Source organism: Pseudomonas nabeulensis, assembly GCF_004682045.1.
Classification (GTDB): Bacteria; Pseudomonadota; Gammaproteobacteria; order Pseudomonadales; family Pseudomonadaceae; genus Aquipseudomonas; species Aquipseudomonas nabeulensis.
In genome coordinates this window covers 112669-166461 of record NZ_QUZT01000005.1, presented here as the reverse complement: position 1 = coordinate 166461, position 53793 = coordinate 112669, and the positions used below count along the sequence as shown (strand labels likewise).

Annotated in this window: 57 protein-coding genes and 2 pseudogenes; 31 read left to right on the top strand and 28 right to left on the bottom strand. The window is 58.0% G+C overall.

The genetic code is table 11. The features are described from left to right. Positions 1-15: 15 nt before the first annotated feature. Together DYL61_RS05025 and DYL61_RS05020 are read right to left on the bottom strand one after the other, a co-directional pair. A complete protein-coding gene (locus DYL61_RS05025) occupies positions 16-468 on the bottom strand; it encodes a MarR family winged helix-turn-helix transcriptional regulator (RefSeq protein ID WP_135307447.1) in 453 nt (150 codons plus the stop codon). Positions 469-547: 79 nt separating this feature from the next. Further along, entirely contained in the window at positions 548-1498 is a 951-nt protein-coding gene (locus DYL61_RS05020; RefSeq protein ID WP_135307446.1) for a LysR family transcriptional regulator, read from the bottom strand. Between the two features lie 107 nt (positions 1499-1605). Here DYL61_RS05020 and DYL61_RS05015 point away from each other — a divergent pair, with 107 nt between their 5' ends. After that, entirely contained in the window at positions 1606-2355 is a 750-nt protein-coding gene (locus DYL61_RS05015) for a sulfite exporter TauE/SafE family protein (RefSeq protein WP_135307445.1), read from the top strand. On the opposite strand, the gene DYL61_RS05010 is transcribed toward DYL61_RS05015, so the two are convergent. Next, on the bottom strand, positions 2345-3199 hold the full coding sequence (locus tag DYL61_RS05010) for a LysR family transcriptional regulator (protein WP_135307444.1): 855 nt from the start codon (positions 3197-3199) through the stop codon (positions 2345-2347). The two genes, DYL61_RS05015 and DYL61_RS05010, sit on opposite strands and share 11 nt — an antisense overlap. 96 nt (positions 3200-3295) lie before the next feature. On the opposite strand from DYL61_RS05010, the gene DYL61_RS05005 reads away from it, so the two are divergent. Both DYL61_RS05005 and DYL61_RS05000 read left to right on the top strand, forming a co-directional pair. Next, positions 3296-3490, top strand: coding sequence for a DUF1127 domain-containing protein (locus tag DYL61_RS05005; protein ID WP_193559425.1), 195 nt, complete (start codon positions 3296-3298; stop codon positions 3488-3490). A 44-nt stretch (positions 3491-3534) separates the two neighbouring features. Beyond that, positions 3535-4764: a winged helix-turn-helix domain-containing protein gene (locus DYL61_RS05000; protein WP_135307442.1), complete on the top strand. Its 1230-nt coding sequence runs from the start codon at positions 3535-3537 to the stop codon at positions 4762-4764. Between the two features lie 102 nt (positions 4765-4866). Here the strand turns inward: DYL61_RS05000 and DYL61_RS04995 are convergent, their stop codons facing one another. Further along, positions 4867-6213, bottom strand: coding sequence for a class II 3-deoxy-7-phosphoheptulonate synthase (locus DYL61_RS04995; RefSeq protein WP_135307441.1), 1347 nt, complete (start codon positions 6211-6213; stop codon positions 4867-4869). Positions 6214-6337: 124 nt separating this feature from the next. Here DYL61_RS04995 and DYL61_RS04990 point away from each other — a divergent pair, with 124 nt between their 5' ends. Then, positions 6338-7093 carry a spermidine synthase gene (locus DYL61_RS04990; protein ID WP_135307440.1) on the top strand — a complete coding sequence of 252 codons (756 nt, stop codon included), beginning with the start codon at positions 6338-6340 and terminating at the stop codon, positions 7091-7093. A gap of 117 nt (positions 7094-7210) precedes the next feature. Here DYL61_RS04990 and DYL61_RS04985 read toward each other — a convergent pair whose 3' ends face one another. After that, on the bottom strand, positions 7211-8002 hold the full coding sequence (locus tag DYL61_RS04985; RefSeq protein WP_135307439.1) for a crotonase/enoyl-CoA hydratase family protein: 792 nt from the start codon (positions 8000-8002) through the stop codon (positions 7211-7213). 423 nt (positions 8003-8425) lie between these two features. On the opposite strand from DYL61_RS04985, the gene DYL61_RS04975 reads away from it, so the two are divergent. Beyond that, a complete protein-coding gene (locus DYL61_RS04975) occupies positions 8426-10099 on the top strand; it encodes a DEAD/DEAH box helicase (protein WP_135307438.1) in 1674 nt (557 codons plus the stop codon). Between the two features lie 192 nt (positions 10100-10291). Here the strand turns inward: DYL61_RS04975 and DYL61_RS04970 are convergent, their stop codons facing one another. Further along, entirely contained in the window at positions 10292-11059 is a 768-nt protein-coding gene (locus tag DYL61_RS04970; protein ID WP_135307437.1) for a DODA-type extradiol aromatic ring-opening family dioxygenase, read from the bottom strand. Between the two features lie 103 nt (positions 11060-11162). Here DYL61_RS04970 and DYL61_RS04965 point away from each other — a divergent pair, with 103 nt between their 5' ends. Then, positions 11163-11819, top strand: a complete 657-nt coding sequence (locus DYL61_RS04965) for a thiopurine S-methyltransferase (RefSeq protein ID WP_135307436.1) — start codon at positions 11163-11165, stop codon at positions 11817-11819. A 51-nt stretch (positions 11820-11870) separates the two neighbouring features. On the opposite strand, the gene htpX is transcribed toward DYL61_RS04965, so the two are convergent. Both htpX and DYL61_RS04955 read right to left on the bottom strand, forming a co-directional pair. Beyond that, complete coding sequence (gene htpX / locus DYL61_RS04960; protein ID WP_135287837.1) at positions 11871-12758, bottom strand: protease HtpX; 888 nt, start codon at positions 12756-12758, stop codon at positions 11871-11873. Positions 12759-13062: 304 nt separating this feature from the next. Continuing rightward, on the bottom strand, positions 13063-14274 hold the full coding sequence (locus DYL61_RS04955) for a pyridoxal phosphate-dependent aminotransferase (RefSeq protein ID WP_016978462.1): 1212 nt from the start codon (positions 14272-14274) through the stop codon (positions 13063-13065). A gap of 183 nt (positions 14275-14457) precedes the next feature. On the opposite strand from DYL61_RS04955, the gene msrB reads away from it, so the two are divergent. Together msrB and DYL61_RS04945 are read left to right on the top strand one after the other, a co-directional pair. Beyond that, positions 14458-14850, top strand: coding sequence for a peptide-methionine (R)-S-oxide reductase MsrB (gene msrB / locus DYL61_RS04950; protein ID WP_135307435.1), 393 nt, complete (start codon positions 14458-14460; stop codon positions 14848-14850). A 134-nt stretch (positions 14851-14984) separates the two neighbouring features. After that, positions 14985-15470, top strand: a complete 486-nt coding sequence (locus tag DYL61_RS04945; protein ID WP_135307434.1) for a glutathione peroxidase — start codon at positions 14985-14987, stop codon at positions 15468-15470. A 36-nt stretch (positions 15471-15506) separates the two neighbouring features. On the opposite strand, the gene DYL61_RS04940 is transcribed toward DYL61_RS04945, so the two are convergent. After that, positions 15507-17816, bottom strand: coding sequence for a hybrid sensor histidine kinase/response regulator (locus DYL61_RS04940; protein ID WP_135307449.1), 2310 nt, complete (start codon positions 17814-17816; stop codon positions 15507-15509). A gap of 164 nt (positions 17817-17980) precedes the next feature. On the opposite strand from DYL61_RS04940, the gene DYL61_RS04935 reads away from it, so the two are divergent. Together DYL61_RS04935 and DYL61_RS04930 are read left to right on the top strand one after the other, a co-directional pair. Further along, positions 17981-18871: an ATP-binding protein gene (locus DYL61_RS04935; RefSeq protein WP_135307433.1), complete on the top strand. Its 891-nt coding sequence runs from the start codon at positions 17981-17983 to the stop codon at positions 18869-18871. Next, the gene (locus DYL61_RS04930; protein ID WP_135307432.1) at positions 18868-19350 is read left to right on the top strand and encodes a GAF domain-containing protein; all 483 of its coding nucleotides are present in this window, start codon (positions 18868-18870) and stop codon (positions 19348-19350) included. The genes DYL61_RS04935 and DYL61_RS04930 overlap by 4 nt, the downstream gene beginning before the upstream one ends. Positions 19351-19485: 135 nt before the next feature. Here the strand turns inward: DYL61_RS04930 and DYL61_RS04925 are convergent. After that, positions 19486-20934: pseudogene (locus DYL61_RS04925) on the bottom strand (ATP-binding protein); the annotation flags it as partial. A gap of 114 nt (positions 20935-21048) precedes the next feature. On the opposite strand from DYL61_RS04925, the gene DYL61_RS04920 reads away from it, so the two are divergent. Next, the gene (locus tag DYL61_RS04920; RefSeq protein WP_238704528.1) at positions 21049-22584 is read left to right on the top strand and encodes a recombinase family protein; all 1536 of its coding nucleotides are present in this window, start codon (positions 21049-21051) and stop codon (positions 22582-22584) included. A 56-nt stretch (positions 22585-22640) separates the two neighbouring features. Here the strand turns inward: DYL61_RS04920 and DYL61_RS04915 are convergent, their stop codons facing one another. The 12 genes and pseudogenes from DYL61_RS04915 to DYL61_RS04860 form a co-directional block, all read right to left on the bottom strand. Beyond that, entirely contained in the window at positions 22641-23696 is a 1056-nt protein-coding gene (locus tag DYL61_RS04915; protein WP_135307430.1) for a hypothetical protein, read from the bottom strand. A 357-nt stretch (positions 23697-24053) separates the two neighbouring features. Continuing rightward, positions 24054-24422 carry a hypothetical protein gene (locus DYL61_RS04910; protein WP_135307429.1) on the bottom strand — a complete coding sequence of 123 codons (369 nt, stop codon included), beginning with the start codon at positions 24420-24422 and terminating at the stop codon, positions 24054-24056. A 93-nt stretch (positions 24423-24515) separates the two neighbouring features. Continuing rightward, the gene (locus tag DYL61_RS04905; RefSeq protein ID WP_135307428.1) at positions 24516-24977 is read right to left on the bottom strand and encodes a hypothetical protein; all 462 of its coding nucleotides are present in this window, start codon (positions 24975-24977) and stop codon (positions 24516-24518) included. Between the two features lie 10 nt (positions 24978-24987). After that, entirely contained in the window at positions 24988-25587 is a 600-nt protein-coding gene (locus DYL61_RS04900) for a replication/maintenance protein RepL (RefSeq protein WP_135307427.1), read from the bottom strand. 677 nt (positions 25588-26264) lie between these two features. After that, a pseudogene (locus DYL61_RS04895) lies at positions 26265-28475 on the bottom strand (transporter substrate-binding domain-containing protein); the annotation flags it as partial. 8 nt (positions 28476-28483) lie between these two features. Then, on the bottom strand, positions 28484-29110 hold the full coding sequence (locus DYL61_RS04890) for a response regulator transcription factor (RefSeq protein ID WP_135307426.1): 627 nt from the start codon (positions 29108-29110) through the stop codon (positions 28484-28486). Positions 29111-29367: 257 nt separating this feature from the next. Next, positions 29368-29763 (bottom strand): response regulator, encoded by a 396-nt coding sequence (locus tag DYL61_RS04885; protein WP_135307425.1) that lies wholly within the window; start codon positions 29761-29763, stop codon positions 29368-29370. A 161-nt stretch (positions 29764-29924) separates the two neighbouring features. Beyond that, positions 29925-31256, bottom strand: coding sequence for a deoxyguanosinetriphosphate triphosphohydrolase (locus tag DYL61_RS04880; RefSeq protein WP_135307424.1), 1332 nt, complete (start codon positions 31254-31256; stop codon positions 29925-29927). Positions 31257-31327: 71 nt separating this feature from the next. Further along, positions 31328-32491: an EAL domain-containing protein gene (locus DYL61_RS04875; RefSeq protein ID WP_135307423.1), complete on the bottom strand. Its 1164-nt coding sequence runs from the start codon at positions 32489-32491 to the stop codon at positions 31328-31330. A 92-nt stretch (positions 32492-32583) separates the two neighbouring features. Further along, positions 32584-32925 (bottom strand): hypothetical protein, encoded by a 342-nt coding sequence (locus tag DYL61_RS04870; RefSeq protein WP_105698518.1) that lies wholly within the window; start codon positions 32923-32925, stop codon positions 32584-32586. Continuing rightward, positions 32922-33305: a phage holin family protein gene (locus DYL61_RS04865; protein WP_033901397.1), complete on the bottom strand. Its 384-nt coding sequence runs from the start codon at positions 33303-33305 to the stop codon at positions 32922-32924. The genes DYL61_RS04870 and DYL61_RS04865 overlap by 4 nt, the downstream gene beginning before the upstream one ends. A 4-nt stretch (positions 33306-33309) precedes the next feature. Further along, complete coding sequence (locus DYL61_RS04860) at positions 33310-33624, bottom strand: ElaB/YgaM/YqjD family protein (protein ID WP_105698519.1); 315 nt, start codon at positions 33622-33624, stop codon at positions 33310-33312. 345 nt (positions 33625-33969) lie between these two features. Here DYL61_RS04860 and DYL61_RS04850 point away from each other — a divergent pair, with 345 nt between their 5' ends. The 4 genes from DYL61_RS04850 (at position 33970) to DYL61_RS04835 (ending at position 36824) form a co-directional block, all read left to right on the top strand. Continuing rightward, on the top strand, positions 33970-35178 hold the full coding sequence (locus DYL61_RS04850; RefSeq protein ID WP_135307421.1) for an ammonium transporter: 1209 nt from the start codon (positions 33970-33972) through the stop codon (positions 35176-35178). A gap of 65 nt (positions 35179-35243) precedes the next feature. Beyond that, a complete protein-coding gene (locus DYL61_RS04845) occupies positions 35244-35480 on the top strand; it encodes a glutaredoxin family protein (RefSeq protein WP_135307420.1) in 237 nt (78 codons plus the stop codon). Between the two features lie 74 nt (positions 35481-35554). Then, a complete protein-coding gene (locus DYL61_RS04840) occupies positions 35555-35890 on the top strand; it encodes a transcriptional regulator (protein ID WP_105698522.1) in 336 nt (111 codons plus the stop codon). Between the two features lie 43 nt (positions 35891-35933). Beyond that, positions 35934-36824: a pseudouridine synthase gene (locus tag DYL61_RS04835; RefSeq protein WP_135307419.1), complete on the top strand. Its 891-nt coding sequence runs from the start codon at positions 35934-35936 to the stop codon at positions 36822-36824. 55 nt (positions 36825-36879) lie between these two features. Here the strand turns inward: DYL61_RS04835 and DYL61_RS04830 are convergent, their stop codons facing one another. Next, positions 36880-37101: a YgdI/YgdR family lipoprotein gene (locus DYL61_RS04830; protein WP_016978480.1), complete on the bottom strand. Its 222-nt coding sequence runs from the start codon at positions 37099-37101 to the stop codon at positions 36880-36882. 79 nt (positions 37102-37180) lie between these two features. Further along, positions 37181-37783 carry a molybdenum cofactor guanylyltransferase MobA gene (gene mobA, locus DYL61_RS04825; protein ID WP_135307418.1) on the bottom strand — a complete coding sequence of 201 codons (603 nt, stop codon included), beginning with the start codon at positions 37781-37783 and terminating at the stop codon, positions 37181-37183. Positions 37784-37859: 76 nt separating this feature from the next. Between mobA and moaB the strand changes: the two genes are divergently transcribed. Together moaB and DYL61_RS04815 are read left to right on the top strand one after the other, a co-directional pair. Then, on the top strand, positions 37860-38399 hold the full coding sequence (moaB, locus tag DYL61_RS04820; RefSeq protein WP_056857153.1) for a molybdenum cofactor biosynthesis protein B: 540 nt from the start codon (positions 37860-37862) through the stop codon (positions 38397-38399). Beyond that, positions 38383-39609 carry a molybdopterin molybdotransferase MoeA gene (locus DYL61_RS04815; RefSeq protein WP_135307417.1) on the top strand — a complete coding sequence of 409 codons (1227 nt, stop codon included), beginning with the start codon at positions 38383-38385 and terminating at the stop codon, positions 39607-39609. Before moaB ends, DYL61_RS04815 begins: the two co-directional genes overlap by 17 nt. 148 nt (positions 39610-39757) lie before the next feature. Here DYL61_RS04815 and DYL61_RS04810 read toward each other — a convergent pair whose 3' ends face one another. Beyond that, positions 39758-40087 (bottom strand): EscU/YscU/HrcU family type III secretion system export apparatus switch protein, encoded by a 330-nt coding sequence (locus DYL61_RS04810; protein ID WP_135307416.1) that lies wholly within the window; start codon positions 40085-40087, stop codon positions 39758-39760. Beyond that, positions 40084-41661 (bottom strand): flagellar hook-length control protein FliK, encoded by a 1578-nt coding sequence (fliK, locus tag DYL61_RS04805; RefSeq protein ID WP_135307415.1) that lies wholly within the window; start codon positions 41659-41661, stop codon positions 40084-40086. Before fliK ends, DYL61_RS04810 begins: the two co-directional genes overlap by 4 nt. Before the next feature lie 266 nt (positions 41662-41927). On the opposite strand from fliK, the gene DYL61_RS04800 reads away from it, so the two are divergent. From DYL61_RS04800 to phnN, 12 genes are all read left to right on the top strand, one after another. Beyond that, on the top strand, positions 41928-42407 hold the full coding sequence (locus tag DYL61_RS04800; protein ID WP_135307414.1) for a hypothetical protein: 480 nt from the start codon (positions 41928-41930) through the stop codon (positions 42405-42407). A gap of 255 nt (positions 42408-42662) precedes the next feature. After that, positions 42663-43298: a cytochrome c biogenesis heme-transporting ATPase CcmA gene (ccmA, locus tag DYL61_RS04795; RefSeq protein WP_135307413.1), complete on the top strand. Its 636-nt coding sequence runs from the start codon at positions 42663-42665 to the stop codon at positions 43296-43298. Continuing rightward, positions 43295-43963 (top strand): heme exporter protein CcmB, encoded by a 669-nt coding sequence (ccmB, locus tag DYL61_RS04790; protein ID WP_135307412.1) that lies wholly within the window; start codon positions 43295-43297, stop codon positions 43961-43963. Before ccmA ends, ccmB begins: the two co-directional genes overlap by 4 nt. A 78-nt stretch (positions 43964-44041) precedes the next feature. Next, positions 44042-44797: a heme ABC transporter permease gene (locus tag DYL61_RS04785; RefSeq protein ID WP_135307411.1), complete on the top strand. Its 756-nt coding sequence runs from the start codon at positions 44042-44044 to the stop codon at positions 44795-44797. Beyond that, entirely contained in the window at positions 44794-44970 is a 177-nt protein-coding gene (gene ccmD, locus DYL61_RS04780) for a heme exporter protein CcmD (RefSeq protein ID WP_003172771.1), read from the top strand. Before DYL61_RS04785 ends, ccmD begins: the two co-directional genes overlap by 4 nt. Further along, positions 44967-45422, top strand: coding sequence for a cytochrome c maturation protein CcmE (ccmE, locus tag DYL61_RS04775; protein WP_135307410.1), 456 nt, complete (start codon positions 44967-44969; stop codon positions 45420-45422). The genes ccmD and ccmE overlap by 4 nt, the downstream gene beginning before the upstream one ends. Before the next feature lie 3 nt (positions 45423-45425). Continuing rightward, complete coding sequence (locus DYL61_RS04770) at positions 45426-47414, top strand: heme lyase CcmF/NrfE family subunit (RefSeq protein WP_135307409.1); 1989 nt, start codon at positions 45426-45428, stop codon at positions 47412-47414. Beyond that, positions 47411-47947, top strand: a complete 537-nt coding sequence (locus tag DYL61_RS04765) for a DsbE family thiol:disulfide interchange protein (RefSeq protein WP_008434782.1) — start codon at positions 47411-47413, stop codon at positions 47945-47947. Before DYL61_RS04770 ends, DYL61_RS04765 begins: the two co-directional genes overlap by 4 nt. Next, positions 47944-48417 (top strand): cytochrome c-type biogenesis protein, encoded by a 474-nt coding sequence (locus tag DYL61_RS04760; protein ID WP_135307408.1) that lies wholly within the window; start codon positions 47944-47946, stop codon positions 48415-48417. Before DYL61_RS04765 ends, DYL61_RS04760 begins: the two co-directional genes overlap by 4 nt. Then, positions 48410-49600 (top strand): c-type cytochrome biogenesis protein CcmI, encoded by a 1191-nt coding sequence (ccmI, locus tag DYL61_RS04755; RefSeq protein WP_135307407.1) that lies wholly within the window; start codon positions 48410-48412, stop codon positions 49598-49600. The genes DYL61_RS04760 and ccmI overlap by 8 nt, the downstream gene beginning before the upstream one ends. Before the next feature lie 16 nt (positions 49601-49616). Beyond that, on the top strand, positions 49617-50012 hold the full coding sequence (locus tag DYL61_RS04750) for a hypothetical protein (protein ID WP_135307406.1): 396 nt from the start codon (positions 49617-49619) through the stop codon (positions 50010-50012). Between the two features lie 268 nt (positions 50013-50280). Next, positions 50281-50835: a phosphonate metabolism protein/1,5-bisphosphokinase (PRPP-forming) PhnN gene (gene phnN, locus DYL61_RS04745; protein ID WP_135307405.1), complete on the top strand. Its 555-nt coding sequence runs from the start codon at positions 50281-50283 to the stop codon at positions 50833-50835. Here phnN and DYL61_RS04740 read toward each other — a convergent pair. After that, positions 50832-51713, bottom strand: a complete 882-nt coding sequence (locus DYL61_RS04740; RefSeq protein WP_135307404.1) for a LysR family transcriptional regulator — start codon at positions 51711-51713, stop codon at positions 50832-50834. The two genes, phnN and DYL61_RS04740, sit on opposite strands and share 4 nt — an antisense overlap. 203 nt (positions 51714-51916) lie before the next feature. Between DYL61_RS04740 and DYL61_RS04735 the strand changes: the two genes are divergently transcribed. Next, complete coding sequence (locus DYL61_RS04735) at positions 51917-52105, top strand: type II toxin-antitoxin system HicA family toxin (protein ID WP_135307403.1); 189 nt, start codon at positions 51917-51919, stop codon at positions 52103-52105. A gap of 11 nt (positions 52106-52116) precedes the next feature. Next, on the top strand, positions 52117-52521 hold the full coding sequence (locus DYL61_RS04730; protein WP_016978509.1) for a type II toxin-antitoxin system HicB family antitoxin: 405 nt from the start codon (positions 52117-52119) through the stop codon (positions 52519-52521). A gap of 6 nt (positions 52522-52527) precedes the next feature. On the opposite strand, the gene DYL61_RS04725 is transcribed toward DYL61_RS04730, so the two are convergent. Beyond that, the gene (locus DYL61_RS04725) at positions 52528-53724 is read right to left on the bottom strand and encodes an MFS transporter (RefSeq protein ID WP_135307402.1); all 1197 of its coding nucleotides are present in this window, start codon (positions 53722-53724) and stop codon (positions 52528-52530) included. Positions 53725-53793: the final 69 nt, after the last annotated feature.

The window sequence follows — 53793 nt, the reverse complement described above, 5'->3', positions numbered from 1 at the left end:
AAAGCGTCAATACCTTTAGATTGAGGCCTGCAGATTGCCCCGCAGTGCAATCAGGTCTTCCTGCAACTTGCGCAATTGCTCGAGTTGCAGACCACTGGCCCCCAAGATGCACTGCGGAATCCCCATGGCCTTGTCTTGTAAGGCACGCCCGGCCTCAGTCAATTCCACCACCACCACCCGCTCATCCTCACGGCTGCGGGTGCGGCTCAACAGACCCTCGGCCTCCAGGCGCTTGAGTAGCGGGGTGAGAGAGCCCGGATCCGTCAGCAGGCGACTGCTGATTTCACCCACGGTCAAACCGTCCTCTTCCCACAACACCATCATGGCCAGGTACTGCGGGTAGGTCAGTCCAAGGGCTTGCAGCAGCGGCTTATAGACCTTGGTCATCAGCAGTGATGTGGAGTGCAGGGCGAAACACAGCTGGTTATCCAGCATCAGGGATTCGCAGGGGGCGGGGTTCTTGCTCATGGGTTACCTCGGGAAAGCGTGTCTGGGCTGGAATCTAGCGGTCAAATGTTTAATGCGCCAGATAATTCTGTCCAGGCAGTCAGATCACACCACTCTGCAGCGCCAGATCCCAGGGTGGCACCGGGCTGAAACGGGTTTTCAGGTATTCCAGCAATAACCGGCTACGGGCGTTGGGTTGTTGCTCCAGGCGCAGCGCGTAGATGCCGGTAGTCTCCGGGCTGGGCAGGCCGTTTTCGCAAAACAGCGGCACCAACTCGCCGCGCACCAGGTATTCACTGGCCAGCCACGTCGGCAAATGGGCAATGCCCAGTCCGGCCAAGGCACCCGATAGCAGGGCTTCGGCATTGTTGGCGCTCATGCGAATACGTTGCGGGCGATAGGTGGTGCGGCGTCCATCGAGCTCAAAGCGCCAGGCGAATATCGGCGCCAGGCCGTCCCAATCCAGGCCGTCATGCTCGCCGAGTTCGCGAGGATGGGTCGGCGTCCCGCGATTTTTCAGGTAGGCAGGGCTGGCGCAGGCAATGCGTACGATGCTGGCCAACGGCGTGGCGATCAGTCGAGTGTCGACGATATGCCCGGCGCGCAGCACCAAGTCAACCTTGCCCAAGTGTGCGCCCTGCATATCCACGAAACTGTCGATCAGATGCAGATGCACATCCAGCCCTGGATACACGTTGAGAAAGTCCGCAATCACCGGTGCCAGGTGCCGGCGGCCAAACGCGGCTGGCGCGTCCACCCGAATCAGGCCTTCTGGGGCGTGGCTGAGGGAAACCGCTTCGGCCCGCGCCAGTTGCAACTCGCTGACAATGCGTCGGGCGCGCTCGGCAAAGGCCAGTCCCGCCGGGGTTGGCACCACTGCATGGGTACTGCGCTGGAACAGACGGCTACCCACCGACCTTTCCAGGCTGTCGACCCGCCGCGCGACCGCCGAGGGTGTCAGCGGATGGCGCCGCGCGGCAGCAGAAAAGCTGCCCGTCTCCAGTACATCGAGAAACAGGCCCAACTGATCGGTCAAGGTATTCGGGTTCATAACATGTGCTTGTGCGAGATTGGCATAGCCATTGTGCGTTGCTGTGCGTTTCCATGCCATAGCCGACTGCGTAGCATGCAGGGTTGGGGATTGTGGAGCGGCAAAGCGTGTTGGATTTAGTGTTGTACCTGGTCTTGGGCGTGGCCTTGGGCACGGTGGGTGGCCTGTTCGGGATTGGCGGCGGGCTGATCGCAATCCCGGTGTTGGGTGTGTTTTTCGGGCTGGACCAGCAGATCGCCCAAGGCACGGCGTTGGTGATGGTGGTGCCCAATGTGGTGCTGGCCCTGTGGCGATATCACCAGCGCAACCCGATTTACCTGCGTCATGCATTGCCGTTGGGTGTGATGGGCTTCACCTTTGCGTGGTTGGGGTCGATCTGGGCGGTGGGCCTGGATGCGGGCGCGATGCGCATCGGTTTTATTGTCTTTCTGGTCGCACTGTCGGCCTACACCTTATTGCGGATGTTCACGCGCAATGCACCACCCACCGCTGAGATGCGTTATCCCTGGCCCTGGCTCGGCGTGCTCGGTGCGGCGTCTGGTTCCGTAGGTGGATTGTTTGGTGTGGGCGGCGCGGTGATCGCCACGCCGGTGTTGACCGGCCTGTTCGGCACCACCCAGGTCGTCGCCCAGGGTTTGTCCCTGGCGCTGGCACTGCCAAGCACAGGCGTGACGCTGGTGACCTACGCCTGGCACCATGAGGTGGACTGGCTGATCGGCGTGCCCTTGGCCGTGGGTGGGCTGCTCAGCATCAGTTGGGGCGTGAAAGTCGCTCACTCGTTGCCGGAGCGCACGTTACGCAGTTTGTTCTGTGTGTTCCTGATGGTGTGTGCGGTGATGTTGACGTTTAAAGTCTGAAACCTTCAAGGATGTACTCGGCCAGGCAGTCGGTGATGGGCGAGGCCATCTGCGGGTTGCGCAGCAAATGCAGATTCATGGACGGCAAGGCGGGTAAGCCGTCTTCGCTGCCGAGTATGCGCAGGTCTTCGGTCACCAGGCTTTCCATGCAGATCATCAGCGCCAGCCCGGCACTGACTACCGCCTGGATCGCCGCGCCGTTGGTGCTGTGATACGCCAGGCGATAATCCCGGCCAACGGCTTCCAGCGCCGAGCGGGTCCACTGGGTGTAAATGCAGTCGGCGCCGGACACGGCCAATGGCAAGGTTTCGTGCGCGTCGACGCAGAAGCACGGTGCCGCTGCCCACACCATCCGTTCGGTGCGTAACAATTCCCCCATCTCATGGCCTGGTTCACGGCTGATAACGGTCAGCGCCAGGTCGCGACGCTGCATCAGCACGGTTGACGACTCACAGTGCATCTCGATCTGGATCAACGGATAAGCCTTGGAAAACGGTTTGAGAATCCCCGGCAGGAACCGCATCACATAGTCATCCGGCGTGCCAATCCGCACCAGCCCCACCATATGCGGCTCGCGCAGGGTATTGAACACTTCGCTGTGCAATTTCAGGATGCGCCGCGCATACCCCAGCAGTACCTGGCCCTCGGGTGTCAGCCGCACCTGGCGGCCATCGCGCTCGAACAGCTTGCGTTGCAGCACATCTTCTTCAAGGCGCTTCATCTGCATGCTCACCGCCGATTGAGTACGGTTGACGTGTTCCCCGGCGCGGGTGAAACCACCCTGTTCGGCGATGGCAACGAAGGTGCGAAGCACTTCTGTGTCGATGCTTGGGAAGGCTGTCATTGATCAAACTCTGAGATGTATTGCATAAGAAACATTCGTTGGATTGATCTTAAGCGCCCGCTCAAACTTGCGCCATCCCCACGGGAGGGCGAGAAGATGAAAGGTCAACGAGGTTTTGTATTGATGGCGAAGCGGCCGTTTACTGGCGTGCTGAACGCGCTGTGCCGGTGGCATGAGCGCCAGTTGCTGGCAAACCTGAGCGATGATGCCCTCAAGGATATCGGGCTCAGTCGCACGGATGTGGAGCAGGAACGTCGTCAGCAGTCATGGCAAGACCCCCTGCGAAAATGACGCGGATGCAGTAGGGTAGGTGGCGAGCCCACCTGGAGAATTCCATGCTCGCCGACCTGTCTTTTTCACTCAAGCAAGCTCGACGCATGGCGCTGGCGGCCCAAGGGTTTTCCGGGCGCCAGGCGCCGGCCCAGATAAAGGCCACCCACCTCAACCGCCTGATTAATCGACTCGGTGTGTTGCAGATCGATTCGGTCAACGCCGTGGTGCGCTCCCACTATCTGCCGCTGTTTTCCCGCTTAGGTCACTACTCCCCGTTGATCCTTGAACAGGCAGCGTGGAGCCAGGGGCGCCGCCGTTCACTGTTCGAATACTGGGGGCATGAAGCGTCGCTGCTGCCGATGGCGCTGTACCCGTTGATGTGCTGGCGCATGGAGCGGGCCAAGCAGGGGCAAGGGATCTATTCACAACTGGCGCGCTTCGGTCGTGAGCAACCGGCTGTGATTGAGCGCGTGTTGAAGACGGTCGAACAGCAGGGCGCGTTGGGCGCTGGCAGCTTGTCTACCCGCGAAGAGCGCGCCGGGCCCTGGTGGGATTGGAGCGATGAAAAACACGCGCTGGAATGGCTGTTCGCCGCAGGTTTGGTGACCGTGGCCGGTCGGCGTGGGTTTGAGCGCCTTTACGATTTGCCGGAGCGGGTGATTCCCGGCGAGTTTCTTCAGGCCCCTGTTGGCGAAGCCGAGGCCCAGCGCGGTTTGTTGCTGCACAGCGCCACTGCGTTGGGCGTGGGCACCGAAAAAGACCTGCGCGATTACTTCCGCCTGGACCCTGCCGACAGCCGCAGTCGCTTGGCTGAGCTGGTGGAGAACGGGCAACTGCTGACGTGTCAGGTCCAAGGCTGGAAGCAACCCGCGTATTGCCTGCCCGAGCCGAAAGTGCCACGCAGGGTGCCGGCCAGCGCCTTGCTGTCGCCGTTCGATTCCCTGGTGTGGGAGCGCAGCCGCACCGAGCGCCTGTTCGATTTTCGTTACCGGTTGGAGATCTACACGCCGCAGGACAAGCGGGTGTACGGCTACTACGTGCTGCCGTTTTTGCACAATGAACGGATAGCTGCCCGCGTCGACCTGCGGGCCGAACGTGCCAATGGGTGTTTGGCGGTGCATGCGGTGCACGAGGAGGAACCGGGGCTGGATGAGGAGGGGATATTGGCGTTGGCGCTGAATTTGCGGCAGATGGCGGATTGGCTGGGGTTGGAGCGGGTGCAGGTTAATTGCCAGAGGGTGAGTGCTGACCGGTTAAAAGTGGCAATGCTGGTCATGAGTGTTGGGCTTTAGGGCCCCATCGGGGGCAAGCCCCCTCCCACATTTGATAGGCGGCGCGGTCAAAATGTGGGAGGGGGCTTGCCCCCGATGGCGTCAGTACTGGCAACCCAACGCTCAGCGCTTGACCTGCTTCAACGTCTCGGCAATCAAAAACGCCAACTCCAACGACTGGTCGGCATTCATCCGCGGATCACAGTGGGTGTGATAACGGTCCGACAAGCCATCCTCGGTAATCGGCCGCGCACCACCAATGCATTCGGTGACATTCTGCCCGGTCATCTCGATATGGATCCCGCCGGCATAGCTGCCCTCGGCCTGATGCACCTGGAAGAACTCCTTCACTTCCCCAAGGATCTGCGCAAAGTCGCGGGTCTTGTAGCCGCTGCTGGCCTTGATGGTGTTGCCATGCATCGGGTCCGAACTCCACAGCACTTGTTTACCCTCGCGTTGAACCGCGCGAATCAGGCCTGGCAGATGGTCGCCAACTTTGCCGGCGCCCATGCGCGCGATCAGGTTGAGGCGGCCGGGGTCGTTGTCCGGGTTGAGGATGTCGATCAGGCGGATCAGGTCGTCGGGGTTCATGCTCGGGCCGACCTTGACGCCAATCGGGTTGTTCACCCCGCGCAGGAACTCGACGTGGGCGCCGTCCAACTGACGGGTACGATCGCCGATCCACAGCATATGGGCGGAGCAGTCGTAGTAGTCGTTGGTCAGGCTGTCACGGCGCACAAACGCTTGCTCATAGTTGAGCAGCAGCGCTTCGTGAGCAGTGAAGAAGCTGGTCTCGCGCAGTTGCGGCGAGCTGTCCATGCCACAGGCGCGCATGAACGCCAGGGTTTCATCGATGCGGTCGGCCAGTTGGCTGTACTTCTCGGCCAGGGCAGAGTTGGCGATAAAGTCCAGGTTCCACTTGTGCACTTGATGCAGGTCGGCGAAACCGCCCTGGGCAAAGGCGCGCAGCAAGTTCAGGGTGGCGGTGGACTGGTGGTAGGACTGCAACAGGCGGTCCGGGTCCGGCACGCGGCTTTTTTCGTCGAAGCCGATGCCGTTGACGATATCGCCCCGGTAGGCGGGCAGGGTGATGCCGTCGATGGTTTCATCGTTGGCCGAACGCGGCTTGGCGAACTGGCCTGCCATGCGTCCGACTTTCACCACCGGGCAACCGGCCGCGAAGGTCATCACAATGGCCATTTGCAGCAACACCTTGAAGGTGTCGCGGATTTTAGCGGCGGAGAACTCTGCAAAACTCTCGGCGCAGTCACCGCCCTGCAACAGGAAGGCGCGACCCTGGGTCACTTCGGCAAACTGGCGGCGCAACTCGCGGGCTTCCCCGGCAAACACAAGCGGCGGGTAGCTGGCCAGGCTTTGCTCCACGTGCAGCAAATGCGCGGCGTCCGGGTACTGGGGTTGTTGCTGGATCGGCAGGGCGCGCCAGCTGTCGGGGCTCCAGGGTTGGCTCATCATGAACTCGATTGGCTGATTGACGGTGGGCGTCAATGTTATCAGCAATTAGTGCGTGACCTGCTGCCGCCGGTTGGCCGACAATCGCGCCTTTGCCGCACAACAACACCCGTTAGGAGCAGTGATGACCGAGGAGCGTGTCGAGCGCCTGTTGGCCGAGGTCCATGATGACTTCGGCATGATCCGAGTGCTCGAAGTGGCCGATTACCGGTTTCTCGAATTTGGTGATGCCATCGAGCAAAGCTGCGTGTTCACCGCTGACCCAAGCTGGCTGGAATACGACTACACCCGCGCCATGTTGATCGGCGCGCTGTGCCATGCGCAACCGGAGAGTGCGCTGTTTCTTGGCCTGGGTGCCGGCACGCTGACCCAGGCGTGCCTCAAGTTCCTGCCGCTGGAGGATGTGGAGGCTATCGAGCTAAGGCCCGATGTGCCGCGTCTGGCGATTGAATACCTGGGACTGGACGATGATCCGCGCCTTTACATCCGTATCGGCGACGCCCTGCAATTGCTGGAGACGGCCGAGTCGGCCGACCTGATTTTCGTCGATCTTTACACGGATGTTGGCCCCGGCGTCGGGCACCTGGCCTGGACCTTCCTGGAAAATTGCCAGAAAAAACTCAACCCCGGTGGCTGGCTGGTGATCAACCAGTGGGCGACTGATGATGGCAAGCCATTGGGCGCCGCGTTGTTGCGTGGGTTGTACCACCGGCATTACTGGGAGCTGCCGGTGAAGGAGGGTAATGTGATTTTGTTGGTGCCCTCGGAACTGGACCAGGGGTTGGATCTCGAGGGGCTTTCGGCCCGTGCCGAGGCGTTGGCACCGCGGTTGGGGTATTCGTTGCAGGCGTTGATCAAGGCGATTCGGCCGGCGACCTGAGTAGCCTGGTCTGACGCTATCGGGGGCAAGCCCCCTCCCACATTTGGACTGCATTCTCCTGTTCAAATGCATTCCCCTGTGGAAGGGGGCTTGCCCCCGATAGCGGCCTCAAGACAATCAAATACCCTTGAACACCCCCGGCCGCTTCTCCACCATCGCCCGCACCCCTTCCTTGGCATCCTCGCTGCTCAGCAGTTGATCCACCACCGGCGCCAACGCCGCAGCCGCCACGGTTTCGCCTTCCATCCGCGCCAGCCGTGCCGACATCAACGTGGCTTGCACCCCCAGTGGCGCCTGGCGCGCAATCCGGTTGGCCAGCTCGACAGCGCGGGGCAGCAGGTCTTCACTGGCCATCACTTCCTGCACCAGCCCCAGTCGTAGCGCCTCATGGGCATCGAACTCATCGCCGGTCAGTAACCAACGCATCGCATTGCCCCAGCCGGCAATCTGATGAAAACGCAATGTCGCACCGCCAAACGGAAAGATCCCACGCTGCACTTCCATTTGAGCAAAGCGTGTGTTGCTTGCGCAGAGGTTGATGTCCGCCGCCAGCATCAACTCGATACCAATCGTCAGGCAGTAACCCTGCGCCGCAACAATCACCGGTTTGCTCACGCGCGGGCCAGCAAATACGCCCCATGGATCACATCCGCCCAAAGGCGGTTGCCAGCCACTCGCCATCACTGCGCTGACATTCGCCAGGTCCAGCCCGGCGGTAAAGTGGTCGCCATGGGCAAACACCACGGCGACCCGCGCTTCGGTATTTCGATCAAATTCGCCATAAGCCAGGCTCAGCTCATTGAGCAAATCCAGGTCAAACGCGTTGCGCTTGGCCACCCGATCCAAGCCCAGCAGCAAGACATGGCCCTGTAATTCACGGCTGACGCGACTGCTGCTGGCTTGATTCATCGGGTGTGCCCTCGGGCGCGGGGAAGAGTTTCGGACCAAAGGTCTCAACGACCAGGTGAACCGTTTAAGCGTTATGACCAACAGGGCCGGGCCTTTGAAAAATAGACCTTACTGCAACGCTCTGCAAAGACTGTGACGCAGCGCGGTTTATCAGTGCTTCGCGATAAAAAAAGCTCCCTTTTTCAGCTATTTCCGGTATAGTGCGCGCCGGCCTTTAACCGGGCCGCGTTTAGGTAGTGCAATTCCCCGAAGTCAGCTTCGGCTGCAAGTCCGCACAGCGGACTCTCCCTTGACGAATTCTTTTTCATTCATTCGTTTTCGCAAATCCCCGCCGACAAAGCAGCCAGGGCGACTCTTGAGTCTCAACACGGCATGCGCAGCTTTGGAGCATGGGTCTTTGCGGATGCACTTAGAGGCAGACCCATGACCCAGGAAACCGGCGGCTTCGCCGCTTTTAATCTTAATCCGAACATTCTTGAAGCCGTCAAAGCGACTGGCTACGAAGAACCTTCGGCGATTCAGCAGCAATCGATCCCGATCATCATGGCCGGTAAGGACATGATTGGCCAGGCGCAAACCGGTACCGGCAAAACTGCCGCGTTCGCTTTGCCTATCCTGCAGTGCATCGATCCTGCCAAGCGCGAACCGCAAGCCCTGATCCTGGCGCCAACCCGTGAGTTGGCGCTGCAAGTAGCAACCGCTTTCGAAACCTACGCCAAGCTGATGCCGAGCGTTAACGTTGTGGCCGTTTACGGCGGCGCGCCTATGGGCCCACAACTGAAAGCAATCCGTAATGGCGCACAAATTGTCGTCGCTACGCCGGGCCGCCTGTGCGACCACTTGCGTCGTGACGAAAAAGTGCTGGCAACCGTGAACCACCTGGTTCTCGACGAAGCTGACGAAATGTTGAAGCTGGGCTTCATGGATGACCTGGAAGTCATCTTCAAGGCGCTGCCACCGACCCGTCAGACCGTACTGTTCTCGGCTACCCTGCCGCAGTCGATTCGCGCCATTGCCGAGCGTCACCTGCGTGACCCAGAGCACGTGAAGATCCAGACCAAGACTCAGACCGTTACCGCGATCGAACAGGCTCACCTGTTGGTTCACGCTGACCAGAAGACCTCGGCTGTATTGAGCCTGCTGGAAGTCGAAGACTTCGACGCCCTGATCATGTTCGTGCGCACCAAGCAAGCGACCCTGGACCTGGCCAGTGCCCTGGAAGCCAAAGGCTACAAAGCCGCTGCGCTGAACGGTGACATCGCCCAGAACCAACGTGAGCGCGTGATCGACTCCCTCAAGGATGGCCGTCTGGACATCGTTGTAGCGACCGACGTTGCCGCGCGTGGTCTCGACGTTCCACGTATCACCCACGTGTTCAACGTTGACATGCCGTACGACCCAGAGTCCTACGTTCACCGTATCGGCCGTACCGGCCGTGCGGGCCGCGAAGGTCGTGCACTGCTGCTGGTGACTCCACGTGAGCGCCGCATGCTGCAAGTGATCGAGCGTGTCACCGGTCAGAAAGTTGCCGAAGTCCGCCTGCCGGACGCCCAGGCTGTCCTGGATGCGCGCATCAAGAAACTGACCAACAGCCTGGCGCCACTGGTGGCTGACGCTGAATCGACCCATGGCGACCTGCTGGACCGCCTGACCGCCGATATCGGTTGCACCCCGCGTGCCCTGGCCGCAGCCCTGCTGCGTAAAGCTACCAACGGTCAGGCCCTGACCCTGGCAGCCATCGAGAAAGAACGTCCACTGGTTCCGAACAGCGCACCACGCGGTGATCGTCCAGAGCGTTCCGGCGACCGTCCAGACCGTGGTGATCGTGAGCGTCGCGCTCCGGTTCCTTTGGCTGAAGGTCGTGCTCGTTGCCGTACCGCGCTGGGCGCGCGTGACGGTATCGCGGCCAAAAACCTGCTGGGCGCTATCCTCAACGAGGGTGGCCTGGCGCGTGAAGCCATCGGTCGCATCCAGGTTCGTGACAGCTTCTCCCTGGTGGAGCTGCCGGAAGATGGCCTGGAAAAGCTGCTGGCCAAGCTGAAAGACACTCGCGTTGCCGGTAAGCAGTTGAAGCTGCGTCGCTACCGCGAAGATTGATCGGCCCTTGGGCTGATTGATCGCACATAAAAAATCCCCGACTGGTTCGGGGATTTTTTTTGCCTGTCTTTTAGGATTCCACTCAATCAGTGTGGGAGGGGGCTTGCCCCCGATAGCGGTGGATCAGTCACAGATGATGTTAACTGACACTCCGTCATCGGGGGCAAGCCCCCTCCCACATTTGGACCGCAGTCAGCCGAAGCGGTAGATGTCCATGCCGAGCGCGCCCATTGTGAACCCCTGATGTGCCACGCTGAACTCACCGCCGGCGCCCCGTGCAAAGTACAGCGGCAGTAGATGCTCATCACTGGGATGGCTGCGGACCGCATGAGGCGCTTGGCGGCGGTAGTCATGCAGCGCGCTTTCATCATTCGCTGCCAGCCTATCCACCACCCAATCCCGAAAATCCCGTGCCCACGGCTCGATACTTTCAGGTCCTGCGTGCCAATCCAGCTCACCCAGGTTGTGAGTGATGCTGCCAGAACCGATCAGCAATACGCCTTGCTCACGCAAACCGGCCAGTGCATGCCCGACCCGGGTCTGCAGGGCAGGGCCCATGCGGCTGGGCAGCGACACCTGCACCACCGGGATATTCGCTTCTGGGTACATCAGCGACAGTGGCACCCAAGTGCCATGGTCGAAGGGGCGACGTTCGTCGACGCGGGCATTGAGGCCATCGGCGTGCAGCATTTCGACAATCTCGGCGGCCAACTGCGGATCGCCGGGCGCCGGGTATTGCACGGCAAACAGTTCGCGGGGAAAACCGCCGAAGTCGTGCCAGGTTTCCGGCGCGGTGCCGCCGCTGACCAGCAGTTCATGGCTTTCCCAGTGCGCCGATACCACCACAATCGCCTTCGGACGTGGCATTTCGGCGGCCAATCGCTGGAGGGCCGGGCCGCTGGCGCCAGGTTGCAGGGCGAGCATGGGCGAACCGTGGGAGATAAACAGGCTAGGGAACATAATAGGGGTCCTGAGCGTTAACATGAGCCCATCTTCAATCAGATCATTGATCTAAATCTAATATAAGTTTTAGCGCGATTTGATCGAATTTTACGGAGGATCTATGGAGCCTGAATTTTGGCAGGACCGCTGGGCGCGCAATCAGATCGGTTTTCACTTGCCTGACGTCAACCCTTACGTACAACGGCATTGGCCGCAGTTGCGGTTGGCCGAGGGCGCCAAGGTCTTGGTGCCGTTGTGTGGCAAGAGCCTGGACCTGATGTGGCTGGCCAGTCAGGGGCATCGGGTGATGGGCGTGGAGCTGTCGGAGCAGGCCGTCGAGTCGTTCTTCAGTGAGCAGAACCTGACACCGCGTATCCGTCAGCAAGGTGTGTTCAAGGTCTACCAAGCGGATTCGATCGAGATCTGGTGCGGTGATTTCTTAGCCTTGGACGCACAAGCACTCGCCGATTGCACGGCGCTCTATGACCGTGCTGCCTTGATCGCGTTGCCGCCATTGATGCGGGCGCAGTACACCGAGCACCTGAATACATTCCTTCGGCCCGGCTGCCAGGGGCTGTTGATCACCCTCGACTACGACCAGACACAAAAGGCCGGTCCGCCGTTTGCGGTCGCGGATGCCGAGGTCAGGGTGTTGATGGGGGAGTGTTGGTCTTTGGCCGTGTTGGAGACGCAAGACATCCTGGGCGACAGCTGGAAATTTGTGCAGGACGGCGTTACGCGGCTGGAGGAGCGGGTCTACCAATTGGCACATGTGTGACGGGCATAAAAAAGGGGCGATCAGATCGCCCCTTTTTTGTGTTTATCGCTATCAGCCCCGACGACGCAGTGCGTCAATCCGCTCTTCCAGCGGCGGGTGGCTCATGAACATGCGCGCCAGGCCCTGCTTGATACCGCCGTTGATACCGAAGGCGGTCAGGCTGTCCGGCATATGCACCGGCAGGCCTTGTTCCGAGCGCAAGCGTTGCAGCGCACCGATCATCGCGTTGGTGCCCGCCAGGCGCGCACCGGCTTCGTCTGCACGGAACTCACGTTTACGCGAGAACCACATCACGATCGCGCTGGCCAGGAAGCCAAGGATCACTTCGGCAAAGATCGTTGCCACGAAGTAGGCAATGCCGCGGCCTTCTTCGTTCTTGAAGATCACCTTGTCGACAAAGTTACCGATGATCCGGGCGAAGAACATCACGAAGGTGTTCACCACGCCCTGCACCAGCGCCAGGGTGACCATGTCGCCGTTGGCTACGTGGCCGATTTCGTGTGCCAGCACCGCCTTGACTTCATCTGGCGAAAAACGCTCCAGAAGCCCTTGGCTGACGGCAACGAGCGCGTCGTTCTTGTTCCAGCCCGTGGCGAAGGCGTTGGCCTCGTAGGCAGGGAAAATCCCCACCTCGGGCATTTTGATGCCTGCTTCTCGAGACAACTGCTCCACGGTTTGCATCAGCCATTGTTCATGGCGGGTGCGTGGTTGGGTGATGATCTGGGTGCTGGTGCTCATCTTCGCCATCCACTTGGAGATGAACAGCGAGAACAGCGAGCCGGCAAAACCAAAGACCGCACAGAAAATCAGCAGCTGATTGAGGTTGAGATCAACCCCGTTGGCCGCCATGAACCCGTTGAAGCCAAAGAGGCTCAGGGTGATGCTGGCAATCAGCACGACCGCCAGGTTAGTGGCCAAGAACAGCAGGATGCGCATCATGGTTGTAGAGTTCTCCTCATGCTTAATATGTCGCGTACTGCGGGGTATATAAGGTGCCGCATGGGGTGATTCAACCGGGCGACTATTTCAAACTGTGTCCTACAGCATGAATGTAGAGCCTTGAAGGGCTTTTCCGACACGCCAAAGGCGGCTTGATCGGCATGCGACTGCCTTGCGGCCCTGTAATTATAGGGGGAACGTGACCAAGCGTACGTCGGTAACGCGAAAGGGGCAGGGTAGGCCAGAGAAGTGTTGCCAGATACTCGCTGTACGACCGATTGTCGGTCGTACAGCGATACATCCGTTACTGGCGATAGGACTTGAGGAAGTTGCCGATGCGACCAATGGCCATGTCCAGGTCATCCACGCGCGGCAATGTCACCACGCGGAAGTGATCCGGCCACGGCCAGTTGAACGCGGTGCCCTGGACCACCAGCAGTTTTTCCGACAACAGCAAGTCGAGCACGAACTTCTCGTCGTTGAGGATCGGGCAAACTTTCGGGTCGATGCGCGGGAAGGCGTAGAGCGCGCCCATAGGCTTCACGCAGCTGACACCCGGAATCGCGTTGAGCAACTCCCACGTACGGTTGCGTTGCTCCAGCAGGCGGCCCTGGGGCAATACCAGGTCGTTGATGCTCTGGTAGCCGCCGAGGGCGGTCTGGATCGCGTGTTGGCTCGGCACGTTGGCACACAGGCGCATGTTGGCCAGCATGTCGATGCCTTCGATGTAGCTCTGGGCGTTGTGCTTGGGACCGGAAATGGCAATCCAGCCAGAGCGGAAACCCGCCACGCGGTAGGACTTGGACAGGCCGTTGAAGGTCAGGCACAGCAAGTCCGGCGCCAGGGAGGCGGTGCACACGTGCACGGCGTCATCGTAGAGGATCTTGTCGTAGATCTCGTCGGAGAACACCACCAGGTTGTGCTGGCGCGCCAGTTCAAGCATGCCCAGCAGCACTTCCTTGGAATACACCGCGCCGGTAGGGTTGTTCGGGTTGATGATCACCAGGGCCTTGGTGTTCGGAGTGATCTTGGCCTTGATGTCGGCCAGGTCCGGGAACCAGTCGGCGCCTTCGTCACACAGGTAGTGCACCGGGTGGCCACCGGCGAGGGTCACGGCCGCGGTCCACAACGGGTAGTCCGGCGCAGGCACCAGCACTTCGTCACCGTTGTTGAGCAGGGCCTGCATGGACATCACGATCAACTCGGACACGCCATTGCCCAGGTAGATGTCTTCGATGCCGACGCCTTCTACCTGCTTTTGCTGGTAGTACTGCATGACGGCTTTGCGCGCGCTGAACAAGCCCTTGGAGTCGCTGTAGCCTTGGGCGGTGGGCAGGTTGCGGATCACGTCCTGGAGTATCTCGTCCGGCGCTTCGAAACCAAAAGGCGCCGGGTTGCCAATGTTCAGCTTGAGGATGCGGTGGCCTTCCTCTTCCAGGCGTTTGGCGTGCTTGAGCACTGGGCCGCGAATGTCGTAGCAGACGTTGGCGAGCTTGTTCGATTTGCTGACCTGCATGGCGGTGTGATCCTGAAAATGAACGATCCAGACGGTAGGGGCACTATCGTACTGTGAAATAAATACGTTTGAATGCCGATAGCGCGGGTGCCAGACTGGCGTTTTGAAGAGGCGCAATCATACGTGCCACCTGATCTACGGAAAAGATACAGATCAGGGTTTTTCAGTTGCCGAGGTGTACCGATGGAAAAGTTGCAGAAATCCCTTCAGGAATGGCAGGACATGCTCGACCCGGCGCAGTACCAGGTGTGCCGCCTCAAAGGCACCGAGCGCCCGTTTTCCGGCAAGTACAACGCCACCACTGCCGATGGCGTCTACCATTGCATTTGCTGCAACGAGCCGTTGTTCGACTCCAAGACCAAATTCGATGCTGGCTGCGGCTGGCCCAGCTTCTACGAGCCGATTGCCGAGCGCGCGATGATCGAGATCCGTGACGTCAGCCACGGCATGATCCGCACCGAAGTCACCTGCGCCAAGTGCGATGCGCACCTGGGGCATGTGTTTCCGGACGGCCCACCGCCGACGGGGTTGCGGTATTGCATCAACTCGGTCTGCCTGGACTTCGTGCCTCGATAAATACCTGCGGGAGCGAACAAGCTCGCTCCCGCAGTGATTAGAGATGATGCCAAGTCATCATTCTGATCAATTAAATTGTGCGCCATTTAATGGGGCGCTATGTTTTCCTTTCATCGTCCCTTCGAGACATTGCCATGAGTGAAAACCTGCTGAGCATCCCTTGCACCACCATCAAGGGTGAGCAAAAGACCTTGGCCGATTTCGACGGCAAGGCCATTTTGGTGGTCAACACGGCCAGCAAATGCGGTTTCACCCCGCAATACAAGGGCCTGGAGCAGCTATGGCAGCAGTACAAGGACCAGGGGCTGGTGGTGCTGGGCTTCCCCTGCAACCAATTTGGCAAGCAAGAGCCCGGCAATGAGGGCGCGATTTCCGAGTTCTGCGAGCTGAACTTTGGTGTCAGTTTCCCGCTGTTCAAGAAGATCGATGTCAACGGCAGCGATGCCCACCCCTTGTTCGTGCAGTTGAAAAAGCAGGCGCCGGGCTTGCTGGGTTCCAAAGGCATCAAGTGGAATTTCACCAAGTTTCTGATTGGCCGCGACGGTCAGGTGGTCAAGCGTTTTGCCCCGACTACCAAGCCCCAGGACCTCACCCGAGAGATCGAAACCCTGCTCAAATGAGCGTGCCCCGGGCCTCGGGGCATCCATGTAGCCAGATCAAAGACGGGTCGTCGTCGGCACCCACACGTCCAGCAGGCCCTTTAGTTCTTCGCGTCGGAATGGCTTGGCCAGGTAATCATTCATGCCTGCCGCCCGACAACGCTCACGTTCTTCCGACAGGGCGTTGGCGGTCAAGGCCACGATCGGCAGGTCCGGCCAGCGCCCGCTGCGACGAATCTGCCGGCTGGCCTCGTAGCCATCCATCACCGGCATGTTGCAGTCCATCAACACCAGGTCGAAGGGTTGTTCCTCCAGGAACTTAAGCGCCTCGCCGCCGTGCGCCGCCACGATCACCTCACACCCCAGTTTGCTCAGCATGCCCTTGGCCACCAGTTGGTTGACCGGGTTGTCCTCCACCAGCAGGATGCGCGCCCGATGGGCCAGGGGTGCGGCTTCCATTTGGATGGGGTCGAGGATCAGTTGCGTATCGCTGCGTAAATTGCGTTGCAGGATCTGGTACAGCGCGTTGCGGCTCAAGGGACGCGCCTGTTGCTGCAATGGCATCAGGGCTGCCACCTCTTCACTGGGCATGAAATTGCCATAGGCGGTGACCAGCAGAATCGGCGCAGTAAGGGTGGGCCTTAGACGGAACAGGCATTGCGGGCAGTCGGTGATCAATAAGTCCGGAGTTTGCCCGCCGATGTCTTCGTCACGCGAGTAACAACGCGGTGTCAGCCCCCAGTGGGGCAGCAGGGTGGTGAGCAGTTCTGTCAGGCCACTGTCGGCGTTGGTGATGGCGATCACTTCGCCTTTGAGCGGTGCCAGCCGCACAGCTGGCAAATGGGTCGGCAGCGGCAGTTCGGCACAGAACTGGCTGCCAAAGCCCACTTCTGAACTGATGCTCAAGCGGCCCTTCATGGCCTCGCACAGGTTGTGGGTCAGTGCCAGGCCCAGTCCCGTGCCACCGAACTGGCGAGTGATACCGGCACCGGCTTGGGTGAACGGTTGGAAAATCTTCACCTGGGCTTCCTGCGCGATGCCAATGCCGGTGTCACACACTTCAATGCGCACCCGACCCTCGGTGCTACTGAGGCGCACATCCACCCGACCAAAACGGGTGAACTTCAAGGCGTTGGACAACAGGTTGCTGACGATTTGCCGCACACGGGTCGGGTCGCCCAGTACCTGAGCGGGAAACTGCGGGTCGATCAGGCAGGTCAGCTCGACGTCCGGCGCGGCGTTCTGCGATAGCAGGTTGGCCGTGTCTTCCACTTGTGCCCCCAAATCGAATGGGATGCGCTCCAGTTCCAACTGGCCGGCGTCGAACTTGGACAGGTCGAGGATATCGTTGAGCAATTCCACCAGCACCTTGCCCGAATCATGAGCGATGGAGAGTTGCTGGCGTTGTTCGGCGTTCAGCGGGCTGTCCAGTGACAAGGCAATCATGCCCAACAGCCCGTTGAGCGGAGTGCGGATTTCATGGCTCATGTTGGCCAGGAACGCTGCCCGCGCCTGGGCCATGCTCAGTGCATTCATTTTCGCTGCTTCCAGCTCGTCATTGGACTGGCTCAGGCGCTGGTTGCTGGTTTTTAGTTCAAGCGTGCGGGCGGAAACGATGTTTTCCAGTTGGCCCAGGTACTCGGTCAGCCGATCCTCGGCGTGACGGCGCTGCTGGATTTCGGTCTCCATGTTTTCAAACTGCTGGTTGGCGACGCTGACCAGCACGCCGATTTCGTCATGTTCGTGCCCTGGCGGGCAGTCCAGGCGCGCCTGTTTGCGGTTGCTCAGTTCACGAATAATGCGCACCAGCGGTTGGGTCAGCATGACGTAGAACAGCGCCAGCAAGATGCCGGTCAGTAGCAGGCTGCGGGCAAAGCCATTGAGCAGGGTGATCTCGGCACGGTGCAAAAAACGGCTGCCAAAGGCGTAGGTGTCGACGTCAAGGCGCAACACGCCGAGGGAATCGTTGGGCATATGGCTCAGGAACAGGCGATCTTCAAACTCACGATTGGCCCCAAACAGGAAGTCGCTGATGGGGCGGTAGGTGCTTTCCTTGCGTGGTCGGTCGACATCGGCCAGCACCACGCCATTGTTGTCGATCAACCGCGCGTGAATGATGGCGGGAGAGCGCAACAGGCCCAGGGTCAGTTCCTGGGCCAGTTCGGCGTCGATGTTGTAGGCGATGCGTGACGCGGGGTTATGGCTGATTTCCAGCAGCGACGTAATTTCACGGTTGATGGATGCGTCTTCGCTGGCATAATCAATGCCGATTTGGATCAGGCTGAGCAAGGTTCCCAAGACGAAACCGACCAGCACAGTCAATCTGGCTTGTTTATAAGACAAGCGGTGGGCGAACTTGATATCCATCGAGTGTTGAGCCACTTCACGTTTCCCTTCGCCCGGCAAGCATAGCTGAACATCCACAGGCTCTGGCCTGCCCGGCATGAATCGTTTTTTTACGCAACCTGGTGCGGTCTGCCGCAGGGTTGCCAATACGCCATCTTTTGCAAGAACTTGCCAGAGGAATCATCGTGGATAGTCGATTGAATGCCTTTCTCGAGCGCGCCGACGCCGTGCTCGCCCGCCTGGAGCCCTTGTTGCCCGCGCTGCGCCCAGCCATCGACTGGAACCAGTGCCTGGCCGCCCGCTGGCAGCGAGAAGGCCGCAGTGGTTTCCTGTTGCCGCTGGACGTGAGCCTGGACATGCGCCTGTCCGACCTGATCGGCGTGGACAAGCAACGCGAGCAACTGGCTCGCAACACCCAACAATTTCTCGATGGCTTGCCCGCCAACCACGCGCTGCTGTGGGGATCGCGCGGCACCGGCAAATCGTCCATGGTACGTGCCTTACTGGCCCAGCACGCCAAGGCGGGTTTGCGCTTGATCGAGATCGAACGTGACCACCTGGCCGACCTGCCGCGCGTGGTCGAGCAACTGCTCAAGCTGCCCCAGCGTTTCATCCTGTTCTGCGATGACCTTTCGTTCGAAGCGGGCGAGGGCGACTACCGCGTGCTCAAGAGCGTATTGGACGGCTCCCTGGAGCAGGCGCCGGAAAACGTCTTGTTGTATGCCACTTCCAACCGCCGCCACCTGGTGCCGGAAAACCAGAGCGACAACGAAAAATGGAAGCGCGTCGACGGTGAACTGCACCCCAGCGAAGCGGTGGAAGACAAGATTGCCTTGTCCGACCGTTTTGGCCTGTGGCTGTCGTTCTACCCGTTCAGCCAGGAACACTTTCTGGATGTGGTCGAACACTGGATCGGCGAACTGGCCAGCAAGGCCGGTTTGCAGTGGCAACGTGATGAAGCCCTGGACATTCTCGCCGTGCGCTGGGCGACCGGGCGTGGCAACCGCAACGGCCGTTGCGCGTATCAATTCGCCCGTTATTGGGTGGGCCTTAAATTGCTGGAGCGTCAACCATGATTGATCTACAACAGGCCGGCACTGGCCTTGATGGCTACGCCATGCTGTGTGCGCAGCTGGAATCGCTGCTGGCCGATGAGCGGGATTTCATCGCCAACAGCGCTCAGTTCTCTGCGTTTTTGTTTAACCAGTTGGACGATTTGAACTGGGCCGGTTTCTACCTCAATCGCAATGAAGAGTTGGTGCTGGGGCCGTTTCAAGGCCAGATTGCCTGTGTGCGGATTCCCTTCGGCCGCGGGGTATGCGGCGCGGCGGCGGCGTCGCGGCAAACCCAGCGGGTCGAGGATGTGCACGCGTTTCCTGGGCATATCGCCTGTGACAGCGCGTCGAACAGCGAATTGGTGGTGCCGCTGGTCAAGGACGGCAAACTGGTTGGTGTTCTTGACCTCGACAGCCCACGGCTGGCCCGCTTTACCGAGCAGGACCAAGTGGGCATTGAGCAGTTGGCAGCGATCTTCCTGCGTTTGACCGACTGCTGACTGTCTGTAGTGAGCGGGCTCGCCCCGCGCTGGGGGGCGAAGCCGCCCCAAATCCATTCAGCTCGGTCTACCTGAAACACCGAAGTGCCTGGGTTTAGGGCGGCTTCGCCCCCCAGCGCGGGGCGAGCCCGCTCACTACACGTGCCCATTCAGATCGTGCAGTTGGGCTTGTAGTGTCCTCTCCAGTTCAAGCATGAGTTTTTCCAGGGATTTGACGCCCGCTTCGATCACCGCTTGCTCATCGCCCTGAGCGCAGGCCTGTTCGATGGTTTCGCACTGTGCAGCCAACGAGACAGCCTGAACGATGCGGGCGGCGCCTTTGATCTTGTGTGCCTGCTCGATGATCTCCTGTAGGGGCGCTTCTGCCGCCATCAAGGCGAGTAGGTCCTGGCGATCATGACGGCTACTGTTCAATAACTCCTCCAGCAACCGGCGACTCATTTGCGGATCGCCCCCGGTCAGTGCTTCGAAATTGCCCAGGTCCAGGCTCACTTTTGCCGGTGCAGGGGCAATTTGTGCCAGTTGTCGTTCCAGCGCGGTGAGGCTGATGGGTTTGAACAGGCAATCGTTCATGCCCGCTTGTGCGCAGCGGTGTTTTTCTTCGGGTTGGGCGTTGGCGGTAAACCCCAGTACCACACACGGCGTCAGTTGTTCGCGCTGCTCGTATTCGCGGATCGAGCGGCTCAGTTCGTAGCCGTTCATGATGGGCATGTTGCAATCGGCGATCACCAGGTCGAAATGCTCCTTGCGCCATGCCTGGAAGCCGGCAGCGCCGTGCTGGGCAGCGGTGAACTGATGGCCCAGGTAGCCCAGTTGCTGGCACATCAGCAAGCGGTTCGCCGGATGGTCGTCTACCACCAGGACATTCAGCACGGGTGTGGTAATCGAAAGCTCGGCCTTGGCCTCGTCTGTCGCCTGCTTGGGATGCAGGCGATTCATTTTCAGGCTGACCTGTACCTGGGTGCCAACCATGGGCACGCTGCTCAGGTTCAGTTGACCGCCCATCATGGCGCACAGGCTGCGACAGATCACCAGCCCCAAACCTGCGCCGCTCCTGGCCAATTGCCCGGAGTTGTCCGCTTGGGCAAAAGGTTCGAACAGACGGAGCTGATCATCCCGGCTGATGCCGATGCCGGTGTCTTCCACCGTCAGCTTCATCTCGACTTGTTGCGTCAGCTCGCCCGGCACTACCTCGACCATGATTTTCACCTGGCCGCGTTCAGTGAATTTGATTGCATTGCTGATCAAGTTGGACAGCACCTGCTTGAAGCGCAGCGGGTCGATCAGCACTTGCGTGTCGTCCAGTTCAGGCTTGAACTCCAGCAGCAGGCTGAGGGTTTTCTGGCGCGCCAGCCCGTCGAATACGCGTACCACCGACTCGATCACTTCCCGCAGATTGACCCGCTCCGGCGCCAGACTCAGGCGGCCGGACTCGATGCGCGCTATATCGAGGATATCGCCGATCAGCTCCAGCAGATCCTTCGCCGAGTTGTACGCCACCTCAATGGCCGGGCGGTCGAGATGGCCCTGGTCGGCGCGCTTGAGGGTCAGCTCCAACATACCGATGACCGCAATCATAGACGTAGATTGTAGAACCGCTACAATCCACGTATTTAGGGGGTTTGGGACGTTATGACAGAGCAAAAACCACTGCCTAGGGCGTTCTCTGATGTGTTCAGAAACGACGAAACGATAAACGTGTATAGCTACATCAGATTTTCCTCCAAAGCCCAGTCTTTGGGGTTTGGGGAGGTTCGACAACTCGAACAAATCAACCGATTTTTCGAGCAATACCCCATTGCTCGACTTATCGAGCGTTACGAAGATTTGGGCGTTTCAGCGTTCAAAGGCAAAAACCTTAAAACTGGTCAATTAGCTAAATTCGTTGAACGAATTAAGTCAAAAGATATTTTGCCAAACGCTCTACTTTTAGTTGAGAGTTTTGACAGAGTGTCGAGAATGGGCGGTTATGACGCTCTTGAACTAATTATTTCGATTATTCAATCAGATTGTGCAATTTATACGCTATTTGACAATCGACTTTATTCAAAGCGAAAAAAAGATAGTAGTGTCGATATTAGTCTTATTCAAAATATTCTTGAACGTGCGAATGATGAAAGTAGAGCCAAATCAGAACGAATATCAGACGCGAAAAAAAGGAACAGAGAAAAGGGCGAAAATGGCGGAATTATCACTAAACAATGTCCATTTTGGATCTCGTTTGTAGGTGATAAATTCGTTCTTAATGAACATTCAAACGCTGTAAAACGAATGACAGAACTTTGCTATGATTATGGCTTTCAATCAATTGCACAGCAATTGAACAAAGAAAATCACGCAAGAAAATACACTAGCAGCACAGTTAGTAAAGTGCTACACAAACACGCAATTTATGGTTCTTTTCTTGCTTTAAAACTTGATGAGAGTGGCATTAGAAACGTCTTTAATAAAGAGATAAAAAACTATTATCCGGCTCTAATTAGCGAAGCGGAATTTTATAGGATTAGTTCGAAACTTCAAGAGAGATTAGACCCAAAATTTTCAGGACGAAAAGCAGAAGAATTTCGAAATATTTTTCGAGGCGTTGCGTATTGCAAATGCGGTTCAACCCTTCGCTTTCACAAGCAAAAAAACCATTATGTTGATTTAGTTTGTCAAGCATCGACTGTCGATAATTGTGAATTTGCAAAAGAGAAAAAAGGAACAAGATACAGATATGCATTGATTGAAATGCTTTTTATGATGTATCACAATCAAATCCCTTTTGAGCAAATTATCGTAAAATCTGACGATATTAAGCAGCTTGAAAAAGACCAAAAAGAAAATGATGGGCTGGTTATTGCGAAAGAAAAAGCGCTCGCCAATAACTTTTCAATTCTTGAAAAGTCATCTGAAAATGCGCAAAAATACATTTTGCAGAGAATTGACGAAGTAAGTTTAGAATTAGATGAGTTGAAAAAAATTCAAAACGAACTGGCGATTAAAATCAATAATCTTCACATTGCGAGTAAAACATCTGTATCTGCATTTGATGTAAGTAAGTTGTTAATCACAGAAAAAGGTCGTATAAAACTAAATAATTTCCTACATTCTCAAAAAATCAAACTAGTCATTACACCAGAGAGAAAAAAGTATTTCTCTCTCGAAATCTTTCTCGATGAGAAATTGATTGATACAGTAGATGTTGAAAATAACGAAATTTCTACACGACAAAAATCGCATTTGCAGTTCTGAAATGGATTAGCCCTTTTAGTTGGGCGATTAAAATCGCCTAACTAAAAGCACTTCTGCTAAATCTTTATTTTAGTGCTTGTTGAGAATTCATTCTTGTTCACATCAAAGCCGTTTTTTTGTAGATTTTCAACTTCGCTACTAATCATATCATTAACTAATCTTACATCATCATTGTCTGATTTATCACTATCAATAATTCGATTTGCTTTTTCTTCAACGTCTTTTCTTGAAGCAAGTTTATCAAGATAAGAGTCAGTTTTTACACTCTCAACCCATTTTTTCAAACTGCTTTTCAGATCAATAAAGGCTTTGAGCAAAAAACCAAACTTAGCTTTTTTTAAAGTCAAATCCGCTTTTTCTTGCTTAATTTCATACTCTCGATTTGCTAATTCTAATTCACGTTGAGCCAATTCAGTCTCTCTAATTTTTCGTTCTTGCTCTGCTAAAATTCCTGCTTTTGAAACTTCATAAGCTTCGACAATAATTTTAGAAGCATTATCAACATCTTCAATAATTTTATCCGAAAAATGTTTATGAGCACGTTTGCGTGCACCAACATTTGTTCTTTTCGGATTATGATGGGTGTGGTCAATGTTGCAATTTTTCAAAACTGATAAGTTAAATTCTTGTTTCAGTTTTGCCAAAATATTTTTTCTGTCTAAATCTGCTAATCGCTCTTTTTCAAAAATTCTTGGAATTACGATATTGACGTGAGGGTTTGATTGCTCATGCACATTCACAAAACACGCACGAACAAATTTGCTTAAATCTGATTTTATATTCAATTCTGAATGAGCAACACGAAGCAAATCATATGAAATTTCCGCCCATTGATCTGCACTAGGTTGGTGCGGAGGTGGTAAAATAAAGTTGAAAGATTGACCGAACGACTCGACCTTTCTACCACCTTTTTTATTTTCTCTATCAAATGCTAATGTTTCTTGAATAGTTTTGTTAAGAAACTTATGAGCATCAGAATTAAACAGTGCGTAAATCTTTGTATTTTTGTGATTTTTGTGTGTTGCACTTGTTAAATAACTGACATATTCAGCCAACCCTGTATCTTTATTTTTTACTCTTTCAGTTGTTACAGTCCAATTTTTTATACTCATAGCGATGACTCGCTATTGCTAAAAATCGTTCTGCAAATCATACAAGCAATTGAAAATTGAGTATTTTCATAAGAGGATTTTGGCTTGTATAACAGCCCGTGCCTTGTTCTTTTTTTGCACGTAGTGCAGTATAAAAATGAGTTTTCCATATTTTGTTTTTGTTGGTTTATGCTCTTATTATAACATTTCGTAACAACCCAATTTCATAGTTGTTCAGCCGATTAGTATGTGTTCAAGATAGGACAACCCTAAAGGGTTGACCGGGCTGGCGCCCTTCCTCTCTCGCCAAGGGTGAAACCCCTGGACCCAAAAAACAAAAATCAACGGCGAAAATCAACGGCAAATCAAAAGCCAAAATCAAAAGTTTCGCAACGAATTTTCTCGATGTGCTTTTAAAATCTGCTGATTATCATCATCAGTTTTTAAAACCACTTTTCGAGATTTTTTAGATTTGAAGAACAAACGAGCAACGTCATTAACTATGACTGTAAAAAGCAATGTGTCAGACAAACTTACGTTAGTCTGACCCAAAAAAACGACTCTCCTAAAAAATATTTCTGGCTCTATTTCGCTCGTTTGATATAACTCGACAAAATCAATGAGCATTAAAATTTGCTCAACGTCAGTTGTATTATCAAGCATTGTTTGAAATGCACTAATTACTTTTCTATCTTTTAACGTGCTAATCAAAGCAGATGCTTTTGTTCTTAATTGTATTTCGTTCATAGTTGATATATTTATTATCTATTGTACCAAAAGCTTTGCTCTGCACTATGTGCAGAGATAACACAGACGCTTTTAACCGCTTTTGCTTTTGACTTACTGACGATAAACAAGCATATAATCACGTAAATCACTACGTACAAATTCTGTCTCATATGTGATTTTAAAATTTTCAGTATAGTTACCTTCCGTCCCTTTTACTAAATCGCCTGTTTTTGTCGTTTTACTACACGTTTTTGTATATGAGTTGAATAGATACTCAACAGATATTGCACTTGTTGATCCATATTTTTCATATGATTTTGAATTACAATCTTTATATGCTTGTGCATATTCTGCTTTAATTTCTTCTGCTTCTTTTTCGAGTTGCTCAACTCGTTGCTTTTCTTTTTCTTTGTTTATTATTGCTTCTTCGTGTGTAACTACAACCACTTTTCCCGATCCGTCTTTTGCCATTCCGTTTGTAAACGGTGGCAAAAAAGGATATTTAACGTTTAAAAGAAACATAAAAACGACAAGAAAAGGCAATATTAAAACGTCAAATCCTCTTCCATTCATATTTATTTCCTCAAATTTTTACGCCTTTTGAATTATGCATATGCTTTATTTTCACATCGTCAAAGACAGACGCTTTTTCGAAAACGTCGCGACGTTCTTTGTCCATTCGCTGATAAAGACCGACAAAAAAATAGTTAGTGTTTAGTAACACGCTGTTATTTTCATCGACGATTAGAACATTTTTAGCAATAAGAGTTTTCCAGTTTCTGTTAACGACAGAAGCGCTAATCTTTGTTTTTGCTGCGATTGACGCTTGTGTCATTGCTACAACATTACCCCATTTTAATGTATCTAAAATATGTATAATTATTTTGAATTCGGTGGGTGTCAAATCGAGATTAAGCAAATTCTCAGAAAAGCCGTAAAAATATTTTACGTCTTTCTTCAACGAATTTTCTCTTTCTAAATCTATTTTTGTAGTAATTTTTGGCTTGAAATTTGAAGCGTCGTTTTTTGCATCATTAGCAAATCTGCTATGCACTTCTGAAATTGCAGCAGCAACTTGATCTGCTACAAGTCGAGATAAATGCTCTGACTGTTGAAAATCTAACGGCTTAAAATTATCATTTTGCTCTGAACTTGATTTGTCATAACTTTCGTAATCGCTCATTTACTTCCTCATTTAGTTGTTATAACTACATCGTAGCATTTAAAAAATGAAAATAAAGAGCAAAATGATAAAATAATTGACTTTTTTGAAATTATTTTGTCAGGGGTGGGATTTTCTTTGCTTGAAGCGCAATATAGTATTTTGCAGGGCTAACTGAAATGACGTTTAAAATGCTAAAAAGCCATTGATAAAAAAGTCAATGCAATTGATTAAAAAGTATAATCGTATTGATAAAAAAGTCATAAGCATTGATTATTTCATCAATACAAAATTGATTAAAAAATCAACGAGTATTGATTAAAAAATCAATGGTCATTGCCTTTTTAGTCAATATAGATGCTCTACGAGCCTTTAAATACGTGGGTTGTAGAGTCTGTAAGATATGTAAGAGAGTAAGGTTTTAATAAGATTTAATAAGACCCCTAAGAAGGGGTTTAAAAATCTCTAACAAAAAACTCATAGATTAATGAGCGAAAAAGGTTTCGTGAAGCTCGCACAGCGAGTTTCTGCGTTGCTCTCTATAAGTAGTTACATTAGATGTTTAATTTCCCCCCGACCCCGGAGGGGGGTAGTTAAAAGCAATTTCGCTATCCCTGCCGATGGCAGGGAAGAGCATACCACGCATTGCTTTTTTTTACAAGTCAAGTTATATTTTTCACGTTTCTACAATCTGCGCTTATGATTGCGTTCATCGGTGTGCGGATCTCATGGCTCATGGTCGCCAGAAAGGTGCTCTTGGCCCGATTGGCATCGTCGGCGCGTTCTTTGGCCGCACGGATTTCGTCGAACAACTGGCGTCGCTCACTGATGTCGATCCAGCCGCCGATGATGCCTTGCACTTCGCCGACAGAATCGCGGTAAGGCAGGATCCAGTGGTAGATCGTGAGCTTTTTTCCGCGGATATTCAGGGTGCGGTCGAGGATCAACGGGTTGCCCTCGGCCATTACCCGTTGATAGTCGGCGTGGTATTGCGCGGCATCCGTCTCCAGGGCTTCGCTCATCTGGATCGCACTTTTGCCGATCACGTCTTCACGCTTGACGTCGAACACTTGCAGGTAGCTGTCGTTGCAGGTTTGCAGCAAGCCTTTGCGATCACGGACGTAGATGGGGTGCGGCGTTTCATTGACCAGCGCACGCATGAACTCGAACTGGTCGTTAAGGGCACGCTCGGCCATTTTCCGGTGTTTGATCTGGCGGCGCATGTAGGCGTTCCAGGTCAGGGAAATCAACAGCAGCAACCCGGCGCCAGTGACAATTCGTGCGATCAGTTCGTGGTAGTTGCGCCAGTAGCTATCGGAGGCGGCGGTATAGCCACGCCAGCGGCTGTTGATCACGCCCAGTTCATCAGGGGCGATGCTGAGAATCGCCTTGTCCAGGATCGAACTGAGCTCGGTGGCTTTGCGTGATGTGGCGAGTGAAAGGGTTGCAGGCATTGTGCCGACGCTGAAACTGATCTGAATCCTATCCTGAAACATGAGTGAAGAGAGGTAATAGTTGGCGATGACCAAGGTACTCACCGCACCCTCTACGTGCCCCTGCACGAGCAGTTCGGCGGATTTGAAATTGTCACCGGTTTCGACCAACTGAATCTTCGGAAAGCTATCGCGCAGGAATTGCACCAGTGGGCTGCCCTGAGTGACAGCCAGGCGTTTTCCGGTCATTTCCTCCAGGCTCGCGGGGGCCTGATTTTCCTTGCGGGTCAACATTACGTAGGAGTTTTCTAGGTAGGGGCGGCTGAAATTCAACCGCGACTCCCGTTCCATGCTGGGTACGATGGCACCAATCATGTCGGCCTTGCCTGTTTCAACCTGGTTGATCATCGCGTTGACATCGCGCTCACGCTGTACTTCAAAACGCAACCCGGTTCGCAGGCGAATCAGTTCCAGCAGGTCGGCGGTTATCCCCCGGAAGTTACCGTTTGCATCGAAGAACGTGAGGGGCGCAAAGGTTTCATTCACTACCACGTTGACTACGGGGTGGTCTTTCAACCAGCGTTCTTCGCGTTGAGTGAGTTGCAACTTTTGGTCCGTTAGCAAGATGTCGCTGCCGGCGCTCCAGCGCTTGGCAATGTTTTCCCGTTCGGTGGTGGGGACAGCCGCCAGCACCGTGTCAACAATACTCAAGAGCATGTGCTGGTGGTTAGACAGGGCGAAACTGAATCCGTAGGCCTCATGTTTGCCGAAGTTGGCCATGCGAATGTTTTTCAGGTAGCCCCGATTGATCATGTAATGGGTGGAAATGGTATCGCCGAGAAATACGTCGGCCTGCTCGAATGCCACTGCATTCAAGGCATTTTGATAGGAGGGGTAGGCACGGATGATCGCCTCCGGATAGAGTTTTTCCACCTCGCTCAAGGGTAAGTAGTGGTAGACCAGCGCCAAGCGCATTCCGACCAGACCGTCACCCAAACTGCGGGTTTCCCCTTCGCGGGTGACCAACACGGGTTGATCAACAGCGTAGGGCTTTGACAGTGTGAGATTGGGGTTGGCAGCCTCGAAGCCATTGGATGAACCCAGCAGATCAATTTCTCCCGCTTCAAGCGCAGTGATCGCGGCTTCCCGAGAGGCGTAGCGCAACACCTTCACTGGCACAGCCAACGCCTTGGCCAACAGGCCCGCATAGTCGGCAGTTAGCCCTTCGTAGTCACGGCCACTGGAGGTGAGGTCGAAGGGAGGGTAGTCGGGAGACGAAGTGCCCAGTACCAATTCGCGTTTGTTTTGCAGCCACTGGCGCTGAGCCTTATTCAGGTGAGTTTCCAGTTGAACCGAACTTGCGCGGCTCAGTAGAGTGAAATGCTCCGGGCCTGTTTCGTGGTTGGCGAGCACGGTGGCACTGAAGCACAAGCCTGCACTCAATATAATCAGATAGTCCTTTATACGCCTGGGCATCCGCTTTCTCACACTAGCGCGTTTCGTTTTGCCATCTCGATAAGTTCTACCAAGGACTTGGCTTGAAGTTTTTGCATTAGCCGCTTTTTATAGGTGCTTACTGTTTTGTTACTCAAGAACATGCCTTTTGCAATTTCTTTGTTGGTACGGCCTTGCGCAAAAAGTTGCAATACCATTAGCTCCCGGTCGTTGACGGTTTTGAACAGTTCAAGTTCGTGTGGATCAGCACCATCAACGCCATTGCCATTCAAGGCCTGGCTAGGGAAGTAGTTGTAACCTGACAATACTGCGCGGATGGCGCTCAGCAATTCGCTCAGGTCACCTTCCTTGCAGACATAGCCGTCGGCCCCTGAGCGCATGCAGCGAGTGGCGAACAGGACAGGAGATTGGGCTGTCAGGATGAGGGTCTTCATCGGTGTGTTCATGGCGTTGAACCGACAAAGCACCTCCAGGCCATCAAGTTTGGGGATGCTGATATCCAGAATGATCAGGTCCGGGAGGCATTCGCGGACCATTTGGATGGCATCACATCCGTTATCCGTCTCGCCGACGACTTTGTAGCCTTCATGCTCCAACAACATTCGGATGGCAAGCCGTATAACCGGGTGGTCATCAATAATAAAAACTGAGTTCATGTTTACAATTTCCGTGCAAGTGCAAATAAAGCGGGCACATTAGCTCAGAAGCGGAGTGGGTAGCATGAAGGCAGGGGGGAGTTGGTATAAAACAGGAAAATTCCTACATGAAAAAAGGTATGGGACTACTAGCCCCTAAGGATTTGTGAAGTGGGATATAAGCAATTCAAAGGTGCAGAGGGATGGAACTGATGCTAAGGATTTTACCGTCGTTGTTAAGTTATTTTTCTCGGCTAGAGATGTTTAAAATCCTACATTTACAGTTTTATCAGCGAGTGGATCAACTGCACAAACGCTCCTTTGTTCAAGGGCTTTGCAAGGCAGCCGAGTAATGGCAGGTCGCGCTTCACCGCTTGGGTTTTCAGGGCTGACAGTTCTTCGGCGGGCAGCCCGCTCAGGAGGATGGCAGCCATGATAAAGCGTCGACGATTGGCGATGTCGATCAGTTCGAGGCCCGGCAGGTCAGGCAGGCATTGGTCGCACAGGATAATGTCGAAAGGCGCTTTGCTTTGTGTCATCACGCGGATCGCCTGTTCGGCGTTTTCTACTGGAGTCAGTTCGTCGAAGCCGAAGCTTTTGAGCAGGCATTGGGTGGCCAGCAGTTGAAAGGGATGATCCTCCACCAACAGGATGCGAAGGGAGTATCTGAGCATAGAGGGCACATATTGAGTCAGTGTCGATAAGGGGCGTGTAGGAACTGTTCGCCCAGAGCGTGCGTGATTATTCCTCGGGTATTTGTGCGAATTCGATCAGGCCGCTCTGTTCCCGTCGTAGGGGGATTCTGTTCGGGGAACAGGCAACTTGAACGAATGGATTATTGAGGACTGGAGCGCCCGGTCATTTCCCGCGCCATCTCGGTGGCATAGCTGTCGGTCATGCCGGCGATGAAGTCGATCATGCGCAGGAATGATGCGTGCAGCGGCCAGGCCGGGTTTGGCGCGCTATTGCCCAGCAAGTCGAGAATGCGCCGGTTCTTGAACGACGGCGTACGTCCGCCATGCTGCTCCAGGGCCGCACCGCAGAACGCATTCAAGAGGATTTCCAGGGTGGTGTAGGCGCCGATTTCATGCAGCGTCTTGCGCTTGTCCTGGAAGATCTTCTTACGGGCCATGTCCTTGGCATCCAGCACGCAGCGCTTGGCCGGGCCATGCATGTGCTCCACCAAGTCACCGGGCAGGGTGCCGGCCAGCAGCGCATCCTGTTGTTCGACGAAGGCCCTGGCCGCGGCGTTGGTCAGATGCTCAATGGCCTTGCCGCGCAGGATCGCCAGCTTGCGTCGGCGCGAGTCCTGGGCGCCCAGTTGCCGATAGGTCTGTGGCAAGTCATCGCCCACCAGATCGAGCAGTAGCGACTCGACTTCGGCGTACTCCAGCAGCTCCATTTCCAGGCCGTCTTCCAGGTCGATCAAGGCGTAGCAGATGTCGTCTGCCGCCTCCATCAGATAGACCAGCGGATGCCGGGCCCAGCGTTGTTCTTCAAGTTGCGGCAGGCCAAGCTTGTGGGCGATCTGTTCGAGGATCGGCAGTTCGCTCTGGTAACAACCGAATTTGTGTTTCTTGTAGCCCAGAGAGTCGGCGTGGCGGGCAGTCCAGGGATACTTGAGGTAAGTACCCAGAGTGGCGTAGGTCAACCGCGTGCCGCCGTCGAACTGGTGGTATTCCAGTTGGGTCAACACTCGAAAGCCCTGGGCGTTGCCTTCGAAATTGAGAAAGTCATTGCGCTCGGCGCTGCTCATGTCGTCCAGCCAGCCGCGTCCGGCTGCCTGCTGGAACCAGTGGCGAATGGCGTCTTCGCCGGAGTGCCCGAACGGTGGGTTGCCGATGTCATGGGCCAGGCAGGCCGATTGCACCACCATGCCCAGATCGCTCGGGTCGCACCAGTCGGGCAACGCGCTGCGCAGGGTTTCGCCTACGCGCATGCCGAGGGAGCGGCCCACGCAACTGACTTCCAGGGAATGGGTCAGGCGGGTATGGATATGGTCGTTGCTGGACACTGGGTGCACTTGGGTCTTGCGACCCAGGCGGCGGAATGCACCGGAGAAAATAATGCGGTCATGGTCCTTGTGAAAGGGGCTGCGGCCGAGTTCTTCCGGGCTGTGCAGCGGCTTTCCAAGCCGTTCGCGGGTAAGCAGGGTGGGCCAATCCAAGGCGGGTACTCTCCGTGCGGTGAATGACCTGCCCAGCTTCCCGGTTCAGCACCGCGTGAGCAAGGGAAAAACTACAGTCCGGCTGCGTCGATATCGATTAACAGCAAGCGCTGACCGTTATCGAAGAATTGTCCGGCGGTGAGGCAGTAGTGGTTGGTGGTGGCATCGCGGTAGGTGGAGGACAGGGTCAGTCGTCGCTCCTCCCAGCCCTCGGCCAGCAGGTGATAGAAATACGGGCGCCATGACCAGTTATGTCCCAGATAGCGGCTGTCGGCTTGCCAGGCATCCTGGCGCCATTCGAAGTTGGGTGTCAGCTGGGTGCCATGGCGGTCGCACTGGTAAAAACGCAGCAGCCAGGGAAAGGCTTGCAGTTGCGGCAACTGGCTCAGCGGTGCCTGGGTATGAGCCCAGGTTTGCAGGATGTTCATCAGTTCGGCCAACTGATGGCGCAGCTGCATGACTCGGCCACGTTCCGCCAGTTTCTGCTGCACATACGCCGTGCGCAGTTGGGCAAAGCGCGGCACGAAGGCGTCCGTGGCGAACCAGTCCAACTGTGCCTGGGCAAACAGATAGCCCTGCACATACCGTGAGCCGCATTCCAGCGCGAAGCTCAATTGCGCCTCGGTCTCCACGCCTTCGGCAATGATCCAGCAGCCAGTCTTCTCGGCCATTTGCGCCAGTGCCCGCACCACCTCGCTGCTTGGCCCGCCGCGGGCGGCGTCCTGAAACAGGCGCATGTCCAGCTTGAGAATGTCCGGTTGCAGCGCCAACACCCGGTCGAGTTGGGAGTAACCGGCGCCAAAGTCATCGATAGCAATGCGCGCCCCCGCTTCGCGATAGCGCGCAACGACGTCGGCCAGGCGCTGGATATTGCCGCCCAGTTCAGTGATCTCGAACACGATGCGCCGCGCGTCAACGCCATGATGCTGTATCTGCCTGAGGCTCGGCAGCGCCTGCCCTGGCCGCAAGCGATTGATCCAGCTCGGTGAGATGTTCAGGCTCAGGAACCAGTCTTCGGGGGCTTCATGCAGGCGGCTCAAGGCGTTGTCGCGGATCTGCCGGTCGAGGCGACGCAACGTCACGCCAGGCGTGCGTGGATCGGCGAACAGCGGCCCCACGGACTGCAAGCGGCCGTCAGCCTGGCGCAGACGGCCCAAGGCCTCGACGCCGGCGATGCGGCCAGTGGCGGTGTCGATAAATGGCTGGAAGCAGGCGAGCGGTTGCCCGTCAATCACGGGGCCTCCTTAAGAGAGCTGGCGAAAAAAGACCCGGCCGTCGAAAACGAGGACCGGGCCGGTTCTGTTAGCAAGAATGCAGCCAGCAGGGCTTAACCTTTGCGCGAACTGCCCTGCATGGCCAATTTGATCAGCGGGATCAGGCCGGCGCCGAGCCGTACCAGGCGCGTAAGGCTGCTGATACCGCCGCCCTTGGCGCCCTTGCCGGTAAAAAAGCCCATCAGCGTCACGGCCGCCACGCCCCACAGCGGCGCGTGCTTGATGCCCAGTCCGTCCTGCCAGCTCTGGCCAAGGTTGCGCACTTTGGCCAGAGGCAGCATCAGTTGCTGGGATTCGTGACGGATCTCCTGGCGGTGCATTTCCATGCGCAGGCGAATCAACGCCTTGCGCATTTCTCGCCGAGAGGTGGTTTTTGGAACTTCAGTCAGGCTCATGGCAGCAGGCGCTCCCGGTCGTTGGCCAACTCTTCGAGGGTGGCGTGGAACGGCGTGGACTCATCGAACACCGCCGCTTTCAGGCGCACTCCGCAGAAGGCCGCCGCCAGGGTGTAGAACACGCACAGGCAGATAATTCCCGTAAGGCGGTAGCCGGTGTCCCACACCAGGATCATCACCAGCGTCGACAGCCCCACCAGCAACAGCAGCGCAAACACCAGTGCCAAGCCGGCAAACAACAGCAGGCTGACGGTGCGCGCCTTCTGTTCCTGCAATTCGATGCCAAACAGTTCGACGTGGCTGTGCAGCAAGCCCAGTACGGCCGCGCCCAGACGCCTTGAGGTTGTGCCCGTAGACGAGCCGGTTTCGCCGATAGACATAGGGTTAGCGCCTTGTGGCCAGCAGGCCGATCAGAAAGCCCACGCCGGCGGCAATGCCCACCGACTGCCAGGGGTTGGCCTGCACGTAGTCTTCGGTGGCAGTGACCGCTGCCTGGCCGCGCTCGCGCAGGGAGTCTTCGGTCAGTTGCAGGGTTTCGCGGGCTTTAAGCAGGCTGTCATGGATCTTGGTGCGCAGCTCATCGGCCTGGTCGCCGGCCAGCACCTTGGTGTCGTCCAGCAGTTTTTCGGTATCACTGACCAGGGTTTGAAAATCCGCCAGCAGTATTTCTTGAGCAGTCTTTGCAGTTTTTCTGGCCATGGTTATCTCCGTGATTGGCTGAGTCGGTACTTGTCGTTTCGAGTCACCGCTATCGGTGAAGGTTCAGTGCAATTGTCTGGTACAGCTTTTGCTTTGCCTTGGTGCGCACGCCTCAGGGGCTGCGCTGAATCCGGGCGGTGGGGCAGGAAGCCTTGAAAAACCTTACCCTAAATAACTGAAACTCGCGGAAAAACCCTGTCGGCAACGGCCTGTTGTATTGATCGCTGCGCTAAAGCGGTTCACACCCCGGAAGAGTGGTGGAGCCGGCGGTGCCAATTTAGTGCATGCAATCCTGGCTTGAACCGCTTTGGTGCTTTTTCCCTTAATGCAGGCCTGCCAACCTCCATGGAAAATCTGCAAAGTGCGGTGGACACCCTTGTCCATAGCTCCAACACCCTGTTTATCCTGATTGGTGCGGTCATGGTCCTGGCCATGCACGCCGGCTTCGCGTTCCTGGAAGTCGGCACCGTGCGCCAGAAAAACCAGGTCAATGCCTTGTCGAAGATCCTCAGCGACTTCGCCATCTCCACCCTGGCCTATTTCTTTATAGGCTACTGGATCTCCTACGGCGTGAACTTCATGCAACCGGCGGCGGTGATCAGCGCCGATCACGGCTATGGCCTGGTGAAGTTCTTCTTCTTGCTGACCTTCGCGGCAGCGATCCCGGCGATCATCTCCGGCGGCATTGCCGAGCGGGCGCGCTTCGTTCCGCAGCTGTGCGCGACGGCATTGATCGTAGCGTTTATCTACCCGTTTTTCGAAGGCATGGTGTGGAACGGCAATTTCGGCCTGCAAGCCTGGCTGCTCGCGACCTTCGGCGCCAGCTTCCATGACTTCGCCGGTTCGGTCGTGGTGCACGCCATGGGCGGCTGGCTGGCGTTGGCGGCGGTGTTGCTACTGGGGCCGCGCAATGGGCGCTACCGCGAAGGGCGCCTGGTGGCGTTTGCGCCGTCGAGCATTCCATTCCTGGCGCTGGGTTCGTGGATTCTGATTGTGGGGTGGTTCGGTTTTAACGTGATGAGTGCGCAGACCCTCAACGGTGTGAGTGGCCTGGTGGCCGTCAACTCGCTGATGGCGATGGTCGGCGGCACCGTCGCGGCCTTGGTCATCGGCCGCAATGACCCTGGCTTTCTGCATAACGGCCCACTGGCCGGGCTGGTGGCGATCTGCGCCGGGTCCGACCTGATGCACCCGGTGGGCGCGCTGGTCACGGGCGTGGTGGCGGGTGGCCTGTTTGTGTGGTGCTTTATCGCGGCCCAGGATCGTTGGAAGATCGACGATGTGTTGGGTGTGTGGCCTTTGCATGGTTTGTGCGGCGTGTGGGGCGGTATCGCCTGCGGCATCTTCGGCCAGACCGCGCTGGGCGGCTTGGGCGGCGTCAGCCTGTTCAGCCAGTTGATCGGCACCGCCCTTGGTGTGGTGGTAGCGTTCGGCGGCGGCCTGTTGGTGTACGGCGTGATCAAGCGCGTGCACGGGCTGCGTCTGAGCCAGGAGGAGGAGTATTACGGCGCGGACTTGTCGATCCACAAGATCGGGGCGGTCAGTCAGGACTGATCGGCTCGCCACCGGCACCGGGCGGGCATAGAATCATGGCCTACTGTCGATAAGGTCATTTTTCCATGCCTCCCGAGTGTCAGTTGTTCACCACCTTGGGCTGTCACCTGTGTGAACTCGCCGAAGAAGAAATCATGCCGCTCGTCGAACACGGGCTGTTGGTGGAGCTGGTGGATATCGCCGATTCCGAAGCCCTGTTCGAGGCCTATGGCCTAAGGATTCCGGTGCTTCGCCGGGTCGATACCGGGGCGGAATTGGGTTGGCCCTTCGACACCGAGCAAGCGGTGTCCTTCCTGCTCTAGCGTTTACGGCATGGCGGGTTTCCAAATATTACGTTACTGTATGTTTGTACAGCGATTGAATAGAGGGAACGCCCGTGGTGAATGTTGAACAACTGAAAAGCAGCGTCAATCGCATGTCCGCCGACGTCGTGCGCGACGCGGTGAACGAGCTGCGCCTCGACGGCCTGGTCACGGAAGGCAAGACGCCGTTTACCAAAGTGCATTTCAATACCTGCTTTGCTGAAATCGAAGCGTTGTTCCAGCGCGCCGGTTATCACAAGCAGTTGGATGTGGTGGGTTACCAGGGGTTGCTGTACGCGTTGTACGATCCGGGCCGCTGGGAAGCGGTGGACGTGCTGCGCTGGCTCAAGGAATTCACCGAGGCCGCCAGTGCCTCGCCGTTACTGCGGGCGCAATTGGCCAAGGCTTGAACCATGCGGGATAATGCCCGCCGGTTTTCTCCAGGCTGCGAGCATGTCTTCTTCGATTTTCATCCCGTCCGAGCACCAAGCCAGCACCTTGTACCTGCCGCCTGGCCCTTGGGCGACGGTGCTGGACTGTCTGTGCGAGCACTTTCCGGCGATCCGCCGTGAACACTGGCTGGACCGCATCGCCCGTGGCCGAGTGCTGGACATCAACGGCAGCCCCATCCGCCAGGACCTGGCCTACAGGGAAGGGTTGTGCATCTACTACTTTCGCGAAGTGCCGAACGAAAAAGTGATCCCGGTGCAGGAGACCATCCTGTACGCCGACGAGCATCTGGTGGTCGCCGACAAACCGCACTTCCTGCCCGTGACCCCAGCCGGTGAGTACGTCGAGCAAACCTTGCTGCGCCGGCTGATCCGCCGCCTGGACAACCCCGCGCTGGTGCCGCTGCACCGCATCGACCGGCACACGGCGGGGCTGGTGTTGTTCTCGGCCAACCCGGCGAGCCGTTCGGCGTATCAGCAGTTATTTCCCACGCGCAAGATCGACAAATTCTACGAAGCCATTGCCCCCGCCTTACCCAACCTGACGTTCCCACTGGTGCACAAAAGCCGCCTGGTGGATGGCGAGCCGTTCTTTCGCATGCAGGAAGGCGCGGGCGTCAGCAACACCGAAACGGCGGTGGAGGTGCGCGAGAAGAATGGCGAGCTGTGGCGTTATGGCCTGTTCCCGGTGACCGGCAAGAAGCACCAGCTGCGGGTGCACATGACGGCGCTGGGGGCGAGTATCTGCAACGATCCGTTTTACCCGGACGTGATCAAGGATGCGGTGGACGACTACGCCAACCCCCTCAAGTTGCTGGCCCAAGGCGTGCGTTTTATCGACCCGGTCAGCGGCGTGGAACGCAATTTCCGCAGCGCAATCACCCTCGACTGGTAACCGCTGCAAACAACAAGGCCCGCACGCGGCGGGCCTTGGGTGCAAACCCTAAGGTTTACAGGTCTTTGACGGTGCGGACCTGATCCTTGTTGATACGGGTCTGCTTGCCATCCAGTTGCTCGAACTCGTAGAAGCCCGAGTCCTTGTCGAATTTAGGGGTGTCGACGGCCTGGATTTCGCGACCGTCATTCAGGGTGATCACTGTTGGCGAGGCGCAACCGGCGAGGGTGGCGAGGCCCAGTGCAAGCATGAGAGCGGCGATGGTCCGTTGTGTCATGGTGTTGTCTCCGAAAGAAATCTTTTGAAATACTGACCTTGTGACGCGCACGGCGCCGACAAAGTTCCGGGTGCGAGGTTCATTCTGACATGCCCGGCCTCGGGAGTAACAGCTCGGGTGTATTCAGGTTGGCCAGGCGCGGGTCATCCGCCGGGCATTCAAGGCCCACGCCGCCCAGTTGCAGGAAGATCTTGCGCGGGCTGCGCTCGCCAGCCTCCCACGCCGTGTTTACTGCGTCCCGCAGCGCGGTGGGAATGATGCAAACCAGTGGCTCCCAGAACTCACCGTGGCGCACCATCACCGGCAGCAATGGGTTGCGCTGCGCCGTCGCACGCAGGTCACTCAGCAGTCGGGCGTCGATCTGCGGCACATCGCACGGCAGGATCAGCAAGTGCCCATGGCGCGCGGCGGCCAGTCCTGCACGGATACCGGCGAGGGGGCCGGGGAAGTCCGGGCTGTCATCGCTCACCTGTTGGTCGGCATAGGGGGCGTAGCGCTCATGATTGCGGTTGCACGAGATAATCAGGTCGTCCGTCATTGGCCGGACAAGGCGTTGCAAATGGGCGATCAGCGGCGCGCCATGCCAGTCAAGCAAGCCTTTATCCTGGCCGCCCATGCGTTGGCCGCGCCCGCCGGCCAGCAGCAGAATTGAACAAGGCAGGGGCGAAGATTCGAAGGTCATGGCGGTTCCGCTGCGGCAAGCAAATAGGGCCCTGTGATATAACACCGGCCTGTTTCTTCGACAACCGGACCGTGCCATGAAAGCCAAGGCTGATGCGCCCTTCGTACCCCTGAATATCGCTGTATTGACCGTCAGCGACACCCGCACCTTGGACACCGACACCTCGGGACAAGTGTTCGTCGACCGTCTCACCGCCGCCGGCCACAACCTCGCCGAGCGCGTATTGCTCAAGGACGACCTCTACAAAATCCGCGCCCAGGTCGCCCACTGGATCGCCGAAGACGTGGTGCAAGTGGTGCTGATCACCGGCGGCACCGGCTTCACCGGCCGTGACAGTACCCCCGAAGCGGTAAGCTGCCTGCTGGACAAGCAGGTTGACGGCTTCGGCGAATTGTTCCGCCAGATCTCCGTGGCCGATATCGGCACCTCAACCGTGCAGTCCCGCGCGCTGGCCGGCCTGGCCAACGGCACGCTGGTGTGCTGCCTGCCAGGCTCCACCAACGCGGTGCGTACCGGTTGGGATGGCATCCTCGCCGAGCAGTTGGACAACCGCCATCGCCCGTGCAATTTCGTGCCGCACCTCAAGCAGGCCGAACCTTGTGAATCCCGTGGGTAAGCCCGGCAAGACCGGTGTCCTGATTCCGGTAGAGCAGGCGTTGCAACAGTTGCTGGACATGGCCGCCGCCGCGCCGATTCGAGAGCAGCAAACCCTGGCGCTGGCGGATTGCGATGGCCGCGTCCTCGCCCAAGACCTGGTCTCCACCCTCGACCTGCCGCCCTGGCCCAACAGCGCCATGGACGGTTACGCCTTGCGTGTGGCGGACTGGACCGGTGAGCCGCTGGTGGTCAGCCAACGTATCTTTGCCGGTGCTGCGCCCGAACCGTTGGCCGCCGGCACTTGCGCCCGGATCTTCACCGGTGCGCCGGTCCCCGAGGGCGCCGACTGCGTGGAAATGCAGGAAAACGCCGTGGTCCACGCCGATGAGCGCGTGAGCTTCACCGAGCCGTTGCAGATCGACCAGAACATCCGCCCCCAAGGCCAGGAAACCACCGTCGGCGAGTTGGTGCTCACGGCCGGTACGCGGCTGGGTCCGATCGAGCTGGGCCTTGCCGCGTCCCTGGGCCACGCTCAATTGAGCGTGATACGTCGCCCGCGTGTGGCGGTGCTGTCCACCGGTGACGAACTGATCGAACCAGGCCAGGCGTTGGGCCCGGGCCAGATCTACAACAGCAACCGCCGTGTGCTGTGTTCGTGGCTGGCGCGCATGGGCTGTGAAGTGATCGACGCCGGCATCCTGCCCGATGACCTGGAACAGACCCGTGCTCGATTGGCCGGCCTGAGCGCGGTTGACCTGATCCTGTCCACCGGCGGTGTGTCGGTGGGCGAAGCGGACTTCCTCGGCATCGCCTTGCGTGAAGAGGGCGAGCTGGCGCTGTGGAAACTGGCGATCAAGCCTGGCAAGCCGCTGACCTTCGGGCATTTTCGCGGCGTGCCGGTGATCGGCCTGCCGGGTAACCCTGCCTCGACGCTGGTGACCTTTGCGTTGCTGGCGCGGCCTTACCTGCTGCGCCGCCAGGGTGTGGCGGATGTGGAACCGTTGCGCTTCGAAGTGCCGGTGGGCTTCGAATGGCCCAAGCCGGGCAATCGTCGCGAATACCTGCGGGGGCGCATCGAGCAGGGCAAGGCGATTATCTACCGCAACCAAAGCTCCGGCGTGCTGCGCAGCGCGGCGTGGGCGGAGGGGTTTGTGGAGGTGTTGGAGGGGACGACGTTGGGAGTGGGGGATACAGTCAACTTCATTCCCCTGAGTGAAGTCTTTAACTAAACACCATTCCAAATGTGGGAGGGGCGGTGCGACGATTCGACTTGCCCCCGATGGCGGTGTGTCAGCCACTGATGTTTCATCTGACACTCCCTCATCGGGGGCAAGTCGAGTCGTCGCACCGCCCCTCCCACATGGGTTCTATGTACATTCAGTAGTCTTCGCCGCGCTCCGTCACGTCCCGCTCCACCGGCCCTGCATCCGGGTCATAGCCCACCGGGAATTTGCCCTTCAGTGTCCAGGCAAACGCAATGATCTCCGCCACCGTGCGGTACAACTCCTCCGGGATGCTATCGCCCAGTTCCATGCGCGCCAGCAGCTTCACCAACTCGGCATTCTCATAGATCGGCACTTCATTTTCCCGCGCCAATTTCAGGATCGCCTCGGCCAGGGCGTCGTCACCCTTGGCGGTCAATGTGGGCGCTTGCTGGCCGTCGTACTTGAGGGCAATCGCCTGGCGTGGCGGTGTGGGGTTCTTCATGCGGTTTCATCCACCCAGCGTTGCTCCAGTCCGGTTTTCGGCCCGCGTGGCGGGGTGCCGAGGTGGCAGTCGAGGTCGCCGACATTGATGCCGGAGGTCACCAGGCGCTCACGCAAGTTGCCCAGGTGGCTTTCGATGAGGCTGGCGGTGAACGGCCGGCTGGCCCACAACTGGCTGGACAGTTTGCCTTGGTTCAATTGCGCCTGGACCTGCAACGGCCCCAGCGGCTCCATGTCGAAAGCCAGTTCGACGCGCCAGAGCATCTGCTTGGGGTCTTTGCGCTCCTTGCGTTCGGGCTGGTCTTTATCCGGCGCCGGTTCTTCGCGCTGGAACTTGACCTGTAGCGGCACGATGTCTTGCAGCGTGCGCATCGGGATCTCCAATTGCCAGGTGGTTTGCAGGCGGCCGTCGGCGGTGGTGCCGGTCTGTTCCAGGCTCGACAGTTGATGGCTCTGCAAGCGCGAGATGGCGCCGGCGGCGAGGCGCAGCAGGTTTTCCAGGTCGCCTTCGCCTTCCAGTTTTGCCATCAGCCGTTCGGGCAACGGGAAGCCGGCCGGTGTCTGGCGGGCGCTGACCTGGCCGAGGGTGTTGAGCGGGCTGCGCACAAAGTTCGGCATCACTAGGGCCAGGGTGTTGGCGGCCAGGATCGCATTCAGATTGGTGCTGGCGGGCAGGGCGGGCAGCAGATCAGCCACCAGGCGCAGCAGCGCGCCTTTCATGTCCAGCGGTGGAACCCCAGGATTCTGCCCGGCAAGCAGTTTGGCTTCCAGAAAGGCCCCGCTGTTCTGCACCACTTGCGCCAGTATCTTGGGGTTACTGACCTGTGCCAGGTCGGGCAGGGCGGCGAGCAAGCGGTCGGCGGCGGCGCGTAGGTCGGCCGAGGTGCTGTCGCCGCGTGGCAGGTTTTGCAGGGCGGTGAACACCGCGTCCAGGGAACCTTGGCGGCTTTGCTGGGTGGCGAGTTGCTGGGTGACCGCCAACTGATCCTTGAGGCCACTCAGCGGCACAAAATTCAGGGTCTGTGCGTTCTGCACCACGGCACTGAGCAAACTCCCGACCCGAAGCGGCTGCGGGCTTTCCACGGTCAGGGTCGCGCCCGCCAAGGCGTTGTTGAGCACCGTCACCAGCGAACGATAAACCGCCGGTTGCGCCGTGCCCTGGGGCAGCATCTGGGTGGTCAATACCTTGGCTTGCAGCAGCGTGCCCACCGGTATCTGCGTGGTGTCGATACGGGTGAGGGCGGCCACATTGGCGCTCAAGGCTTGCTGCAAGGTCAGGGTCAGGTTGCCCGCCGGTGTCTGGCTCACCGCCACATTGCTGCCCAGCGGCAACGGCTGCGCGCTGCTGGCCTGCACCAAGGTCTGGCGACCGCCGTCGAGGGTCAACTTGAGCAGTAGCTGAAAGGCTTCACCGCCTTGTTTCAGGGCGATGACTTCGGCATTCGCGGTTTTTCCTGGTGCGATCAAGCCGATCTGCGGCTCCAGCAGTTTCAGCAATTCACCGCCCGCAGCCGGCGGGGCAGGCCCGGTCGCCGGGGCGGGTGGAAGCGTAGGGAGGTTGATCTCGCCGGTCATTGTGCCCATCGTCTCGAAGGAAATTGCCCTCTTTAGAGTAGGGCATCGCATGACTATTTGATTCGTCGCCCTGAAATCGCTCGCGAGCGCCGTTGTAGTTCTGTATCGACCAATTTGTCACCAGCTTGATCGAGCCTACAGCTATTAGGGACTTGTCCTGCGTAATGCACAATTGACCCGATAGCGCAGCGTACTAATATCTGAGCGCCGGAAAGTCACTGATCATTATCTGTTGACGAAACTCTACGCAGTTTTGCGAGGTTCTATTGCTCGATATTCTCCGTGGCACACCTGTTTGGGTTTATGCCGTTTTTTTGATGGTGACCTATTACGGCCTGGTTGCCTGCTTCAAAAATTACGAGTCCAGAAGGTCGTTGAAACTGACGCCCATGATATTTATCGCCATCTCCTTGGTGTCTTTGACATTCACTCAAGGCATCCTCATTCCGGTGTCGGCCTACACACTGGGTTTGTTGATGGGAGGGTTCCTGGCCGGGCGCGTGTATTCATATGGCGCCGTCAAGCGAGAGGGGGAGCGCTTGGTGATTGACGGCTCAGTCAAAGTGCTCGTTGTTTATTGGGTGTTTTTCGCCTGGCGTTACTACAACGGGTATCAAGTGGCGATCCATCCCGAGCTGGCTCAGCAAATCTACGTGATAGCTTGGTCATCGCTGGGCGCGGGGCTCATCAATGGTCTGATCATGGGGCGTAGCCTCAGGTTGCTACGCTTTTTCAGGCCGGCGTGAATAACACCACTGAGGTGGTATGCCCGCCGACTTCTTTCCCCGTCGTTCGTACGATCTTGAACACTGCATTGCGGGAAATTGCCCTCTTTAGAGTAGGGCATCGCATGTATAATGCCGCCCGTCTGCAAAGAGAGCGCTAAAAACCACACAACTAGTTGATCCAGCTCTCTAAAACCGGTCGCCAAAGCCGTTATTGTGCATCTCTCTTTAACGGCCGCTGCACCGCCGACTTGAACCGTAAAGGCCCGCGATCTTTTGACCAGCCCTCTTCTTGAAGCCGTAGCGCTTGCCTGTGAACGTGACCTGCGCCTGCTGTTCGAGCACCTCGAACTGCGGCTGGCGGGCGGCGATATGGTGCAGATCAGTGGGCCCAATGGCAGTGGAAAGACCAGTTTGCTGCGCCTGTTGGCCGGGTTGATGCAGCCGACCGCCGGTGAGGTTCGACTCAACGGCAAGCCTCTCAACGAACAACGCACGGAGTTGGCCCGCAACCTGATCTGGATCGGCCACGCCGCCGGCATCAAGGACGTGCTCACCGCCGAGGAAAACCTCAGCTGGCTTAGCGCCTTGCATCATCCTGCGTCCCGCGATGCGATCTGGCAGGCTCTCGCCGCCGTCGGCCTCAAGGGTTTTGAAGACGTTCCCTGCCACACCCTGTCCGCCGGCCAGCAGCGTCGCGTGGCCCTGGCGCGTTTGTACTTGCCGGGCCCGCCGCTGTGGATTCTCGACGAACCCTTCACCGCGCTCGATAAACAAGGCGTCGCCCAGTTGGAGAAGCACCTGGCCCAGCACTGCGAGCAGGGTGGCCTGGTCGTGCTGACGACTCACCACTCGATGACACGCATGCCCACCGGTTACCGTGACCTCGACCTGGGCCGGTGGTCGGCATGAGCGTATTTGCCCTGCTGGTCGCCCGCGAAGCGCGGCTGTTGTGCCGTCGCCCGGCTGAATTGGCCAACCCGCTGGTGTTCTTTGCCATCGTGATTGCGTTGTTCCCGTTGGCGGTTGGCCCCGAGACTAAACTGTTGCAAACCTTGTCCCCAGGATTGGTGTGGGTAGCGGCGCTTTTATCGGTGCTGCTCTCGCTGGACGGGCTGTTCCGCAGTGATTTTGAAGACGGTTCCCTGGAACAGTGGGTCCTTTCGTCGCACCCTCTGCCCCTACTGGTACTGGCCAAGGTGCTGGCACACTGGGCTTTTTCCGGACTGGCGCTAGTCTTGCTCTCGCCACTGCTGGCGATGATGCTGGGCCTGCCCACCGAGTGCCTGCCAGTGCTGCTTATATCCCTGCTGCTCGGCACGCCAACCCTCAGTTTATTAGGTGCAGTGGGGGCGGCGCTGACGGTGGGCTTGAAGCGCGGCGGCCTGTTGCTGGCCCTGCTGATTCTGCCTTTGTATATCCCGGTGTTGATCCTGGGCAGCGGTGCACTGCAAGCCGCGCTCATGGGCATGCCGGCCAGCGGTTACCTGCTGTGGCTGGGTAGCCTGACCGCGTTGGCGGTCACCCTGACACCCTTTGCTATAGCGGCCGGCCTGAAGATCAGCGTCGGCGAATAATGAGGTCTGGCTAAGCATTAGCCAGTAAAGACCCTGAGCTTTTCGCAACGACGAAAAGCCACCGTGATGGAAACAGCAATGAACTGGACCTGGTTTCACAAGCTCGGCTCGCCCAAATGGTTCTACGGCATCAGTGGCAAGCTGCTGCCGTGGTTAAGCCTCTTCGCCGTGTTGCTGATCGGCATCGGCCTGGTCTGGGGCCTGGCGTTCGCACCGCCGGACTACCAGCAAGGCAACAGCTTTCGCATCATCTATATCCACGTGCCTGCCGCGATGCTGGCCCAGTCCTGCTACGTGATGCTGGCCGTGTGCGGCATCGTCGGCCTGGTGTGGAAGATGAAACTGGCGGACGTGGCCCTGCAATGCGCCGCGCCCATCGGCGCGTGGATGACCGCCGTGGCGCTGGTCACCGGAGCCATCTGGGGCAAACCGACCTGGGGCTCGTGGTGGGTGTGGGATGCGCGACTGACGTCCATGTTGATCCTGCTGTTCCTGTACTTCGGCCTGATTGCCTTGGGCAATGCGATCAGCAATCGTGACAGCGCCGCCAAGGCCTGCGCGGTGCTGGCGATTGTGGGCGTGATCAACATCCCGATCATCAAATACTCGGTGGAGTGGTGGAACACCCTGCACCAGGGCGCCACCTTCACCCTCACCGAAAAACCGGCGATGCCCGTGGAAATGTGGGCGCCGCTGTTGCTGATGGTGCTTGGCTTCTATTGCTTCTTCGGCGCCGTATTGTTGATGCGTATGCGCCTTGAAGTGCTCAAGCGTGAAGCCCGCGCCAGCTGGGTCAAGGCCGAAGTGCAAAGCAGCCTGGGAGCGCGCGGATGAGTTTTGCTTCTTTCAGTGATTTTCTCGCCATGGGCCACCATGGCCTGTATGTCTGGACGGCCTATGGCATCTGCCTGGCGGTGCTGGCCCTCAACGTCGCCGCGCCGATCCTGGCCCGCAAGCGTTACCTGCAACAAGAGGCGCGTCGTCTGCGCCGGGAGACCGAAAAGTGAATCCGCTGCGTAGAAAGCGTCTGTTGATCATCCTTGCCATCCTGGCCGGCGTCGGCATTGCCGTGGCCCTGGCCTTGAGCGCGTTGCAGCAGAACATCAACCTGTTCTATACCCCGACCCAGATCGCCAACGGCGAAGCGCCGCTGGACACGCGCATCCGCGCCGGCGGCATGGTGGAGAAGGGGTCTCTGAAGCGTTCCAGCGATTCCCTCGACGTGACCTTCGTGGTCACCGACTTCAACAAGGCCGTGACCATCACCTACCGCGGCATCCTCCCGGACCTGTTCCGCGAAGGCCAGGGCATCGTCGCCTTGGGCAAACTCAATGCCGACGGCGTGGTGGTGGCCGATGAAGTGCTGGCCAAGCACGATGAAAAATACATGCCGCCGGAAGTCACCAAGGCGCTCAAGGACAGCGGCCAGTCCGCGCCAAAGCCAGCGAAGGAGGGCTAAGTGATGACGTCTGCACTGTTTATTCCGGAACTGGGTCACTTGGCGATGATCCTCGCGCTGTGCTTTGCCATCGTGCAAGCCGTGGTGCCGCTGCTGGGCGCCTGGCGGGGTGATCGCTTGTGGATGAGCCTGGCGCAGCCGGCCGCGTGGGGGCAGTTCGCGTTTCTGGTTTTCGCCTTCGGCTGCCTGACCTATGCCTTTATGACCGACGATTTTTCCGTCGCCTATGTGGCCAATAACTCCAACAGCGCCTTGCCCTGGTATTACAAATTCAGCGCCGTGTGGGGCGCCCACGAAGGCTCGTTGCTGCTGTGGGCGTTGATCCTCGGTGGCTGGACCTTTGCCGTGTCGGTGTTCTCGCGCCAACTGCCGCAAGTAATGCTGGCGCGGGTGCTGGCGGTGATGGGCATGATCAGCATCGGTTTCCTGCTGTTCCTGATCATGACCTCCAACCCGTTCAGCCGCATCTTGCCGCAGGTTCCGGCGGACGGGCATGACCTCAACCCGTTGCTGCAAGACATCGGCCTGATCGTGCACCCGCCGATGCTCTACATGGGCTACGTCGGTTTCTCCGTGGCTTTCGCCTTTGCCATCGCCGCGCTGCTCGGTGGTCGCCTCGACGCCGCATGGGCGCGCTGGTCGCGGCCGTGGACCATCGTTGCCTGGGCGTTCCTCGGTATCGGTATCACCCTCGGCTCCTGGTGGGCCTACTACGAACTCGGCTGGGGCGGCTGGTGGTTCTGGGACCCGGTGGAAAACGCCTCGTTCATGCCCTGGCTGGTGGGCACGGCGCTGATTCACTCGCTGGCGGTCACCGAAAAACGCGGCGTGTTCAAGAGCTGGACCGTGTTGCTGGCTATCGCGGCGTTTTCCCTCAGCCTGCTCGGCACTTTCCTTGTGCGGTCGGGCGTGTTGACCTCGGTGCACGCGTTTGCGTCCGACCCGGAACGCGGTGTGTTCATCCTGATCTTCTTGCTGTTTGTGGTCGGCGGTTCACTCACGTTGTTTGCACTGCGCGCCCCGGTGGTCAAGAGCCAGGTCGGCTTCAACCTGTGGTCGCGGGAAACCCTGCTGCTGGGCAATAACCTGGTGCTGGTGGTGGCCGCGTCGATGATTCTGCTCGGCACCCTGTACCCGTTGGTGCTGGACGCTCTGAGCGGCGCCAAGCTGTCCGTCGGCCCGCCGTATTTCAACGCGTTGTTCATTCCGCTGATGGGCTTGTTGATGGTGGTGATGGCGGTCGGTGTGCTGGTGCGCTGGAAAGACACCCCGGTGAAATGGCTGGCAGGCATGCTGATGCCTGTGCTGCTGGGCAGCGTGGCGCTGGCGGTGATCGCCGGTATCGCCTACGGCGACTTCAACTGGGCGGTGCTCGCGACCTTCCTGCTGGCGGCCTGGGTATTGCTGGCCGGTGTGCGGGATATCTTCGACAAGACCCGCCACAAAGGCCTGATCAAAGGGCTACCAAGCCTGACCCGCAGCTACTGGGGCATGCAGATCGCCCATATCGGCATCGCCGTGTGCGCCCTGGGCGTGGTGTTGTCCAGCCAGAACAGCGCTGAGCGCGACCTGCGTTTGGCGCCGGGCGAGTCCATGGACCTGGCCGGTTACCACTTCATCTTTGAAGGTGCCAAACACTTCGAGGGCCCGAACTTCACTTCCGACAAAGGCACCGTGCGTGTGGTGCGCAACGGCAAGGAAGTGGCAGTGCTGCACCCGGAAAAACGCCTGTACACCGTACAGAGTTCGATGATGACCGAAGCCGGCATCGACGCCGGTTTCACCCGCGACCTGTATGTGGCGCTGGGTGAACCGCTGGGCGACGGCGCCTGGGCGGTGCGTGTGCATGTGAAGCCGTTTGTGCGCTGGATCTGGTTCGGCGGCTTGCTCACCGGTTTCGGTGGTTTGCTGGCGGCGCTGGATCGGCGGTATCGGGTCAAGGTCAAGAGCCGGGTGCGTGAAGCCCTCGGCCTGCAAGGAGCGGCGGTATGAAGCGTTGGTTGATGGTCTTGCCGCTGGCGGCGTTTCTGGTGGTGGCGGTCTTCCTGTATCGCGGTTTGTACCTGGACCCGGCGGAGCTGCCTTCGGCGATGATCGGCAAGCCGTTCCCCGCGTTCAGCCTGCCGACCGTACAGGGCGATAAAACCCTGACCCAGGCCGACCTGCTGGGCAAGCCGGCGCTGGTCAACGTGTGGGGCACCTGGTGCATCTCGTGCCGCGTCGAGCATCCGGTGTTGAACAAGCTCGCCGAGAAAGGCGTGGTGATCTACGGCATCAACTACAAGGACGACAACGCCGCCGCCTTGAAATGGCTGGCCGAGTTCCACAACCCGTACCAGTTGGATATCCGCGATGAAGACGGCAACCTCGGCCTGAACCTCGGCGTGTACGGCGCCCCGGAAACCTTCTTTATCGACGCCAAGGGCGTGATCCGCGACAAGTACGTCGGTGTGATCGACGAAGTGGTGTGGCGCGAGCAACTGGCCGCCAAGTACCAGGCGCTGGTCGATGAGGCCAAGCCATGAAGCGTCTGTTAGCCGCTGCGGTATTGGCCTTGGGCTTGGCCGGCGTGGCCCACGCCGCCATCGACACCTATGAATTCGCCAACGACGCCGAGCGCGAGCGTTTCCGCGACTTGACCAAGGAACTGCGCTGCCCCAAATGCCAGAACCAGGACATCGCCGACTCCAACGCGCCCATCGCCGCCGACCTACGCAAGGAAATCTTCCGCATGCTGGGGGAGGGCAAGGACAACCAGCAGATCATCGACTTCATGGTCGACCGCTACGGTGATTTCGTGCGCTACAAACCGGCCCTCACCGGCAAGACCGCGTTGCTCTGGTTCGGCCCCGCTGGGCTGTTGCTGGCCGGTGTGGTGGTGATGGCCGTGATCGTACGCCGTCGCCGCGCCGCGCCTGCCGATGGTTCCGACGCGCTGTCCTTAGATGAGCGTAAACGCCTCGACCAATTGCTGGACACCAAGACTGATGATTGATTTCTGGCTCGCAGCCGGCTTGCTGCTTCTGATTGCCCTGAGTTTCCTGTTGATCCCTGTCCTGCGCGGCCGCCGCGCCCAGCGTGAAGAGGACCGTACCGCGCTGAACGTGGCGCTGTATCAGGAACGCGTCGCCGAGCTGCAAGTGCAGCAGGATGAAGGCGTGCTAAACGCCGCCCAGCTCGACACCGGTCGCGCCGAAGCCGCCCGCGAATTGCTCGCCGACACCGAGGGTGTGGAAAAGCCCCGTGAATCGCGTTTGGGCAAGCCGCTGCCGTTGTTTGCCGCGATCCTCGTACCCGTATTGGGCGTTGCCCTGTACCTGCATTTCGGCGCCAGCGACAAGGTTGAACTGACCCGCGAATTTGCCCGGCCACCGGTGTCCATGGAAGACATGACTCACCGCCTGGAACGCGCCGCCGCCGCCCAGCCAGACTCCGCCGAAGGCCTGTACTTCCTCGGGCGCGCCTACATGGCCCAGGACCGTGCTGCCGATGCCGCCCAGGTGTTCGAACGCACGGTGGCCCTGGCCGGTCGCCAGCCCGAGTTGCTCGGCCAGTGGGCGCAGGCCCAGTATTTTGCCGACAATAAACAATGGTCGCCCAAGGTCCAGGCGTTGACCGACGAGGCGTTGAAGCTCGACCCCAAGGAAGTCACCAGCCTCGGCCTGCTCGGCATCGCTGCATTTGAAGGCCAGCGTTACCAGGAAGCCATCGACTACTGGAATCGCCTGCTGGCCCAATTGCCACCAGAGGACAACTCCCGTGTTGCGTTGCAAGGCGGCATTGATCGGGCCGCGGAAAAGCTGAAAGAAAGCGGCGGCACCGTCGTCCAGGCGCCCAAGGCGGTTCTGAAAGTGCGCGTGGATTTGTCCGCCGAGGTGAAGGCCAAATCCCTGCCTACCGACAGCGTATTCATCTTCGCCCGTGCCGTCGCCGGCCCACCGGCGCCGCTGGCAGCCAAGCGCGTCACCGTGGCTGAACTGCCGGTGACCGTCGAACTGGGCGATGCCGACGCGATGATGCCGCAGTTGAAACTGTCGAACTTCCCCGAAGTCCAACTGGTTGCGCGCATATCCCGGGCCGGTCAGCCGACCACTGGCGAGTGGATCGGCCGCAGCCAACCCTTGGCCAGCACCACCACTGCGTTGCAGCAGCTGACCATCGACCGTCCGGATCAGTAATTTCGAGGAAACGCCCATGACCGCATTTGCACGCATCACCTTGCTCAGCCTGGTACTCGGCCTGAGCGCTTGTGCGGTCCACCGGCCACCTCCCGCACCCACCGGCCCGACCATCCCGCCGTCGGGCCCATCGACCCAACCCAGCACCAAACCCTCCGGCCCGGTGACCCCGCCACCCAAGCCCGTCCCGACGTCATCACCGACCTTCGCCCCGCCGCCGGGCGCGGCGAGCCACTGGGACGGGACCATGAAGGTCTACGTGCTGGAAGACCAGCCCGACACCTTCTACCGCCAGCGCACCTACTATCGCTGGAGCAACGGCTGGAGCCGCTCCATCAGCCCGAATGGCCCGTGGGAAGACACCAACGTGCAGGGCGTGCCGCCGGGGTTGAGCAAAAAATACGCGCAATGACAAAAGGCGACCTTCGGGTCTAATGCCAGTCAGTTAAGGGTGAGCACTGTGGCGAGGGAGCTTGCTCCCGCTGGGCCGCGAAGCGGCCCCTGCTCTTTGTTTTAAAAGACTGGGACTGCTACGCAGTCCAACGGGAGCAAGCTCCCTCGCCACAGGTTATTTTTTGTCCTTTCGACCTCTTAACACAGGTCAAATATTCATCAGCTTGGCCGCAATCGCATTCCGCCCCGCCGGCTCGTTGATCATCGCCAAGACAGAGGACGCAATGATGGCAGGCAGGTTGATCTATCTCATCGGGCCTTCAGGCTCCGGCAAGGACAGCCTGCTGGACGCCGCACGCCCGCGCTTGGCCGAGCGCGGCTGCCGTATCGTGCGCCGGGTCATCACCCGTTCGGCGGAAGCCGTGGGCGAGGCGGCACAAGGGGTGAGCCCGGCGCAGTTTGCCGTGATGGAGGCTCAGGGCGCGTTTGCCCTGAGTTGGCAGGCGAATGGGTTGTCCTATGGCATCCCCAAGGACATCGACGCCTGGCTGGCGGCGGGAGACGATGTGCTGGTCAACGGCTCACGCGCGCACCTGGCGCAGACCCGCGAGCGATACCCGGCATCGTTGGTGCTGCTGTTGACGGTTGACCAGGCCGTATTGCGCCAACGCTTGATCGCACGTGGGCGGGAGTCGTTGGCAGATATTGAGGAGCGCTTGGCACGGAATGCTCGGTTCACCGCGCAGTTGATCGCCGATGACGCCACGGGCGTATTCGTGCTGGACAACTCCGGGCCGCTGGAACATACCGTCGAGCGCTTGCTGCATTGCCTTAACGTCTAACGATTCAACAGTTGCTCTACGTAGTCCACGAACGCCCGCGCCTTGGCACTCGCCATTCGGCCGGTGGGAAACACGGCCCATAAATCCCGTGCCGGCAGTTTCCAGTCGTTGAGCACGGTCTTTACTTCTCCGCTGGCCAGTTCCGGCGCAAACATCCAGCTGGACGACAACGTCAGCCCCAAATGGCTCAGGACACCGGCACGCACACCCTCTGCCGCGGTGACGCGCAGGCGGCCGTGGGCAACCAGTGGGTACTCGGTCTCGCCTTGTGTGAAGGTCCAGTGCGCGCCTTCGCCACGGGTATAGATCACCGCTTCATGTTGCAGCAAATCTGCCGGGGTGGCGGGTTCGCCGAAGCGTTCGAAGTAGGTGGGGGTGCCCAGGATGACGCAGGGTGATTGGCCGATCTTGCGTGCGGTAAGGCTTGAATCGTTCATGTTGCCCATGCGCAGGGCGACGTCGATGCCTTCTTCCACCAGGTTGAGGCTGCGGTCATCGAGCACCACGTCCACATTCAATTCGGGGTACTGCGCAAGGAAGGCGCCCAGGTGAGGAATGATGTGCATCCGTGCGAACGTCACCGCCGCGCTGATACGCAAGTTGCCGGTGAGCCCGGCCCCCGCGCCTCGGGCGGCGTCATCCGCTGCGTTGGCTTCGTCGATGGCGCGGCGGGCTTTCTCGAAAAAAGCCAGTCCCGCTTCGGTCGGCGTCAGGCCCCGCGTGGAGCGCAACACCAACCGTACCGCCAGGCGCGTCTCCAACTGCGCGATGCTCTTGGAGACGGCGGGCTGGCCGATGCCCAGGCGCTTGGCGGCAGCGGAAAACGAGCCGGTTTCGACCACGTGGACAAAGGTTTCCATGGCGGTGAGGCGATCCATCGGGTGGTCCTATTCGATACGGCCAAGTTGATTCGACGCCCAAGCCTAGGGCGAAGGGCTGTCGGTGTCACCCGCTTCTCGCTTTAAGCGGGCGGACTTTTCAATATGCGGCAAAACAACCGCCAGTCAGTTTGGAGAAAGTTGTGCTTGAGTAAAGGTAACTCCAGAGTTATTTTTATTCGGGCCAAGCCAAGGAGGCGGCGGTGCAAAGCAGGGTATTGATCAAGGAACTGCAAGAGGCAGGTTGGGTGCTGGATCGGGTTACGGGCAGTCATCATATTTTTACCCATCGCTATAACCCGTACACCATTCCCGTGCCTCATCCCAAAAAGGGCCTGCCCTTGGGCACCGTCAGAAGCATCAGGAAACCTGCCGGCTTGTTTGATTTTTAAGGAGAGCGCTCATGCAATACCCAATCTGTATCGAATGGGGCGATGACTTTACCGCCACTGGCATCCAGATCCCCGACATTCCAGGGGCTGTCACCGCCGGAGACAGTTTTGAAGAGGCGTACAACGCCGCGGTGGAAGTCGCGCACATCATGCTGCAAGAGATCGCCGCAGAGGGTGGGCCGATTCCGATGCCAACGTCGGTGGCCAATCATCACGCCCATGAAGACTACGCAGGAATGGGCTGGGGGATGTTGGAGTTGGACATCTCGCCCTATCTGGGCAAGACCGAGAAGGTCAATGTGACCTTGCCCGGTTATGTCATCCAGCGTATCGACCGCTATGTGCGCGAGCACAAGGTGAAAAGCCGCTCGTCATTTCTGGCGGACGCGGCTCTGGAGAAGTTGGTGCGGTCCTGACGACAATCAGGCCGTTGCCACCGAGGGTTCACGGGACGCGCTCAGGAAGCGCAGCAACGCCACCAGCGGGAATGCACTGCCCACCAGCATTACGCCCAGCCAGCCGCCGTGTTCGTACACACTGCTGGCAATCGCCGAACCAAACGCACCGCCGATGAAGATGCTGGTCATGTACAGCGCGTTCAAGCGACTGCGGCTATTGGCGTCGAGGGCGTAGATGGCGCGTTGGCCGAGTACCATGTTCATTTGTACACAGAAGTCCAGTACCACGCCGGTGACGGCCAGGCCGATCACGCTGTACAGCGGATGCACGAAGGCCGGCAGGAAGCTCAACGCGGCGAACAGCATCGCGAGCAGTGAAGCGCGGTGCGTGTGGCCAGCATCCGCCAGGCGGCCGGCGAGGGGCGCGGCGATGGCGCCCAGCGCACCGACCAGGGCAAACAACGCGATCTCGCTTTGGCTCAGGCCATGGTTACGCGCCAGTTCAAGTGGGGCAGCGGTCCAGAACAGGCTGAAGGTGGCGAACATGCAACCTTGGTAGAACGCCCGCTGACGTAGCACTGGCTGGTTGCGCAGCAACGTGCCCAGTGAGCGCAGCAGTTGGCCGTAGCTGGCGCTATGGTCGGGCTGGCGTTTGGGGATGGTGATCAGCAGGACCACGCTGATAAATGCCATCAGCGCCGCGGCGGCCATGAACATCGCGCGCCAGCCGAAATGGTCCGCCACGACGCTGGATACCGGCCGCGCCAGCAGGATGCCCAACAACAGGCCGCCCATGATGCTGCCGACCACGCGGCCACGCGACTCGGCCGGCGCCAGGTGCGCGGCCAGCGGGATCAGGATCTGCACCGACACCGAACTGAAACCGATCAGCAACGACACCAGCAGGAACAGGTTCGGCTGCTCGGTAAACCCGGCGCCGAGCAGGCTGGCGATGGCCAGCACGGTGGTGGCGATCATCAGCTTGCGGTTTTCCAGCAAGTCCCCCAAAGGCACCAGAAAGAACAGCCCCAGCGCGTAGCCGATTTGCGTCAACGACACGATCAGGCTGGCCATGGCCGGCGTGAGGCCGATGTCCGGGGCGATCAGCTCGATGATTGGCTGCGCATAGTAAATGTTGGCAACGATGGCGCCGCAGCAGAACGCAAACAGCATCACCATCCCGCGGGTCATGGTGGTTGTAGCGTGTGAGGTAGCGTTCATGGGGTTCTCATAAATGCGAAGGAAGATGGCGTGCGAGAGTAAAGACTTGGCCTGGTGCGCAGTAGGCCG

Bases quoted from the DNA above. Each gene is read 5' to 3' on its own strand.
- DYL61_RS04970 (WP_135307437.1), bottom strand. From the start codon at position 11,059: ATGTTCCCTAGCCTGTTTATCTCCCACGGTTCGCCCATGCTCGCCCTG.
- DYL61_RS04945 (WP_135307434.1), top strand. From the start codon at position 14,985: ATGAGTGAAAACCTGCTGAGCATCCCTTGCACCACCATCAAGGGTGAG.
- DYL61_RS04845 (WP_135307420.1), top strand. From the start codon at position 35,244: ATGCCTCCCGAGTGTCAGTTGTTCACCACCTTGGGCTGTCACCTGTGT.
- DYL61_RS04785 (WP_135307411.1), top strand. From the start codon at position 44,042: ATGAACTGGACCTGGTTTCACAAGCTCGGCTCGCCCAAATGGTTCTAC.
- DYL61_RS04740 (WP_135307404.1), bottom strand. From the start codon at position 51,713: ATGGATCGCCTCACCGCCATGGAAACCTTTGTCCACGTGGTCGAAACC.
- DYL61_RS04940 (WP_135307449.1), bottom strand. From the start codon at position 17,816: ATGGATATCAAGTTCGCCCACCGCTTGTCTTATAAACAAGCCAGATTG.
- DYL61_RS04910 (WP_135307429.1), bottom strand. From the start codon at position 24,422: ATGAACGAAATACAATTAAGAACAAAAGCATCTGCTTTGATTAGCACG.
- ccmB (WP_135307412.1), top strand. From the start codon at position 43,295: ATGAGCGTATTTGCCCTGCTGGTCGCCCGCGAAGCGCGGCTGTTGTGC.
- htpX (WP_135287837.1), bottom strand. From the start codon at position 12,758: ATGATGCGCATCCTGCTGTTCTTGGCCACTAACCTGGCGGTCGTGCTG.
- DYL61_RS05010 (WP_135307444.1), bottom strand. From the start codon at position 3,199: ATGACAGCCTTCCCAAGCATCGACACAGAAGTGCTTCGCACCTTCGTT.
- DYL61_RS04835 (WP_135307419.1), top strand. From the start codon at position 35,934: ATGTCTTCTTCGATTTTCATCCCGTCCGAGCACCAAGCCAGCACCTTG.
- DYL61_RS05000 (WP_135307442.1), top strand. From the start codon at position 3,535: ATGCTCGCCGACCTGTCTTTTTCACTCAAGCAAGCTCGACGCATGGCG.
- DYL61_RS05020 (WP_135307446.1), bottom strand. From the start codon at position 1,498: ATGAACCCGAATACCTTGACCGATCAGTTGGGCCTGTTTCTCGATGTA.
- DYL61_RS04750 (WP_135307406.1), top strand. From the start codon at position 49,617: ATGACCGCATTTGCACGCATCACCTTGCTCAGCCTGGTACTCGGCCTG.
- phnN (WP_135307405.1), top strand. From the start codon at position 50,281: ATGGCAGGCAGGTTGATCTATCTCATCGGGCCTTCAGGCTCCGGCAAG.
- DYL61_RS04995 (WP_135307441.1), bottom strand. From the start codon at position 6,213: ATGAGCCAACCCTGGAGCCCCGACAGCTGGCGCGCCCTGCCGATCCAG.
- DYL61_RS04865 (WP_033901397.1), bottom strand. From the start codon at position 33,305: ATGTCTATCGGCGAAACCGGCTCGTCTACGGGCACAACCTCAAGGCGT.
- DYL61_RS05025 (WP_135307447.1), bottom strand. From the start codon at position 468: ATGAGCAAGAACCCCGCCCCCTGCGAATCCCTGATGCTGGATAACCAG.
- DYL61_RS04965 (WP_135307436.1), top strand. From the start codon at position 11,163: ATGGAGCCTGAATTTTGGCAGGACCGCTGGGCGCGCAATCAGATCGGT.
- DYL61_RS04990 (WP_135307440.1), top strand. From the start codon at position 6,338: ATGACCGAGGAGCGTGTCGAGCGCCTGTTGGCCGAGGTCCATGATGAC.
- DYL61_RS04915 (WP_135307430.1), bottom strand. From the start codon at position 23,696: ATGAGTATAAAAAATTGGACTGTAACAACTGAAAGAGTAAAAAATAAA.
- DYL61_RS04770 (WP_135307409.1), top strand. From the start codon at position 45,426: ATGACGTCTGCACTGTTTATTCCGGAACTGGGTCACTTGGCGATGATC.
- DYL61_RS04930 (WP_135307432.1), top strand. From the start codon at position 18,868: ATGATTGATCTACAACAGGCCGGCACTGGCCTTGATGGCTACGCCATG.
- DYL61_RS04885 (WP_135307425.1), bottom strand. From the start codon at position 29,763: ATGCTCAGATACTCCCTTCGCATCCTGTTGGTGGAGGATCATCCCTTT.
- DYL61_RS04830 (WP_016978480.1), bottom strand. From the start codon at position 37,101: ATGACACAACGGACCATCGCCGCTCTCATGCTTGCACTGGGCCTCGCC.
- DYL61_RS04850 (WP_135307421.1), top strand. From the start codon at position 33,970: ATGGAAAATCTGCAAAGTGCGGTGGACACCCTTGTCCATAGCTCCAAC.
- DYL61_RS04760 (WP_135307408.1), top strand. From the start codon at position 47,944: ATGAAGCGTCTGTTAGCCGCTGCGGTATTGGCCTTGGGCTTGGCCGGC.
- DYL61_RS04905 (WP_135307428.1), bottom strand. From the start codon at position 24,977: ATGAATGGAAGAGGATTTGACGTTTTAATATTGCCTTTTCTTGTCGTT.
- DYL61_RS04890 (WP_135307426.1), bottom strand. From the start codon at position 29,110: ATGAACTCAGTTTTTATTATTGATGACCACCCGGTTATACGGCTTGCC.
- DYL61_RS04975 (WP_135307438.1), top strand. From the start codon at position 8,426: ATGACCCAGGAAACCGGCGGCTTCGCCGCTTTTAATCTTAATCCGAAC.
- DYL61_RS04810 (WP_135307416.1), bottom strand. From the start codon at position 40,087: ATGAAGAACCCCACACCGCCACGCCAGGCGATTGCCCTCAAGTACGAC.
- mobA (WP_135307418.1), bottom strand. From the start codon at position 37,783: ATGACCTTCGAATCTTCGCCCCTGCCTTGTTCAATTCTGCTGCTGGCC.
- fliK (WP_135307415.1), bottom strand. From the start codon at position 41,661: ATGACCGGCGAGATCAACCTCCCTACGCTTCCACCCGCCCCGGCGACC.
- DYL61_RS04870 (WP_105698518.1), bottom strand. From the start codon at position 32,925: ATGAGCCTGACTGAAGTTCCAAAAACCACCTCTCGGCGAGAAATGCGC.
- ccmD (WP_003172771.1), top strand. From the start codon at position 44,794: ATGAGTTTTGCTTCTTTCAGTGATTTTCTCGCCATGGGCCACCATGGC.
- DYL61_RS04730 (WP_016978509.1), top strand. From the start codon at position 52,117: ATGCAATACCCAATCTGTATCGAATGGGGCGATGACTTTACCGCCACT.
- msrB (WP_135307435.1), top strand. From the start codon at position 14,458: ATGGAAAAGTTGCAGAAATCCCTTCAGGAATGGCAGGACATGCTCGAC.
- DYL61_RS05005 (WP_193559425.1), top strand. From the start codon at position 3,296: ATGAAAGGTCAACGAGGTTTTGTATTGATGGCGAAGCGGCCGTTTACT.
- DYL61_RS04765 (WP_008434782.1), top strand. From the start codon at position 47,411: ATGAAGCGTTGGTTGATGGTCTTGCCGCTGGCGGCGTTTCTGGTGGTG.
- DYL61_RS04725 (WP_135307402.1), bottom strand. From the start codon at position 53,724: ATGAACGCTACCTCACACGCTACAACCACCATGACCCGCGGGATGGTG.
- DYL61_RS04900 (WP_135307427.1), bottom strand. From the start codon at position 25,587: ATGAGCGATTACGAAAGTTATGACAAATCAAGTTCAGAGCAAAATGAT.
- DYL61_RS04955 (WP_016978462.1), bottom strand. From the start codon at position 14,274: ATGCAGGTCAGCAAATCGAACAAGCTCGCCAACGTCTGCTACGACATT.
- moaB (WP_056857153.1), top strand. From the start codon at position 37,860: ATGAAAGCCAAGGCTGATGCGCCCTTCGTACCCCTGAATATCGCTGTA.
- DYL61_RS04985 (WP_135307439.1), bottom strand. From the start codon at position 8,002: ATGAATCAAGCCAGCAGCAGTCGCGTCAGCCGTGAATTACAGGGCCAT.
- DYL61_RS04860 (WP_105698519.1), bottom strand. From the start codon at position 33,624: ATGGCCAGAAAAACTGCAAAGACTGCTCAAGAAATACTGCTGGCGGAT.
- ccmI (WP_135307407.1), top strand. From the start codon at position 48,410: ATGATTGATTTCTGGCTCGCAGCCGGCTTGCTGCTTCTGATTGCCCTG.